This is a genomic window from Polyangium jinanense, assembly GCF_028435265.1.
Classification (GTDB): domain Bacteria; phylum Myxococcota_A; class Polyangia; order Polyangiales; family Polyangiaceae; genus Polyangium; species Polyangium jinanense.
On sequence record NZ_JAGTJK010000004.1, the window covers coordinates 286,366 to 344,036 of the forward strand.

At 68.8% G+C, this 57,671-nt stretch carries 51 protein-coding genes (2 of these 51 only partly in view); 30 read left to right on the forward strand and 21 right to left on the reverse strand.

The features are described from left to right. Window positions 1-633, reverse strand: partial view of a hypothetical protein gene (locus tag KEG38_RS12060; RefSeq protein WP_272419517.1) — the 5' portion only. The gene continues 138 nt to the left of window position 1, outside the view; only the first 633 of its 771 coding nucleotides appear in the window; its start codon is at window positions 631-633; the stop codon falls past the left edge of the window. Window positions 634-663: 30 nt separating this feature from the next. Here KEG38_RS12060 and KEG38_RS12065 point away from each other — a divergent pair, with 30 nt between their 5' ends. Then, window positions 664-3,018 carry a radical SAM protein gene (locus KEG38_RS12065; RefSeq protein ID WP_272419518.1) on the forward strand — a complete coding sequence of 785 codons (2,355 nt, stop codon included), beginning with the start codon at window positions 664-666 and terminating at the stop codon, window positions 3,016-3,018. On the opposite strand, the gene KEG38_RS12070 is transcribed toward KEG38_RS12065, so the two are convergent. Next, complete coding sequence (locus tag KEG38_RS12070; protein WP_272419520.1) at window positions 2,951-3,814, reverse strand: ZIP family metal transporter; 864 nt, start codon at window positions 3,812-3,814, stop codon at window positions 2,951-2,953. The genes KEG38_RS12065 and KEG38_RS12070 overlap by 68 nt on opposite strands. A 127-nt stretch (window positions 3,815-3,941) precedes the next feature. Between KEG38_RS12070 and KEG38_RS12075 the strand changes: the two genes are divergently transcribed. The 4 genes from KEG38_RS12075 (at window position 3,942) to KEG38_RS12090 (ending at window position 5,946) form a co-directional block, all read left to right on the forward strand. Beyond that, a complete protein-coding gene (locus tag KEG38_RS12075; protein ID WP_272419521.1) occupies window positions 3,942-4,292 on the forward strand; it encodes a hypothetical protein in 351 nt (116 codons plus the stop codon). Next, window positions 4,289-4,651, forward strand: coding sequence for a hypothetical protein (locus tag KEG38_RS12080; protein ID WP_272419522.1), 363 nt, complete (start codon window positions 4,289-4,291; stop codon window positions 4,649-4,651). The genes KEG38_RS12075 and KEG38_RS12080 overlap by 4 nt, the downstream gene beginning before the upstream one ends. A gap of 77 nt (window positions 4,652-4,728) precedes the next feature. After that, window positions 4,729-5,133, forward strand: coding sequence for an encapsulin-associated ferritin-like protein (locus KEG38_RS12085; RefSeq protein WP_272419523.1), 405 nt, complete (start codon window positions 4,729-4,731; stop codon window positions 5,131-5,133). Window positions 5,134-5,136: 3 nt separating this feature from the next. After that, window positions 5,137-5,946, forward strand: a complete 810-nt coding sequence (locus tag KEG38_RS12090) for a family 1 encapsulin nanocompartment shell protein (protein ID WP_272419524.1) — start codon at window positions 5,137-5,139, stop codon at window positions 5,944-5,946. 99 nt (window positions 5,947-6,045) lie between these two features. On the opposite strand, the gene KEG38_RS12095 is transcribed toward KEG38_RS12090, so the two are convergent. Then, complete coding sequence (locus KEG38_RS12095) at window positions 6,046-6,180, reverse strand: hypothetical protein (RefSeq protein ID WP_272419525.1); 135 nt, start codon at window positions 6,178-6,180, stop codon at window positions 6,046-6,048. Here KEG38_RS12095 and KEG38_RS12100 point away from each other — a divergent pair. Continuing rightward, window positions 6,179-6,508, forward strand: a complete 330-nt coding sequence (locus KEG38_RS12100; RefSeq protein WP_272419526.1) for a hypothetical protein — start codon at window positions 6,179-6,181, stop codon at window positions 6,506-6,508. The genes KEG38_RS12095 and KEG38_RS12100 overlap by 2 nt on opposite strands. Window positions 6,509-6,528: 20 nt before the next feature. After that, window positions 6,529-7,185 carry a hypothetical protein gene (locus KEG38_RS12105; protein WP_272419527.1) on the forward strand — a complete coding sequence of 219 codons (657 nt, stop codon included), beginning with the start codon at window positions 6,529-6,531 and terminating at the stop codon, window positions 7,183-7,185. Between the two features lie 52 nt (window positions 7,186-7,237). On the opposite strand, the gene ggt is transcribed toward KEG38_RS12105, so the two are convergent. Together ggt and lpxC are read right to left on the reverse strand one after the other, a co-directional pair. Further along, window positions 7,238-9,142: a gamma-glutamyltransferase gene (gene ggt / locus KEG38_RS12110; RefSeq protein WP_272419528.1), complete on the reverse strand. Its 1,905-nt coding sequence runs from the start codon at window positions 9,140-9,142 to the stop codon at window positions 7,238-7,240. Between the two features lie 81 nt (window positions 9,143-9,223). Beyond that, the gene (gene lpxC, locus KEG38_RS12115) at window positions 9,224-10,057 is read right to left on the reverse strand and encodes a UDP-3-O-acyl-N-acetylglucosamine deacetylase (protein ID WP_272419529.1); all 834 of its coding nucleotides are present in this window, start codon (window positions 10,055-10,057) and stop codon (window positions 9,224-9,226) included. A 146-nt stretch (window positions 10,058-10,203) separates the two neighbouring features. Here lpxC and KEG38_RS12120 point away from each other — a divergent pair, with 146 nt between their 5' ends. Together KEG38_RS12120 and KEG38_RS12125 are read left to right on the forward strand one after the other, a co-directional pair. Next, a complete protein-coding gene (locus KEG38_RS12120; RefSeq protein WP_272419530.1) occupies window positions 10,204-11,154 on the forward strand; it encodes a diacylglycerol/lipid kinase family protein in 951 nt (316 codons plus the stop codon). 63 nt (window positions 11,155-11,217) lie between these two features. Then, window positions 11,218-12,420 (forward strand): ketopantoate reductase family protein, encoded by a 1,203-nt coding sequence (locus KEG38_RS12125; protein WP_272419531.1) that lies wholly within the window; start codon window positions 11,218-11,220, stop codon window positions 12,418-12,420. Here the strand turns inward: KEG38_RS12125 and KEG38_RS12130 are convergent. Together KEG38_RS12130 and KEG38_RS12135 are read right to left on the reverse strand one after the other, a co-directional pair. After that, a complete protein-coding gene (locus KEG38_RS12130) occupies window positions 12,415-14,013 on the reverse strand; it encodes a DUF8614 domain-containing protein (RefSeq protein WP_272419532.1) in 1,599 nt (532 codons plus the stop codon). The two genes, KEG38_RS12125 and KEG38_RS12130, sit on opposite strands and share 6 nt — an antisense overlap. Window positions 14,014-14,202: 189 nt before the next feature. After that, window positions 14,203-14,346: a hypothetical protein gene (locus KEG38_RS12135; RefSeq protein WP_272419533.1), complete on the reverse strand. Its 144-nt coding sequence runs from the start codon at window positions 14,344-14,346 to the stop codon at window positions 14,203-14,205. Between the two features lie 86 nt (window positions 14,347-14,432). Here KEG38_RS12135 and KEG38_RS12140 point away from each other — a divergent pair, with 86 nt between their 5' ends. The 13 genes from KEG38_RS12140 to KEG38_RS12200 all read left to right on the forward strand — a co-directional run bounded on the left by KEG38_RS12140 (window position 14,433) and on the right by KEG38_RS12200 (window position 33,888). Further along, window positions 14,433-16,349 carry a hypothetical protein gene (locus KEG38_RS12140; RefSeq protein ID WP_272419534.1) on the forward strand — a complete coding sequence of 639 codons (1,917 nt, stop codon included), beginning with the start codon at window positions 14,433-14,435 and terminating at the stop codon, window positions 16,347-16,349. Window positions 16,350-16,388: 39 nt separating this feature from the next. Further along, window positions 16,389-18,128, forward strand: a complete 1,740-nt coding sequence (locus tag KEG38_RS12145; RefSeq protein WP_272419535.1) for a carbon starvation CstA family protein — start codon at window positions 16,389-16,391, stop codon at window positions 18,126-18,128. 236 nt (window positions 18,129-18,364) lie between these two features. Next, complete coding sequence (locus tag KEG38_RS12150; protein WP_272419536.1) at window positions 18,365-19,990, forward strand: AgmX/PglI C-terminal domain-containing protein; 1,626 nt, start codon at window positions 18,365-18,367, stop codon at window positions 19,988-19,990. 418 nt (window positions 19,991-20,408) lie between these two features. Continuing rightward, on the forward strand, window positions 20,409-21,665 hold the full coding sequence (locus tag KEG38_RS12155; protein ID WP_272419537.1) for an AgmX/PglI C-terminal domain-containing protein: 1,257 nt from the start codon (window positions 20,409-20,411) through the stop codon (window positions 21,663-21,665). A 33-nt stretch (window positions 21,666-21,698) separates the two neighbouring features. After that, window positions 21,699-22,700 (forward strand): asparaginase, encoded by a 1,002-nt coding sequence (locus KEG38_RS12160; RefSeq protein ID WP_272419538.1) that lies wholly within the window; start codon window positions 21,699-21,701, stop codon window positions 22,698-22,700. Next, window positions 22,697-23,650, forward strand: coding sequence for a DMT family transporter (locus tag KEG38_RS12165; protein WP_272419539.1), 954 nt, complete (start codon window positions 22,697-22,699; stop codon window positions 23,648-23,650). The genes KEG38_RS12160 and KEG38_RS12165 overlap by 4 nt, the downstream gene beginning before the upstream one ends. A 75-nt stretch (window positions 23,651-23,725) precedes the next feature. After that, the gene (locus KEG38_RS12170) at window positions 23,726-26,257 is read left to right on the forward strand and encodes a glycosyltransferase (RefSeq protein ID WP_272419541.1); all 2,532 of its coding nucleotides are present in this window, start codon (window positions 23,726-23,728) and stop codon (window positions 26,255-26,257) included. A gap of 113 nt (window positions 26,258-26,370) precedes the next feature. Continuing rightward, window positions 26,371-27,027, forward strand: coding sequence for a ClpXP protease specificity-enhancing factor SspB (locus KEG38_RS12175; protein WP_272419542.1), 657 nt, complete (start codon window positions 26,371-26,373; stop codon window positions 27,025-27,027). Between the two features lie 58 nt (window positions 27,028-27,085). After that, a complete protein-coding gene (locus KEG38_RS12180) occupies window positions 27,086-28,318 on the forward strand; it encodes a branched-chain amino acid ABC transporter permease (protein WP_272419543.1) in 1,233 nt (410 codons plus the stop codon). Continuing rightward, window positions 28,315-29,127, forward strand: coding sequence for an ABC transporter ATP-binding protein (locus tag KEG38_RS12185; protein WP_272419544.1), 813 nt, complete (start codon window positions 28,315-28,317; stop codon window positions 29,125-29,127). The genes KEG38_RS12180 and KEG38_RS12185 overlap by 4 nt, the downstream gene beginning before the upstream one ends. Continuing rightward, entirely contained in the window at window positions 29,124-29,882 is a 759-nt protein-coding gene (locus KEG38_RS12190) for an ABC transporter ATP-binding protein (protein ID WP_272419546.1), read from the forward strand. Before KEG38_RS12185 ends, KEG38_RS12190 begins: the two co-directional genes overlap by 4 nt. 154 nt (window positions 29,883-30,036) lie before the next feature. Next, window positions 30,037-30,402 carry a response regulator gene (locus KEG38_RS12195; protein WP_272419547.1) on the forward strand — a complete coding sequence of 122 codons (366 nt, stop codon included), beginning with the start codon at window positions 30,037-30,039 and terminating at the stop codon, window positions 30,400-30,402. Window positions 30,403-30,615: 213 nt separating this feature from the next. Continuing rightward, complete coding sequence (locus KEG38_RS12200; protein ID WP_272419549.1) at window positions 30,616-33,888, forward strand: MopE-related protein; 3,273 nt, start codon at window positions 30,616-30,618, stop codon at window positions 33,886-33,888. A gap of 12 nt (window positions 33,889-33,900) precedes the next feature. Here the strand turns inward: KEG38_RS12200 and KEG38_RS12205 are convergent, their stop codons facing one another. Next, the gene (locus tag KEG38_RS12205) at window positions 33,901-34,986 is read right to left on the reverse strand and encodes a hypothetical protein (protein ID WP_272419550.1); all 1,086 of its coding nucleotides are present in this window, start codon (window positions 34,984-34,986) and stop codon (window positions 33,901-33,903) included. Between the two features lie 242 nt (window positions 34,987-35,228). Here KEG38_RS12205 and KEG38_RS12210 point away from each other — a divergent pair, with 242 nt between their 5' ends. The 4 genes from KEG38_RS12210 (at window position 35,229) to KEG38_RS12225 (ending at window position 38,271) form a co-directional block, all read left to right on the forward strand. After that, window positions 35,229-36,761: a cellulose synthase family protein gene (locus KEG38_RS12210; RefSeq protein WP_272419552.1), complete on the forward strand. Its 1,533-nt coding sequence runs from the start codon at window positions 35,229-35,231 to the stop codon at window positions 36,759-36,761. A 120-nt stretch (window positions 36,762-36,881) separates the two neighbouring features. Then, window positions 36,882-37,208: an integration host factor subunit alpha gene (locus KEG38_RS12215; RefSeq protein ID WP_272419553.1), complete on the forward strand. Its 327-nt coding sequence runs from the start codon at window positions 36,882-36,884 to the stop codon at window positions 37,206-37,208. 5 nt (window positions 37,209-37,213) lie between these two features. Beyond that, window positions 37,214-37,603 carry a MerR family transcriptional regulator gene (locus KEG38_RS12220; protein WP_272419554.1) on the forward strand — a complete coding sequence of 130 codons (390 nt, stop codon included), beginning with the start codon at window positions 37,214-37,216 and terminating at the stop codon, window positions 37,601-37,603. A gap of 11 nt (window positions 37,604-37,614) precedes the next feature. Beyond that, on the forward strand, window positions 37,615-38,271 hold the full coding sequence (locus KEG38_RS12225) for a hypothetical protein (RefSeq protein WP_272419555.1): 657 nt from the start codon (window positions 37,615-37,617) through the stop codon (window positions 38,269-38,271). Here KEG38_RS12225 and KEG38_RS12230 read toward each other — a convergent pair whose 3' ends face one another. Next, window positions 38,272-38,904, reverse strand: a complete 633-nt coding sequence (locus tag KEG38_RS12230; protein ID WP_272419557.1) for a single-stranded DNA-binding protein — start codon at window positions 38,902-38,904, stop codon at window positions 38,272-38,274. Window positions 38,905-39,019: 115 nt separating this feature from the next. Next, complete coding sequence (gene mgtE / locus KEG38_RS12235; protein WP_272419558.1) at window positions 39,020-40,480, reverse strand: magnesium transporter; 1,461 nt, start codon at window positions 40,478-40,480, stop codon at window positions 39,020-39,022. Between the two features lie 323 nt (window positions 40,481-40,803). On the opposite strand from mgtE, the gene KEG38_RS12240 reads away from it, so the two are divergent. Both KEG38_RS12240 and KEG38_RS12245 read left to right on the forward strand, forming a co-directional pair. Continuing rightward, window positions 40,804-43,197 (forward strand): hypothetical protein, encoded by a 2,394-nt coding sequence (locus tag KEG38_RS12240; RefSeq protein ID WP_272419559.1) that lies wholly within the window; start codon window positions 40,804-40,806, stop codon window positions 43,195-43,197. A gap of 89 nt (window positions 43,198-43,286) precedes the next feature. Continuing rightward, a complete protein-coding gene (locus KEG38_RS12245; RefSeq protein ID WP_136927041.1) occupies window positions 43,287-43,982 on the forward strand; it encodes a response regulator transcription factor in 696 nt (231 codons plus the stop codon). 2 nt (window positions 43,983-43,984) lie between these two features. Here the strand turns inward: KEG38_RS12245 and KEG38_RS12250 are convergent, their stop codons facing one another. Next, a complete protein-coding gene (locus KEG38_RS12250) occupies window positions 43,985-44,788 on the reverse strand; it encodes a hypothetical protein (protein WP_272419561.1) in 804 nt (267 codons plus the stop codon). Between the two features lie 155 nt (window positions 44,789-44,943). Between KEG38_RS12250 and KEG38_RS12255 the strand changes: the two genes are divergently transcribed. Next, window positions 44,944-45,636, forward strand: a complete 693-nt coding sequence (locus tag KEG38_RS12255) for a hypothetical protein (RefSeq protein WP_272419562.1) — start codon at window positions 44,944-44,946, stop codon at window positions 45,634-45,636. Further along, a complete protein-coding gene (locus KEG38_RS12260; RefSeq protein ID WP_272419563.1) occupies window positions 45,633-46,460 on the forward strand; it encodes a class I SAM-dependent methyltransferase in 828 nt (275 codons plus the stop codon). The genes KEG38_RS12255 and KEG38_RS12260 overlap by 4 nt, the downstream gene beginning before the upstream one ends. Here KEG38_RS12260 and KEG38_RS12265 read toward each other — a convergent pair whose 3' ends face one another. The 10 genes from KEG38_RS12265 to KEG38_RS12310 form a co-directional block, all read right to left on the reverse strand. Continuing rightward, entirely contained in the window at window positions 46,461-47,864 is a 1,404-nt protein-coding gene (locus KEG38_RS12265; protein ID WP_272419564.1) for a COG3014 family protein, read from the reverse strand. It lies immediately after the preceding gene. Between the two features lies 1 nt (window position 47,865). Continuing rightward, window positions 47,866-48,486, reverse strand: coding sequence for an LpoB-related protein (locus KEG38_RS12270; RefSeq protein ID WP_272419565.1), 621 nt, complete (start codon window positions 48,484-48,486; stop codon window positions 47,866-47,868). Between the two features lie 13 nt (window positions 48,487-48,499). Next, a complete protein-coding gene (gene leuS, locus KEG38_RS12275; protein ID WP_272419567.1) occupies window positions 48,500-51,028 on the reverse strand; it encodes a leucine--tRNA ligase in 2,529 nt (842 codons plus the stop codon). Between the two features lie 121 nt (window positions 51,029-51,149). Next, window positions 51,150-52,580, reverse strand: a complete 1,431-nt coding sequence (locus KEG38_RS12280; RefSeq protein WP_272419569.1) for a hypothetical protein — start codon at window positions 52,578-52,580, stop codon at window positions 51,150-51,152. Continuing rightward, window positions 52,577-53,191, reverse strand: a complete 615-nt coding sequence (locus KEG38_RS12285) for a 3-hydroxyacyl-ACP dehydratase FabZ family protein (RefSeq protein WP_272419570.1) — start codon at window positions 53,189-53,191, stop codon at window positions 52,577-52,579. The genes KEG38_RS12280 and KEG38_RS12285 overlap by 4 nt, the downstream gene beginning before the upstream one ends. Further along, window positions 53,188-54,147 carry an ACP S-malonyltransferase gene (locus KEG38_RS12290; protein ID WP_272419571.1) on the reverse strand — a complete coding sequence of 320 codons (960 nt, stop codon included), beginning with the start codon at window positions 54,145-54,147 and terminating at the stop codon, window positions 53,188-53,190. Before KEG38_RS12290 ends, KEG38_RS12285 begins: the two co-directional genes overlap by 4 nt. 2 nt (window positions 54,148-54,149) lie before the next feature. Beyond that, window positions 54,150-54,899 (reverse strand): 3-oxoacyl-ACP reductase FabG, encoded by a 750-nt coding sequence (gene fabG / locus KEG38_RS12295; RefSeq protein ID WP_272419572.1) that lies wholly within the window; start codon window positions 54,897-54,899, stop codon window positions 54,150-54,152. Next, on the reverse strand, window positions 54,896-55,945 hold the full coding sequence (locus KEG38_RS12300; RefSeq protein WP_272419574.1) for a glycine cleavage T C-terminal barrel domain-containing protein: 1,050 nt from the start codon (window positions 55,943-55,945) through the stop codon (window positions 54,896-54,898). The genes fabG and KEG38_RS12300 overlap by 4 nt, the downstream gene beginning before the upstream one ends. Further along, window positions 55,932-56,234, reverse strand: a complete 303-nt coding sequence (locus tag KEG38_RS12305) for an acyl carrier protein (RefSeq protein WP_272419575.1) — start codon at window positions 56,232-56,234, stop codon at window positions 55,932-55,934. Before KEG38_RS12305 ends, KEG38_RS12300 begins: the two co-directional genes overlap by 14 nt. Beyond that, window positions 56,231-57,671, reverse strand: the 3' portion of a protein-coding gene (locus tag KEG38_RS12310; protein WP_272419576.1) for a beta-ketoacyl-[acyl-carrier-protein] synthase family protein. It continues 590 nt past the right edge of the window; only the last 1,441 of its 2,031 coding nucleotides appear in the window; its start codon lies beyond the right edge, outside the window; its stop codon occupies window positions 56,231-56,233. The genes KEG38_RS12305 and KEG38_RS12310 overlap by 4 nt, the downstream gene beginning before the upstream one ends.

The window sequence follows — 57,671 nt, forward strand, 5'->3', positions numbered from 1 at the left end:
CACCCCGGCCCCGAGCGCCGAGGTCAAACCTCCGTCGACGAGCAACGTGTCCTGGTCGTCGGCCGGCGTCACGATCGCCGTCCCCACGCCCGTCTCCACCATCAGCCCGAGGTCGCGCAGTGCTCCGCCGAGCGAGTAGAGCGGAAAGATCTCCGTGTGAAACCCGACCATCCCGCTGAACATGACCTTGTCGCCCGCGTCGATCCCGAGCGACCCGAACGTCAGGCCGAACGTCAAGAAATCCCGCAAGGCCACGCCCACCCACGCACGCGCGCCGAAGCCCGCGCCGATCCCCGTGTCCGTGTAGTAGCGGAGCAGGCCGATCTTCGTCGGATCGTTCGGGAACCCCGCCGTGCTGCCGAGCGACGCGCCGATCGCGAGACCAAACGTAAAACTGCTTCGCCGCTCCGGCGTCACCACGCGTAACGTCGGGTCGTTCGGATCTTCGAGGCCGCTCGTTCCGAGCGTCCGCACGCCGGCCTCTTCCTTCTTTGCCTCGGCCGCCGCCTCCGTCGTGCTCCGGCCGCCGCGCGGGCCTTGTTGCGCGCTCGAAGGCGAGGTCCACGACGTGATCGCCGCGGTGAGGGCGATGGACAGAGCGGCCACTTTTTTCGGGGAAACAACCTTCGCCATGCGGAGCCCTTCCCTTATACGATACGGCCGATGTCCCGCATCGCGATCGTCTTCCCTCCGATCCGCGTCTCGCGCGACTTCATCGACTACCCGTACTTCGCCGACCTCGGCGCCCTCCAGGCCGCCGCCGTCTTGCGCGCGTCGGGCTTCGAGGTCGACCTCGTCGACGCGCTCGCGATGGAGGGCGCGACGCTCGCGAGCCACGACGATGACCCGGGCTACGTGCAGCTCGGCGCGCCGCTCGACAAGGTCCTCGCGCGTGTCTCCGACGAGAGCGACGCCGTCCTCGTCGCGTACACGCCGTTTCACAGGCCGCCCTCGCGCGACGATCTGCTTGGGAAGCTCCTCGCTGGTCTCGCCGCGCATCGTCCGGATCGTCCCCTTGTCTTGGCAGACCTCTACCAGAGCGGCCAGCACGTCGTCGACGTCCCGTCGAGCGAGATCCTCGCCGCCTATCCGGAGGTCTCCGCCCTGATCCGCTACGAGGCCGAAGGCGTGCTCGCACGGGTTTTTTCCGATCTCGTACGACAAGGCCGGCCGAAAGAACCGTTCGCCCTGGTCCCCGAGGAGCCGCCGCGCCTCGACGACCTGCCCTTGCCCGCGTGGGACCTCGTCGATCTGCCGGCCTACTTCGCCTTCCACGAGGCCACGATCCGCGGCCTCGGCCGGCCTCACTGGGCCTTCCCGATCGACGGGAGGAGCGCGCCGATCCTCACGAGCCGCGGCTGCCCCTACCGCTGCGTGCACTGCTCCTCGAACCCCACGGCCCGCAAGGATGGCGAGCTCGTCCGGCCGAAGACCCAGCGCCGCTACGGCCCCGCCTACCTCGACCGCCTCCTGGGCGACCTCGCCGCGCGCGGCGTGCGTCGCGTCCACCTGCTCGACGAGCTCGTGAACGTGAACGAGCGGCACTTCGACGTGGTGCTCGATCTCCTCGAAAAGCACGATCTACGCTTCGAGATCCCGAACGGCGTGCGTGCCGACTACGTCCTTCCGCGCCACGTCGAGGCCATGAAGGGCCGCATGACCACGCTCAGCGTGAGCGCGGAGAGCGGCGTGCAGCGCGTCGTCGACGAGGTCGTGGACAAGCAGCTCGACCTCGGCGCCATCAAGGAAGCGGCGAAGCGCGCGCACGAGGTCTCGCTCCCGATGCTCGTGCACTTCATGATCGGTTTGCCCGGCGAGACGAAGCGCGACATCAACGGCACGCTCGCCTTCGCGCTCGACCTCTTCGAGGAGACGGGCGCGTTTCCAAGCGTGCAGTTCGCCACGCCGCTGCCCGGCACGCGCCTCGGCGCCGAGGCCAAGAAGAAGGGTCGCGCGCTGCCCGTCGTGAACGACTGGGGCCCGCGTTTCCAGCAAACGCCCACGATCGAGACCGACGCCTTCACCGCGGAGGACCTCCGCCGCTTCAAGTGGACGTTCGATCAACGCATCGGCGCCTCGCAGGGGCCGAAGAAGGTGATCATGAACGTCACCTACAAGTGCAACAACCGCTGCACGTTCTGCGCGACCGGCACGCGCACGCAGTTCGACGGCGACGTCGATCGGCAACGCGAGCTGCTCGTGAAGTACCGAAAGCTCGGCGTCACGCTGCTCGACTTCGACGGCGGCGAGCCCACGCTCAATCCGAACCTCGTCCGCCTCGTGCAGTTCGCCCGCCGCATCGGCTACGAGCGCGTCAACGTCACCACGAACGCACGCATGTCGAGCTACGAGGAGTTCGCGAAGAAGCTCGTCCACTCCGGCGTCACCTCGATCCTCACGAGCATCCACGGCCCCGACGCGCAGACGCACGCGCAGAACGTGGGCGTCGCCGAGGCCTTCGATCAGACCATCGCGGGCGTGAAAAACTTCGTCCGCCTTGCGCCGCCCGGCGTCGAGCTCGGCGCGAACATCACGATCACGAAGTCGAACCACAAGAAGCTGCACGACGTCGCCGCGCTCGTCTTCGATCTCGGCCTGCGCTGGTTCAACATCCAGTTCCTCACGCCCTTCGGCCGCGCGACGAGCTCGGTCTGTCCGGACACGAGCGTCGCGGCGAAGGAGACGATGCGCGTCATCGACGACTTCCGCGATCGCATGAAGATCCAGGTCATCAATCTGCCCTTTTGCTTCATGCCCGGCTACGAAGAGTTCCTCCTCGGCGACATGCTCAAGCTCGAGCGACACATGCTCTTCGTGAACAACGAGGAGGTGAACCTCTTCGAGTACCTGCGCGAGCGGCGCGTGAAAAAGCCCGTCTGCGCGACGTGCCCGCACGAGGTCTTCTGCGGCGGTTTTTACGAGCTCGAGGACGTCCCCGAGCCGACGTGGCTCATCCAGCCCGAGGATCTCGTCCGTCCGATCGCAGCGGATGTTCCGCGACCGTTCGCGCGCCACTGAGGAGCCCCTTCGCGACCACGGCCGCGACGAGCACCACGATGCCGAGGACCTTGAGCGGCCAGTCGAGGTAGAGCACCCAGCCGTCGTGCTCCAGGCTCACGAGCGCGAGCGAGAGCCCCACGAGCCCCGCCACGACCTCCGTCACCCGGCTCCGCGTGGTCTCCTCGCCCGTCTTCTTCGGCGTGTGCGAGAGCGCGTGCAGGAGCAGCCCCGCCACCGCGGCGATGAGCCACGGCCGGATCGAGGTGATCCGCGCCTCGCCCACGAGGTCGAGCGAGAGCGCGCCGCCCACGGTCGAGAGCGCGCAGCCGGCGAGCGTGAGCGCCGCGATGACCTTGCTCTTCGGCCCTGACACGTGGTCGAGCGCCTGGATCGCAACCACCATCGCGAGCGGCACCGTGTGCCCCGCGATCGCGAGCACGATCGTCGGGTGAAGCTCGGCCGCGCGCGCGAGCGACGCGACGGCCGTCCCCTCGCCGGCCTGGTGCAGCAGCACCGCGACGTACCCCATCACGAGCGTGGGACCGTCCGCGTGCGCGTGCGCATTCCGTTGCGGCACGAGCCGTTCGATCAGGAACGGCACGAGGAAGCCGGCCGCCGCGGCCGCGAGGGCCAACCAACCGGCATCGGCGATCGCCTCGGGCAAGAGGTGCAGGAGCGCGATCGCGGCCGAGCCGACCATCGCGAACGTCCCGAGGCCGGGCATGACGCGTTGCCCGTGGTCGCGCCAGATCGCGGCGATCCCGCCGAGCAGGACGGCGAGCGCGAGGACGGCGAGCCCGGCGGGGAGGGACACGGCGCGCGTCGTAGCATGAATTCGGGCCGGTCCGGTCGAGAGCCTTCTTCCCTCGCGGTGTGTCCCGGACAAGTGTACTGTCGGGCCCGTTCGTCGAGGGAGCGCCAAGCGGCGCGAGGGAGGATGGATGAACCCTGCAGAACGCGGTCTTTTGTCAGTGCTCGGGGGCGTCGCCACCGGGGTGCACGTCCTGGTGGCCATCGCGGTGCTCGTGCTGGGGCTCGTCCTCGTGCGGCCGGTGAACCAGAACGCGGGTTTGATCTTCGCGGGTGCTGGCGGCGTGCGGCTCTTCGGCCTCGGGCTTGATCTCATCCTCGACGCGATGACGGTGACGCCCGACGCGATCATGACCATGCACGCCATCGGCACCGTGATCTGGCTCGGTACGGGCACGGTCTTCTTCGGCGGGATCGCGTTCGGGTCGTACAAGCTCGCGGAAACGCGGCAGCAGAAGGGCGGTGGGGCATGGGCGGGATGAGCGGACTCGGGATGAGCCTGCTCGGCCTCGCGAGCGCGGGCGTGCTCACGCTGCTCGGGGTCGCCCTCGTCGTCGTGGGGCTCGGCACCGTGAAGAAGGTGCATGACCTCGCGGGGTTTTGCCTCGCGGGCGCGGGGGGGCTCATGACGGTCGCCTCGGTCTTGCGTCAGCTCATGAGTTTTGCGCTGAGCTTCGCGGGCATGGGGTTCGGGACGCTCTTCACGCTCTCGCAGATCCTCACGATGGGCATGCACATCCTCGCGGCCGTGCTCCTGCCGGTCTCGATCTTCCTGCTCGCGAACGCGGTGAAGCAGGGGGCCGGGCAGGTCCAGGCGCAGGGACCGCGCATCCACTACTGATCTCCGGCCGCGCCTGCCTGCACGGCCTTCACCCTCGACGCTCCGCAACTCGCGCCCGGCTCCGGCATCCGAAGGGCATGGGCAGTGAGACCTACCACGAGCCGTACGACGTCTTGTCGCCAGCGGCTCGCGACATGCACCGAGCGCTCTGGTCCCTCATCGAGGAGCTCGAGGCCATCGATTGGTACGCGCAACGCGCCGAGGTCACGAACGACGCGGAGCTTCGGGCCGTCCTCCTGCACAACCGTGCCGAGGAGATCGAGCACGCGATGATGAACCTCGAATGGATCCGCCGGCAGGATTCGTTATTTGACAAGAATATCCGCACCTATTTGTTGAAGGACGTCCCGATCACCGAGATCGAGGAGCGCGAGGAAGGAAAAGAAGGGGGCGGAGGCGAAAGCGAAGGCGCGGGTGCATCGCTGCCCGAGCGAGGTGGCTCGGGTCGTGGGCTCGGCATTGGCAGCTTGAGGGGGAGGTGAATCGTGGCCCTGGATCTGCTTCGTCGTGACCTCGCTCCGGTCCTGCCCGAGGCGCTCGCGCTCATCGACGCGGAGGCGCGGCGCGTGCTCCAGTTGAGCCTCGCGGCGCGCAAGCTCGTCGATTTCCGCGGGCCGTTCGGCTGGGGGTACGCCTCGGTCAATACGGGCCGACTCCGTCCGCTCGGCGAGGGCCCCGTGCCCGGCGTCTCCATTGGCCAGCGCCAGTCGCAGCCGCTCCTCGAGGTGCGCACGCCCATCGTGTTCGACCTCGCGGACCTCGACGCTGCGTCGCGCGGCGCGATCGACCTCGACCTGTCTCCGGTGGTGGAGGCGGCCGAGCGGATTGCGCGGGTCGAGGACGGCGCCATTTTTCATGGTTATGCCGAGGGCGACATTCACGGCATCGTGCAGAAGAGCCCGCACGCGCCCGTGCGTATTCCGACGGTCACGGCGTTCCCGGCCGCGGTCGTGCAGGCGAAGGAGGTTCTCCGATCGGCCGGCGTCACGGGTCCGTACGTGCTCGTGGCGGGCTCGCGTGAATACGACGAGCTCGCGGCGGGCTCGGACGACGGGTATCCGATCTTGAAGCGTATCGAGCGGCAGATCATCGATCACCCCGTCGTGTGGGCGCCTGCGCTCTCCGGCGCGGTGCTGCTCTCCGTGCGCGGCGGCGATTTCGAGCTCACGGTCGGGCAGGACCTCTCGATCGGATACGCGTACCACGAAAAACAGAAGGTCGAGCTCTTCCTGACCGAGTCGTTCACGTTCCGCGTCCTCGAGCCGCAGGCGGCCGTCGTCCTGCGCCGCGGCTAGAACATCGATCGGTTTGACAACCGCTCGATGCTCTAGCCTTCTTTCGTCCCGAGGGGGACGCCTCGCGTCCCCCTCTCGTCCGGGCAAAGCCCGTCCGATTCACCCCCCGAGGCGATCTCGCTTCGCGATCTCGCAGAGCGCCGAACCGTTCGGCGCTCTAGATCCCGCCTTCCGTTCGTCCTCGCCCTCGTGTACGGTGCCCTGCCGCCCGAACGGCAGGACCACCGGCCTCATGAAAAACCCCTCCCTGCGCGCGTTTGCCGCGCTCGTCCTCGCCTTGCCCCTCGTCGCCCTCGGCTGCTCGAAGGAAGCGAAGGCCAAGGGCACGCTCGAAAAGTACGAGGCGGTGTTCCGGGTATGCAAGGAGGAGACGGAGAAGGCGAAGCTTTCGCCCGGGGAGCATCGTTGCTCGCTCGTGGCGAGCATCGCCGTCGATCTCGGCCTCGAAGAGTCGGGGCTCGAGGAGCCGAAGCGGCGCGAGTTGCTCTCGGCCTGGCTCGAAAAAAAGGGGTTCGGGGCCCATTACCTGCCGCCGGAAAAGCGGCCCAAGGAAGAGCGCTGAAGGCGCGAGAAAGGTTTGTCATGTCCGAGGAAGGGATCGACGATCCGCGGAGCGTCCTGTCGCTCGCCGCGAACGAGCTCGGCGCGGGGCAATTCGAGGCTGCGCTCGCGCGTGTGAAAGCGCTCCAGCCGTCGCTTTCGGCCACGCCCGACCTGCTCGCGCCGTCGCGCGCGCTCGAAGCGCGGGCCCTCGCGAGCCTCGGGCGCGGGGAGGAGGCGCTCGCGGTGCTCGATCAAGGGCAGAAGGACGCCGAGGCGGCGAACCTGCCCGCGCACGTCGAGGGCCTCGGGCGGCTGCGGGCCGGGCTCGCGCAGGCGTTCGAGATGGAGCAGCTCGCGGCGATGTCGGCCGAGGATCTGGAACGACAAACCGACGATCCGGCCCAGCGCGCCGTGCTTTATTCGAACAAGATCGTGGCGTCGCTCGCCGTGGGCGACATCGAAGGCGCGCGCGAGCTCCTGCCGCGCGCCCGCGTGGCCGCCGAGCAGGCCGAGGATCCGGCCGCGCTCCTGCCCGTCCTGCTGGCGACGACGCAGCTCTGCGTGGCGACAGACGACGTGAAAACGGCGAAACGCGCGCTCGAAGCGGCCCGCAAGGTCGCCGAGGCGCACGAGCCGGACGTGATCCCGATGATCGATGAAATGGCGGGGTATCTCTTGCAGGACCCCGAAGCCTGATTCCCATCTCCCTCTCCCGCAGCGCGGGAGAGGGGCAGGGATGAGGGTTTTCCTATTTCGGCTCCACCACCATCGCGCTCCCGCCATTGCGGCGCACCGGCTCCGCGACGGCGGTCATCGTGCCATCGTCGTTCAAACGAATCGCCGTCGCCGCGCCGATGAGGCCCGCATCCGAAAACGCGTGGCCCTTGGCCTCTAGCGCCGTCGCCTCGGGCGAGCTCATGAACAGCGGCTCGGCGTTGCTCGTGGCGTTCGGCGCGTTTCGTTGCGACACGCGCGGCGCGGCCAGCGCCTCGTCGATCGGCATCTTGAAATCGAGGTGGTTCACGAGGATCTGCATCACCGTCGTGATGATCGTCGCGCCGCCGGGCGAGCCGATCGCGAGCACGGGCGCGCCGTTCGAGAGCACGATCGTCGGGCTCATGCTGCTGCGTGGCCGCTTGCCTGGCTCGAGCACGTTCGGGTGCGGCGTGTCCGGCGTGGCCGGGATGTTGAAATCGGTGAGCTCGTTGTTCAGCAAGAACCCGCGCCCCGGCACGACCATGCCATTGCCACCCTCGTATTCGATCGTGCAGGTGTACGAAACCCAGTTCCCGAACGAATCCGCCACCGTGATGTGCGTGGTCTCCGGATCGAGATCGGCGGGCGACTCCCCGGCATGAACCCAGGCCGGCGGCTTTGCTTTCGCGCCGCTCGGATCCACCTGGTGCGCGAACGGATTGCCCGCGGGCTTGGCCTCGGTGGAGGCCGTCGTCGCATCGATGAGCGCCCGCCGCTCGGCCGTGTATGCAGCGGAAAGCATTCCTTCCACGGGCACGTTCACGTACTCGGGATCGCCCATGAAGGTATTTCGATCCGCATACGTGAGACGGGAGGCTTCGAGCCACAAATGCAAAAAATCCGCTTTGCTCACCGAGGCCGGATCGAATCCTTCGAGCAGGTTCAGCGTCATGCCCGCGGTGAGCCCGCCGCTCGAAGGCAATCCGACCCCGAGGATCGTGAGCCCGCGATAGGTCGTTTGCACGGCGGGGCGCACGCGCGCCTCGTACGCCGAGAGGTCCGACAGGGCCATGAAGCCCGGCCGAGAGACGATCGTCGCGTCGGCCGTGAACGGCGGGTTCGTCACGGTCGAGACGATGTCCTTGCCGATGTCGCCGTCGTAAAACACGGCCGGGCCGTTCTTCGCGATGAGCTCGTACGTCGCGGCGAGGTCCGGGTTCGTGAAGATCGAGCCGACCGGGAAGGGATCGCCGGCCGCGTTCAAGAAGAGCGCGCGTGTGCTCTGGATCTGCCGGAATCGATCGATGTTGCGTGTCGTCTGATCGAAGAACGTCGCGTCGACGTCGAACCCCTTCTTGGCCACGAAAATGGCGAGCTTCAGCGCGTCGGCGAGCGGGAGTTTTCCATAACGACGCAGCGCCTCGTCCCAGCCGCGCAGCGTGCCCGGCACGCCGACCGAGAGGCCGCTCGTGAGCAGATCGTTGAATACAATGGGCGCGCCGTTCTCGTAATACGCCGTGTGCTTCATTCCTTGCGGCGTCGTCTCGCGGTGGTCGATCACCACGGCCTGCTTCTTGTCGGCGAGCCATACGAGCATGAACCCACCGCCGCCGATGCCGCACGAAAATGGATCGGTCACGCCGAGCGTCGCGGCTGCGGCGACGGCCGCGTCGATCGCATTGCCGCCGGCCTTGAGCGCCTCGATCGCGGCCCACGTCCCGCGGTGGTCCACCGTGGCCGCGGCGCCGCCCTTCCCGGCGGCGGTCGGCACGAACATCGTGGGCGGCACCGGATCGGGCGGCGGCTCGGCGTCGGTCCCCCCGTCCATCGGTTCGGGCCCGGCGTCGTTTCCGCCGCCACCCGCGTCCGGATTCGTGGTGGGAGGGGTCGGCTGCGAATCGAGCGAGCAGCCGAGGAGCGTGGCCGCAAGAAGAAGAGCGAGATTCGTGTGACGCATGGCGTCGAGGAGAACACGGCCACGAGGGCGAATCCATCGGGAAATGACGAATTCGCGGACCGTCCCGAACGCGGCGTTCGGTTAGCCTCCTTCGGAGAGCCGCCTCGCCAGCCGCACGTGGAGCGCGTGCCCTGCCTTGAACGCGAGGTAATGCGCTCGCGGCAGCGGATCCAGGAGCGAAAGATCTCCCACGAAATCCAGCAGCTTGTGGCGCGCGGGCTCATCCGGAAAGCGCAGCGGCCCGTTCAGCCATTTCTCCTCGTCGCAGACGATGGCCGTATCGAGGCTCGCCCCCGCGAGCAGGCCCCGCGCCCGCATCGCCTCGACGTCGGAAACCACCCCGAACGTCCGCGCCGGTGCCACCTGCGCCAAAAATCGCTCGGGCGAGGCCACGAACGACGCCCATTGCTCGCCGATCGGCGCCGCGTCGAACGCGATTCCACAGGAAAAACGTAATTCCGGGGAGGGGATCGCCGCGACGAACGCGTCACCGCTCGAAGGCACCCAGATCGGCGCCTCCAGGACCGTTTGCAGCCGCGGCGCATATGCCGCCGAGAGCCCGACGCGCGCGATCGCCTCGGCCCATGGCAGCGCCGAGCCGTCGAGGATCGGCACCTCGGGCCCCGTGATCTCGATACACGCGTCGTCCACGCCCATCCCCGCGAGCGCGGCCAGCAAATGCTCCGGCGTTCGTACCTGCGCCTCGCCATTCGCGAGCGTCGTCGACCGCGTCGTATCGACGACGAACGCCGCGCGTGCCCGGACCACCGGCTCGAAAGGCAGATCCTTCCGCACGAAAAAGCGCCCTTCGCCTGCCGCGACGGGGCGGATTCGCGCTTCCACGTGCGCCCCCGTGTGCAGGCCTCGTCCCGCGAGCACGACATCTTCGGCTACGGTTTTTCGCTTTTCGACCATTGTTCGTTCGTGGGGGCTTCGGTCTTCGTCGCGTCATCGTCCCCCTGCGGCAGGCGCGAAAAACATTTCGCGGCGCGCCTGAGAGTGGAGAACGAGGCCGGTTCGATCTTGTGGCGCGCGGTCATGTCGTGGCAAGGGTTAGGTCGATGAAGCCGCTTCTCATCGTGAACCCCCAGTCGGCGGGAGGAAAGACGGGCGCGCTCTTCGAGAAGATGCGCGGGCCGATCGAGCGTCACCTCGGGCACGTCGACGTCGTGTTCACCGAACGTTCTCGGCACGCGGTCGACATCGCGCGCGAGGCGGCGAACGAGGGGCGGGAGATGGTGGTCTCCGTCGGCGGCGACGGCTCGATCCACGAGGTCGTCTGCGGGCTCATGGAGGCGCGCGACGCGGGCAAGAAGCTCCCGAAGTTCGGCATCATCGGCGCCGGCACGGGCGGCGACTACCGGCGCACGCTCGGCTTCGAGAACCGCCTCGATCGTTATTGCGAGGCCATCGCCGAGGGCAAGACGCGCGCGGTGGACATCGGACGATTCTCCTACGCGACGCACACGGGCGAGCGGAAAAGTTCTTACTTCGTGAACATCCTCTCCGTCGGCATGAGCGGCCTCGTCGATCAGCTCGTGGCCGAGTCGACGCGCACGCTCGGCGGCACGATGGCGTATTTCACGTCCTCGGTGAAAGGCCTCGCGCGGAGCGTCGTGGGCCGCGTCAAATGCACGATATGGCGGGAGGACGGCTCGCGCGAGGAGACGATCGAGACCCGTTGCATGGCGATCTGCAACGGCCGGTACTTCGGCAGCGGCATGCAGGTCGCGCCGATGGCGCACCCGGACGACGGGCTCTTCGACGTCGTCGACCTCGGCGCCGCCTCGCGCCTGCGCTTTTTCATGGTCTCGTCGCGCATGTACACCGGCACGCACGTGCACTCGCTCGATGTGAAGCACTACCGCTGCGAGCGCATCCAATTGGAACTTTTGAACGAGGACGTCGCGGATCGTTTCCTGCTCGACGTCGACGGCGAGCCGCTCGGCCGCTTGCCTTTGGAGATCGAGATGGTGCCCGGCGCCATCGAGGTCCTCGTCCCCAAGCAATAATGCGTTGCGGCATTGCGGAATGGGCTCGCGTCGCCCGCCATTCGATGTAGAATCGAACGTCCCATGAGCCAAGACGGCGTCTCGAGCGGCGCGCGCTCCTCTGGACCGCGCTTTCTGGTCGTTGGATGTGGCGGAATCGGTGGCCTCGTGGCCGCGCACCTGTTCGCAGGTGGGCACGACGTCACGGCGCTGACCACGAATACACGGATCGCGGACGCGATCAATACGAAAGGCCTGCGTGTCCTCGGCGAGAACAGCCCCGGCGCCGTGCGCGGTCGGGCCCTCACCGAGCTTCTGCCGGGCACCGAGCCGTTCGATTACATCCTGCTCGCCACGCAGCCGCCACAGGTGGAAGAAGCCGCTCGTGGCGTCTTGCCGTTCCTCGCGGAGACGGGCGCGATGGTGACGTTCCAGAACGGCCTCTGCGAGCCGCGCCTCGCGCAGATCGCGGGCCCGGAGCGGGTGCTCGGCGGCGTCGTCGCGTGGGGCGCGTCGATGATCGAGCCCGGCGTGTACGAACGCACGTCCCCCGGGGGGTTTGTCCTGGGCCGCATGGACGGGCAGCCGGACGACAGGTTGTATCCGCTGGCGAAGGCGCTCGGCTCGATCGGCGAGACGATCATCACGGACAACCTCGCCGGCGCGCGCTGGTCGAAGCTCGCGATCAACTGCGCGATCAGCTCGCTCGGCGCGCTTGGCGGCGACAGGCTCGGCGCGCTTTTGCGCCATCGCTTCATTCGACGGCTCACGCTGGAAATCATGACCGAGGTCGTGCTCGTGGCGCGCGCCTCGGGCGTGAAGCTGCAAAAGGTCTCGGGCACGCTCGATCTCGACTGGATCGCGCTCTCCGACGCCGATCGGATGGCCGTCGCGTCGCCCTCGCTCTTCGCGAAGCACGCCATTTTGCTCGCGGTGGGCACGCGCTTCCGCAAGATGCGCTCGTCGATGCTCGCCGCCATCGAGCGGGGCCGGCCGCCCGCCGTGGATTTCTTGAACGGGGAAATCACGAGCCGTGGCCTCTCGCTCGGCATCGCGACGCCCATCAATGCGGCCATCCAGGCCGAGGTGCACGCGCTCGCCGCGAACCGCACGCCGCCGTCGCTCGCGCTTTGCCGCGCGCTTTATGAGCGGACGCGTTCGCTCGTGAATGCGCCGTTCTCGATCCCGCCGCCCCCCGCGGAGGCGGATCCGGCCGCGCTCGACCCGGAGATCCCGCCGCCGCCCCGCAAGGCGACGGCGTCCCGCATCTCTTCGCTCGAACTATGACGTGACGCCGACAAGGCGTTCGGCCGCCGGATAGATCGGACGGATATCCACGGGGATATCGCCGAGCTTGCCGAGCGCGCGCGCGAGCGGCTCGCTCATCACGCCGTATTTCGACAGCATGGCCCGCGCGCCTTCCTTGTCGCCGCGGGCCTGCACGAGGAGGATTTCGCCGAGCAGCGCGCGGATCGCGCCGGGCACCTTTTCGTGATCGATCGAGAAGAGCCCGCTCGACGTATCTTCACGGATCACGCCTTTCTCCATCAGCCAGTGGAGCTGGAGCGCCGTCCCTTTGCCGTGCGCCTCCTCGATGCCGAAGCGCGTCGCGCGGAACATGCCGGCGAGGAACGTGGAGAAGAGCGCGGAGCGCCCCTCGGCGGCCAGGACGCCACGATCCATCAAAAAGAGGATGTTGTAGATCCCCATCACGTCCGCCTTCGCCTCCTCGAACGGCGAATGCAGCTCCTCGAGCCGCAGCCGCACCTCCGTCGAGGTGCCGTCCACGACGATTCGGCCCGGTCCGAGGCCGTGCGAGAGCTCGTGCAAGAGCGTGTGATGGAAGAAGGCGTCCGCCGAGAGGCGCGAGAGCTCCTCGGCCGCGAGGACCCGCGCCGCGATCGGCTTCAGGATCCCCTCGAATTTTGCCTTCATCACGTTGCGGAGCAGGACATTCTTGCTGCCCTTCGCCTCGCGCACCCGCTCGTCATTGGGCAGGTTGAACGCGAGCGTCTGCACGCCCGCCCTCGTATCGCCGGCCGAATACACGAGGTCGGCCACGCGAATCGGCGAATCGGTGCCGCGGTTCGGGTTCTTGTGCTCGTCCGGGATCGGGAGGTTTTGCTCCATCGCCGGAAGCTCGGACTTCAATCGCGCGAGCGTGCCGCTCGCCGACGGGTCGATCACGGTCACGAACGAGGTGAACGCGGCCTTGTACCCGAAGAGCCGATCTTCATACGTCTCGTACGGACCGATCGTGACCTCCACGCGGCTCTCCATGTCCATCCAGGCGAGGTCGCTCTCGTAATACTCGTCCGCCCCGAGCGCCTTCACCACCGCGCCGAGATACCGCGCGAGCCCCGCGTCCTTCGTCGCCGCCGCGGCCTTTCCGAGCTCCGCGACGACGGGCGCGAGCAGCGACCGGAACGCCGTCGAATACGGAATCGTGACGAGCCCTTTTTCCCCGCGCTGGACGAGCGTGTAGAGGCTCCGCAGCGCGTCGGCCTCGGCTGGATGCGCGGCGATCCATGCCTCGAACTCGTCCTTCGTCATGTCGACCGGGTAATACCCCGCGCCCGGCGGCCGGAGCATTTCGCCCACGAACGGCTCCTGATCGAGCCGATCCCAGGGTCCGGCCGAGAGATCGAAATACGCGAGCGCGTCCTTTGCGAGCGGCGACGTCTCCTTCGCCAGCTCCGCGCGCATCTCCGGCGCCTCCGCGAATGATTGCCGCAGGAAGATCGCGTCGATCGGCAGCGACGCGCGGACGAGGTGCAAAAGAACCTCGCGCTCGTCCGGCGTGAGCACGTCGAGGTCGGCGTCGATGGGCGTGGGCACGAAGCGCGCGAGGCGCGCCGAAACATCGGGCAGGATGTGCATGGCTCCGGCGGGGAGATGTAGTCGGATCAGGGAGCCTTGGCGAGGTCCATCCTCGGTTGCTGGATCTCGGCCCGACCGAGTTCGTCTCCTCGTAATGGTCCCCGGCCGCCTGGACGCAGCATTCGTATCGGCCGCGTCCTCGCCGCGCGTCAAAATGGGCGACGCCGCGGCGCGTTCATCCCTCGGTCCTCAGCGCGACCACTGCGATTGCTGATTGTTTTGCCGCGCCGCGCAGCCGCAGCCCGGATCGGCTGCGGGAGGCGGCGCCCGGTGCGAGGAGCAGCCTGCGAGGAGGGCCGAGAGCGCGACGAGAGCAAGGAGGAAGTGGCGCATGGCTGCCATCGTTTCCGAGCCGATGCGGCAGGTCAAGCGCCCGCGCTTTTCTCGGGGTGCGCTTCGGCGATAGCCTCTCGTTTCGCATGGGACGAAACCTCGGACCCCGCATCCGGCGCGTGGTCCTCTCCAAGGAAGGCCTCGCCCACGTCGAGCGACGCGGCAGCGCGGACGGTAGCTTCGAGCTCCCCTTCGGCCGCGCCGAGCTCGGCGAGGTTCTCCGGTCGCTCGTGGTCTGGGTCGAGCGCGGCGAGGGTCGAACGACGGCGCTCGCCTTCGACGCGCCCGAAGACCCGGACGCCGCGCTCGCCGAACGAAAACTGCGCTTCGAGCCAGGGACGACGCTGCGCGGCATCGTGCACGCCGCGCGGGGTCGGCGCGTGCGGACCTTCGGGAGCGACGGGCCGATCGAGGGCGAGGTGCTCGGCTTCGAAGAATCGACGAGCGGGCAAGGGCCACGCAGGTGGCTACTCCTGCGCACGGGAGCCGGGCAGATCGAGGTCGTCGACATGGCGTCCGTGCGGCAGATCGAGCTCGCCGATCCCGCGCTGCAAGGGAGCCTCGACGTGCTCGTGAGTCGCGGGCGGGCCTCGGCAGGTGGAGATGGTCGCGCCGTGCGCGTCGGCCTCGCGGGTCGTGTGGAGGACGTGCGCGTGCTCTACGTCGTGCCCGCGGCGCCGTTTCAGCTCTCGTACAGGCTCGCGCTCGCGGGCGCGGAGGCGCGGCTCTTCGCGTTCGCGCTCGTGCAGAACCCGCTCGACGAGGATCTCGAAGACGTGGAGCTCGTGCTGTCGTCCGCGCAGGCGGCCGCGGCGTCGAGTGATTCGTACGGGCGCGGCGATCGACGGATCGACGACGAAACCGAGAACGCGACCAAGCTCGAACGCACGCGCAGGGCGCACGGCCAGCCCGCCACGATCCGCGCGGCCGCGCCGCTCGGCACCCTCGTCGCGCTCGCGGGGCGCGCGCCGGAGCGCATCGACGATGCCGACACGATGGACACCGAGCAAGCGGCCGCCGAGCTCGCCGCCGTGGCCGCCGCCGAGCCGAGGGAGTGGGTCGCCGAAGGACCCGTCTCCATCCCGCGCCGCGGCGCCGCGATGATCCCCGTGCTCGCCACGAGCGTCCGCGTGCGCAAGGAGCGCCTCTTCCGCGAGGGCGCAGGACCCAGCCCCGACCTCGTGCTCTGCTTCGACAACGACACCGGCGTGCGCCTCGACGAGGGCCGATGCGCGGTCTACGACGAGGGCCGCTACGTCGGCGAATCCGCGATCGGAGCCGCGACGCGCGGCGCGCTCGTGCGTGTCTCGTTCACGAAGGACCCGGGCGTTCGTTGCCACCGCACGAGCCGCAAGGACACGACCTTCGCGGGCGTCGTCTTCGAGGCGGGCGGCCTCATCGAGCAGCGGCGCGTCGAGGAGCGTCACGCCTACTGCGTCCGCAGCGATCACTCGACGGTCGTGGACGTCGTGATCGAGATTCCGCGCAAAGACGGCCGCACGCTCACGGCCGAGGGCCTCACGCCCCTCGCCGAGACGCCGCGCGTCACGCGCTTCCGCGTCGAGGTCCCGCCGCGCGGCGAGGCGACGATCGAGGTGCGCGAGGTGTGGACCGAGTCGACGCGCCTCGCCTACGAGTCGGTCGAGCCCGGGCAGATCGAGACCTGGCGCGCCTCCGGGCGGGTTGCCGCTTCGCGGCTCGACGTGCTCTCCGAGCTTTCCCGCAACGTCGAGGAAGCGACGCAGCTCGAGGCCGAGCGGATGCGGCTCGATCGTGAGCTCGTCGAGGTCTACACCCGGCACGGAAAGATCGCCGAGCAGCTCGCGGTGCTGCGTGACGCGGGCCCGGAGGGGGCGCTGCGCGCGCGGTACGTGAGCGAGCTCGACGCCATGCAGCAGCGCATCGGCCCGATGGAGACGGAGATGCGCAGGCTCCGGGACGAGGCCGAGACGCGGAGGCGCGCTGCGGAGCGAGCGCTCGCGAGCCTCGCGCAATGCGCGTAACGCGCTTCGACGAACGCGGCGTGGCCTTATACTCGCCGCGTGCTGCCCCTGCTCGCGCTCGGCGTCATCGTCGTCCTCACCGTCGGCTACTTCTCCTACGGTCGCCTCATCGCGAGGAACTACGCGCTCGACGACAGCGCCGAGACGCCCGCGGTGCGCCGCGCGGACGGCGAGGACTTCGTGCCGACGAAGCCCTTCTACCTGCTCGGCCAGCACTTCAGCGCCATCGCCGCGGCCGGCCCCATCGCCGGCCCGATCCTCGCGGCGCAGATGTTCGGCTGGGTCCCGTGTGTCCTCTGGATCGGCTTCGGCGTGATCTTCATCGGCGCCGTGCACGACTTTTCCGCGCTCGTGGCGAGCGTGCGTCACGAGGGCGAGAGCGTGGCCGAGATCGTCCGGCGGCAGCTCGGCCGTCGCGCGTGGCTGCTCATCCTCACGTTCATCTGGCTCGCGCTCATCTACGTGATCGTGGCCTTCGCCGACATCACGGCGAGCACGTTCGTCGGCAAGACCGAGGAGTTCGAGGGCGGCAAATACAGCTTCAACCCGGGCGGCGCCGTCGCGGCGGCGAGCACGATGTACCTCGGCCTCTCGGTCCTGATGGGCCTCATCGACCGGCGCCTGAAGCCCCCGCTCTGGCTCACCACCATCCTCTTCGTGCCCGCGACGCTCGTCGTCGTCTGGCTCGGCACCAAGATCTCCACCTCGTTCGTGCTCCCCTTCGAGAACCCGCAGCGCGCGTGGGGCCTCGGCATCCTCGTCTACTGCTTCGTCGCCTCGCTCCTGCCCGTGTGGCTGCTCCTGCAGCCGCGTGGCTACCTCGGCGGATTCGTCCTCTACCTCGCGCTCGCCGTCGGCACGATTGGCCTCTTCTTCGGCGGCCTGCGTTATCCGGGCGAGTTCGACATCCGCATGCCGGCCTTCAAGACCTTCGACGCCGGCGGCCCCTTCGGCGCGCTCTTCCCGTTCCTCTTCGTGACCATCGCGTGTGGCGCCTGCTCGGGCTTCCATGGCCTCGTCTGCTCGGGCACGACCTCGAAGCAGATCGCCAAGGAGTCGCACACGCACCCCGTCGGCTACGGCGCGATGCTGCTCGAAGCCTTCGTCGCCATCATCGCGCTGACGACGGTCATCACGCTTGCGCCTGAAGGAAAGCTCCCCGGCCCCGGCAAGATCTACGGCGACGGCGTCGGCCGCTTCATGACCGTCATCCTCGGCAAGGAGCACTTCCTCTTCGCCGCCACGTTCGGCGCGATGGCCTTCTCCACCTTCGTCTTCGACACGCTCGACGTCTCCACGCGCCTCGGCCGTTACGTCCTCGAGGAGCTCTTCGGTTGGAGCAAGAAGCGCAAGGCGGGCGCGATCGCCACGGCGCTGACCTTGCTCCCGCCCGCGTACTTCGTCGCCACCGCGCGCCCGCCCGCGCCCGGCGTGCGGCCCGCCTACCTCGATTTCTGGACGCTCTTCGGCACGAGCAACCAGCTCCTCGCCGCGCTCACGCTGCTCGCCGTCACCGTGTGGCTCCACCGCGAGAAGCGCCGCGTTTGGTACACGGCCGTGCCCATGGTCTTCGTCATGACCGTGACCCTCTGGGCGCTCATCGCCCAGATTCGCCACGCCTTCGGCGCCATCCGCGAGGGCGGCTTCTCCCTGAACACGGCGACGATGAACGGCGTCGTCGGCGTCCTGCTCGTTGGCCTCGCGATCGCGCTCCTCGTCGAGTCGTCCCGGGCGCTCCTCGGCCGGACGCCCGCGCCGGCCGAGACGCGAGCCAGCTGAGCCCCGGCGCTGCCAATTCCCCTGCAATCCCCGCTGTTTCGGGTCCATGTCGCTTTTCTGGAACCCGCCCCGGATCTCGCTGTCGTTAGGTACGTGGACGCGATGCTGAACGACGGATGAGACGCGCGGCCGCCCTGGAGAGGGCGCCCGACGAGTCGCCCGCGTATCCGCGCTTCACGGAAACACGGCAAGAGCGATCCCCGCCGATGCGCGGAGGAAATCAGGAGAGGTTTGTCATGGATCATCGCAACGAGAAGAAGCCGGCACTCGACTCGAACAACCCGTTCGTCGCCAAGGCGCCCGTGGATCTTTTCGGCGCGACCCAGGCGCGCCCCTTCGATCCCCGCGCTCTCTTCGCCGACAAGGCGAGCGAGCCCGAGATTGTGGCTGCCGACGCGCCCGAGGGTTCGTACACGTACGCGCTCCTCAAGAGCGGCCCCGAGGTCCCGGCCGAGGAGTGCGAGCGCGCGGACGAGGCGATCGAGATCATGATCCTCTGGGGCGACTCGGTTCTGCACGTCGCGCACCTCTCGCCGGTTCGTCCGTTCCACGTCGGCGAGGAGAACGCGGACTTCGTGATCCCTGCGGCCACGCTCGGCGCCTCGCGGCTCCCGGTCGTGCTCGTGGGCGCGGATGGCAAGGCGCGTGTCGTGGTGCCCGCGACGGCGAAGGCCTCGCTCGAGACCGAGGGCCGCCGTGCTTCGGTCGACGCGACGAACGCGATGCCGTGTGCGGCGCTCGCGGGCAGCGTCGAGGTCGCGCTCTCGCTCGGCGCGCGGGTGAAGGTGGAGATCAGCGGCCTTGTGATTCAGGTCGCGAGCGTGAAGGCGGGCCGGAAGGTCAAGGGCGGCGCCGTGGCGATGCAGGGCAAGGGTCTGTCCTGGCACGGCGTGTCCCTCGCGGTGCACGCAGGGTTGCTCGCGGCGGCCGCGTTCTTCCTTCCGCCCCTCGGCGTGACGGACGAGGACGCGATCTCGGAGGAGGACAGGTACTTCATTCAGCACGCGCTCGACGTGAGCGCGGAGCGCGAGGAGGAGAAGAAGGAGACGCCCGAGCTCGCCGAGAACACCGAGAAGTCCCCCGGCGGCAGCTCCGGCGCGCGTGCGCAGGACAGCGAGGGCAAGATGGGCAGCACGACGAGCCGGAAGAGCGACGGTCGGTTCGCGCTTGCCGGGGACAAGAACAACACGGACCCGCAGATCGCGCGGCAGGCCGCGATCGACGAGGCGCGCACCTTCGGCATGATCGGGATGCTCAACGTGATGAACGGCGGCGACCCGAACGCCATCACGGCGAAGTGGGGCGGCGAGACCTCGTTCGGCAGCGACGAGCGCAGCGCGCTCGGCAACATGTGGGGTTCGTCGATCGACGACGCGGCGGGCTCGGGTGGCCTCGGTCTGACGGGTCACGAGGAGGGTGGTGGTGGCAAGGGTGAGGGCATCGGGCTCGATCGCATCAACACGATCGGCGTGAACCTCGGCGGGCCTGGCGGCTTCAACCGCCAGCTCAAGCCGAAGGACCACAAGACGAGCGCGCCCATCATGCGTCCGCAGGGCGTCTCGTCGAGTGGCCGTCTCCCGGCCGAGATCATCCAGCGGACCGTGCGGCAGAACTTCGGTCGCTTCCGGTTCTGCTACGAGCAGGGCCTGCGGACGAACCCGAACCTCCAGGGCCGTGTGGCCGTGCGGTTCGTGATCGGTCGCGACGGCAGCGTCTCGCAGGTGTCGAACGGCGGGTCGGATCTGCCCGACCAGAACGCGGTCTCCTGCGTGGTCCGCTCGTTCTACGGGATGAGCTTCCCGGCCCCGGAGGACGGCATCGTCACCGTGACGTACCCGATCATGTTCCAGCCCGGCAGCTGATCCCGAACCAGCTGCGGTGAACGAAGCGCCGGGGCCACCTCCCACATGTGGAAGGTGGCCTCGGCGGTCTCGTTTTGTGGGTCTCACGTGCGTGCGTCGCCTTCGCCGAGCGCCCGGGGCGCGTGCCACGTGTGTCACTCGTCTTCGCCGCGCGTCTGGGGCGAGGACCACGTGTGTCACTCGCCTTCGCCGAGCTGCCGGGGCGAGTGCCACGTGTGTCACTCGTCCGCGCCGACCTCCTCGGAGGATCTCCACATGTGGCAGGTGGGCTCGGGGGGTCTCCTTCGTCGGGTGCCACGTGTGTGCATCCTCGTGCGAGGACGGGAGCGCCGTCTTGCACGTGTGTGATCCGCTTCCCGCGATGCCGGGCCTCATGTAGCCTCATCGAGGGTCCGGCTGGAACGATCGGGAGGGTGACGTGGTCGGTGTGTCCGTGGCCTCCGATCCGCCGGTTCTGGATGCAAGGGTGAGCGCGGCCGCGGCGCGCGCCGTGGACGTCGTCGTGCGGTGGGGGAGCGACTGCGTGCTTCGAGCCGTGGAGCTCTCGCCGCCGCGTCCGTTCTTCGTCGGGGAAGAAGAAGGCTGCGACGTCGTGTTGCCCGCAGAGATCGCGGGCGGCTCGCGCGTGCCCGTGCTGCTCGCGCGCTGGGACGGCGACGTGCGCGCCGTCGTGCCGAAGGGCGCGCGTGTCGTGTTCGATGGCGAGGGCAAAGCGATGACCCCGGCGCGCGCCATCGCGCGTGGCCTTGCGGAGAGCTCGCGCGCGTATCGCGATGCGGCGGAGATTCCGCTCGGGTCTGGCAGGACGATCGCCGTGCGCATGGGGCCGATCACGATCGAGATCACCGGCAGCGTCGGTGCTCCCCGCGTGTCGAGGCAGCCCGTGCTGGAGCGTCGCACCGGGCTTTCGCACCTCGCGTCGGTGCTGCTCCATCTGCTCGTCTTCGCGGCCCTTGCCTCGCGGTTCCAGCCCATCGAGGACGACGACTTCGACGGCGTCACGGACGATCAGAAGTTCTTCATCCAGCAGATGCTCCGCCGCAGCGACGAGCGGGAGATGGAGGGGCTTTACGCCGACGAGATCGCGGGCCTCGAGTACCGGGCGCGGCGGCGGCAACGCAAGAACCGCGCGGAGATGGATCTCGAAGCGGCGTGGATGCGCTCGCTCCAGGAGGCTGGCGAGCGCTGGAGCGCGGAAGAGTCCGCACGCGCGCGCACCGGTGAGCCCGAGGACGCCCGCGAGACCGGCTTGATCGGCCTGCTGTACGATCGCCCTCCGCGGCCGGCCCCGACCACGGCTTCGATCGTTCCTTACCCAGAACACCCCGAGCCCAAAGGACGTGGTGCAACGCAGTCGCGCCCGGGCGCCATGTCTCTGAGCGGTCGACTACCTCCCGAGGTGGTGCGGCGGATCATCCGGCAAAACTTCGGGCGCTTCCGCCTCTGTTACGAGAACGGTCTGCGGAACAACCCGAACCTGCAGGGGCGCGTCTCCGTGCGGTTCGTGATCGGCGCCGACGGCGCGGTGTCGAACGTCGGCAACGGCGGCTCCGACATGCCCGACGGCGGCGTCGTGTCATGCATCGTGCGCTCCTTCGAACGCCTGAGCTTTCCGAGGCCCGAGGGCGGCATCGTGACGGTGGTCTACCCCATCATGTTCTCGCCGGGCGGATGAGCCAAACGCCGAACCTTTGCTAGTCTCGCGCCCGTGCGTCTTTTGCTGATCCACACGGGGGGGACGCTCATGATGCGCGGCGGCGATCCGACGCCGCTCGAACCCGACGTGTACACCCGCGACCTCGTCGCGGAGCTGCCCGTCCTTCGCAAGCTCGCCGAGATCGAGACGAAGATCCTCTACAACCTCGACTCGGCCGACTTCCAGCCTCACCACTGGGTCGAGCTCGCCAAGACCGTCCACGGCTCGCTCGATCGATACGACGGCTTCGTCATCGTGCACGGCACGGACACGATGGCCTACACCGCGAGCGCACTCGCGTTCCTGCTCCCCGGACTCGATCGTCCGGTGATCCTCACGGGCGCGCAGAAGCCGCTCGCGGACGTGCGCACCGACGCGCGGACGAACCTCGTCGACGCGTGTCATCTGGCGACGACGCGTATCCCCGAGGTGGGCATCGCGTTCCACTCGGAGCTCCTCCGCGGCTGTCGCGCGACGAAGCTCGACGCGTGGGGGATGAAGGCCTTCGGTTCGCCCGCGTGCCCGCCGCTCGCGGAGCTCGGCCTCGGCGTGAACCACGCGCCGCACGTGCTCGCGCCGCGACCCTGGGCGCCGTTCGATGGCCGGCTCGAACCCCACGTGCTCGCGGTGCGCACGTTCCCGGGGCTCGATCCGCGGCTGCTCCACGGAGCGCTCGCGGTGGGCGTGAAGGGCATGGTGATCGAGGCGTTCGGCGCGGGGAACGTGCCGCGCCTCGAGAACTCGCTCGTGCCCGTGATCGAGGCGGCGCGCGCGGCGGACGTACCCGTGGTGATCGTCAGCCAGTCGATGCGCGGGGCCGTGGATCTGACGCGGTATCACGGCGGCGTCGCGGCCGCGCGGGCAGGGGCGATCGGCGCCGGGGACATGACGACGGAGGCCGCGTTGACGAAGCTCATGATCGTGCTCGGTCGCGCGGAGGGCGTGAGCGAGGGCCGCACGTCGGCGGTGCGCGCGGCGTTCACCGCGTCGTGGGCCGGCGAGATCAGCCTGTGAGCGGCGCGCGTTCGAGGCTCGAGGGGCGTGGCCGCGCGGCGCTGTTCGTGACGCTCGCGAGTTTGTCCTTCGCCGTGAGCGCGCCGATGGCCGTGGTGGCGAAGCCCGCGCACCCGCTGTTCCTCGCGTTCGGCCGCGTCCTGCTCGCCTCGCTCCTGCTCTTCGCGTTCGATCCTGCGGGCGTCGTGCGTCACGCGCTCGCGCTGCCGCCCGCGGTGCGCCTTCGGATCCTCGCGTGCGGGGCGCTGCTCGGCGCGCACTTCGCGCTCTTTCAGGTCGGCCTCTTCGCGACCTCGCTGCCCGCGGCCGTCTCGCTCGTCTCGCTCGAACCACTCAGCGTGGTCATCTTCGCGTTCCTCGTGCACGGCGTGCGCCCGACGCGCCGCGAGCAGGCGGGCGTGCTCCTCGCGACCGCGGGGGCCGTGGTGATCGGGCGAGCGGCGGGAACAGGAGAGCACAAGCTCGCGGGGGATCTGTTCGTGCTCGGCGCGGTCTCGCTGTACGGGCTCTACGTGGCGGCCGCGCGCGCGATCAAGGACGCGCTCCCAGCGCGGCATGCGGGCTCGTTGATCTACGGCGTCGCCGCGATCGTGATCTTCGTGGTCCTGCCGCCGCTCGGCGCGCTCGACGGCGTGACGAGTTTGCCCGCGAGGTCGTTCGTCGCACTCGCGGCGATCGCCGTCGTCCCCACGATCATCGGACACACCTCGGTGCAGGCCGCGGCGCGCACGCTCCCGCCTGCGATCGTGGCGCTCGTGTCGCCGGGCGAGACGCTCGGCGGGCTCGTGATCGGCGCGCTGTTCCTCGGCGCCAAACCCACGGGGATGGAGCTACTCGGCGCGGCCATCATCCTCGCCGGCGTGCTCGTCGCGATCGTCGGACCTGAGCCCAGGACGGACGGGCAAGAGGACGCGAAAGCCCCGGACGCACGCGGGTCGACCCGGGCGTGATCGAGGCTGATTTCCCGCTGGATCGAGCACATCCGCGCGCTTGACACGGGCCTCTCGGAGAGGACGCTCGCTGCGATGTACGCGAGCCTGTTCCAGTCCGTGCTTTTCCCGCTGTACGAGACCCACCTCCGCAAACGCGACACCTTGCGCGCGCTCGCCGAGCTCGAACAGTCGCAGTGGCGCACGCCCGAAGAGGTCGCCGAAGACTCGTTCCGACGGCTCCTCGAAGCGCTCCGCCACGCCGAGACGAACGTGCCGTTCTACCGCCGTCGCTTCGCGGAGTACGGCGTGCGCGCAAGCCAGGTGAAGGCGCCCGAGGACCTCGCGGCCTTCCCGATCCTCACGAAGGAAGACGTGCGCCAGCACGGAAGCGAGCTCGTCGCCGAGACACACGTGGGCCGGCTCCACCCGAGCTCGACCGGTGGCTCGACCGGAGAGCCGATGCGCTTCGCCTACGATCATCCGACGTACGAGCGTCGCGTCGCGGCCGCGCTACGCGCCGACGGCTGGGCCGGCGCGGAGATGGGCGAGAAGGAGCTCCACGTCTGGGGTCGTCCACCCGGCGAGAAGAAGGGGCTTGGTACGACGAAACGCACGGTGCAGGAGACGCTCTGGCGGCGCAAATACATCTCCACGTTCCACCTGCGCGCCGATCGGCTCGGCGAGACGGTCCGCGAGATCGTCGACTACGCGCCGCGCGTGGTGGTCGGTTACACGACGCCGCTCTTTCTCCTCGCGCGCGCCGCGCTCGAGCACGGCATCGAGATCCCGCCGCCCCGAGGCATCATCACGGCCGCAGAAAAACTCTTCGATCATCAGCGCGAGGTGATCGAGCGCGCGTTCGGGGCGCCGGTCTTCGAACGGTACGGCTGCCGCGAGGTGATGCTGATCGGCGCCGAGTGCGAGCGGCACGAGGGCCTGCACCTGCACGCCGAGGGCGTGTTCGTCGAGCTCTATGGCGGAGGTCGCCCCGCCCCGGTGGGCACGCCCGGCGAGGTGATCCTCACCGACCTCTACAACCGCGCGATGCCGTTCATCCGCTACCGCAACGACGACGTCGCCGTCGCCAAGGTCGGCAGTTGCGCGTGTGGTCGAGGGCTGCCGCGGCTCGCCTCGGTCGAGGGCCGCGTGCTCGATCTGCTCGTCGGCGAGGACAGCCGCATCGTGGCCGGCGAGATGATCCCGTTCCTGTTCAAGGACCTGCCGGTCGAGCGCTACCAGGTCCACCAGCGCGCCGATCGCACCGTGACGCTGCGCATCGTGCCCGGCCCGACCTACGGGCCCGAGGTGACGAAGCTCGTCGACGAGCGTCTGCGGCTCGTGCTCGGCCAAAGCGCGCCGCTCACGGTGGAGATCGTGCGCGACATCCCGCTCACCGCCGCGGGCAAACATCGGGTCACGGTCTCCGAGGTGCCTGTCGATCTCGGCAGCGTGTCGATCAAGAAGTCGCAGGACAAGCCCGCGCCCCGCGCCGCCACGCCGAGGCCCCGCACGCGCGTCGCGCACGTGGTGCTCGGTCTTCGAGCAGGCGGGCTCGAGCGCGTGGTGCTCGATCTCGTGCAAGGCATGGACCGCTCGCGCTTCGATTCCATGGTGATCGCGCTCGACGAGCCGGGCGAGCTCGCGTCGCGCCTCGCGCCGATCGACGTGCCGCTGCGGCTGCTCCCGCGCGGGCAGGGGCTCGATCCGTCCGTGATCGGCGAGCTCGCGGATCTGTTCGGTCGTGAAGGAATCGACCTCGTGCACACGCACAACCCTCGTCCGCACGTGCACGGCGCGCTCGCGGCCCTCGCCGCGCGGCGCGTGACGGGCAAGCGGCCGCGCGTGGTGCACACGAAGCACGGGCGCAACTACCCGGGCGACCTCGGGCGCGTGCTCGCGAACCGCATGGCCTCGGCCCTCTCGGACCGGATCGTGGCCGTGAGCGACGACGCGCGGCGGGTGGCCCTCGAGATCGAGCGCGGCAGCGCGCGGCGGCTCGTGACGATCCGCAACGGCGTGGACACGCGCGCCTACAAGCCCGGCGACGTCGAGCGCGCGAGGCAAGCGCTCGACGTGCCCACGGGCGTGCTCCACGTGGGCTGCGTGGCGCGCCTCTCGGCCGAGAAGGACCACGCCACGCTGATCCAGGCGTTTGCACGCGTGCGCACGAGTCACCCCGGAGCACGGCTCACGCTCGTCGGCGAGGGGCCCGAGCGTGCTTCCCTCGAAGCGCTGGTCAAGAAGTTCGGCCTGCAAGGCGCAGCGCATTTCCTCGGCCATCGCGACGACGTGGCCGCGCTCCTGCCCGGCTTCGACCTCTTCGCGCTCGCGTCGCGCACCGAGGGCACGAGCCTCACGCTCCTCGAAGCCGCAGCCGCGGGCCTGCCGATCGTGGCCACGCGGGTCGGCGGAAATCCCGAGATCGTGACGGACGGCGAGACCGGTCTCCTCGTCCCCGCCGGTGAGCCCGTCGCGCTCTCCGACGCGATCGGGAGCCTGTGGGCGCGGCGCGATCGCGCGCGCATGGGCCAAGCCGGCCGCGCGCTCGTGGAGGCGCGCTACGGCATGGGGAAGATGATCTCCGCCTACGAGACCCTGTACGCCGAGGTCCTGCGCCTCGCCTGAGGCGTTTTGCCCTTGCCAAGCCCGCGCGCCGGCCTCCGAGCGGGCGCGCGCGGCTTGCGGCTCGCGCATTCCGGGCTTGGCGAGATGCGCGCTTACAGGGTATCGGAGAGGGGATGTCCGACGGTCACCAGAAGCTCCCGCCCAAGAAGGAGGTCGCGCTCGCCCTGCTCGAGGGGCCGAGCATGTACGTGCACCTCGACCCGCGACGTTCGGGCGTGCTGGTGCCGAAGCGCTTCCTCGACAAGCCGCAGCTCGTTCTGCAGATCGGGATGAACATGATCATCCCGATCCCCGATCTGAAGGTCGACGACGAGGGCGTCACCTGCACGCTCTCGTTCGATCGGGCCCCCTTCTGGTGCCGCATGCCCTGGAACGCGATCTACGCGCTCGTCGGCGAAGACGGCCGGGGGATGATGTGGCCGACCGACATCCCGCCCGAGGTGGTGGCGCAGATGCAGGCCCCGCAGCAGGCGAAAGACGCGCAGAAGGCCGCGCAGAAGAAGCCGCGCAAGCTCGCCGCGGTCTCGGATACGGAGCCTTCGCCCGAGCGCAAGCCGCTCGCCGAGGATCCCGCCCCGGCGCAGACCACGTCCGACGAGGAAGCTGCCGCAAAGGAAGATTCGTCGGGCGAAACGGCGGCGGCGAGCAACGCCGAAGAGCCGAAGACCGTGGAAGCAACGGAGTCTCCGCGTCCGCAGGCGGCGCCCGCGCCCGGTCCGGGTCGCAAGCCGCGCCGCGAGCTGCCGCCCTACCTGCGGGTGGTGAAGTAAGAAGCCGCGTCGCTCCTGCTTGACCGTGGGAGCTGACCGCGCGAGTTTTCACCCGCCCATGTCCCCCTCGACGGTGGCAGACGGTGCTCGGACGAGCCGAGCCGCGTCGCCCAACCCCCTCCTGCGCCGCATCCTGGTCACGCTGGCCCTTCTCGGCGCCGTCGTGGGGCTCGAGTTCGCGTTCGACACGCTCGTGCCCGACGCGGCTCTGCAACAGCTCGTGCTGTTCGCCCTGGTCAACGTCGTCGTGGCCCTCTCGCTGAACGTCATCAACGGGATGGCGGGTCAGTTCTCCATCGGCCACGCGGGCTTCGTCGGAATCGGCGCGTACACGGCCGCGATCGTCGCGGGGCACATCCACAAGGCGCTCGGCGTCGACGACATCCTCTTCTCGAACTCGTTCCTCGTCATGCCCGCAGCGATCCTCGCGGCGGGCGGCGTGGCCGCGATCTTCGGGTTCGTCGTAGGGCTTCCGAGCCTCCGCCTCCGCGGCGATTACCTCGCGATCGTCACGCTCGGCTTCGCGGAGATCTTCCGGCTCGTCATCGCCACGGCGCAGACGGGCGGCGACGTCGAGGGGCCGATCGCGCAGTTCCTCGCCTACCTCGGCGGGCAGAACGGCTACGCGGGGCCCGATCGCAACGGCGTGCCTCAGTACGCCGGCCCGTTCTGGATCTTCGGCGCGGCCGTGGTCGCGGTGATCATCGCGTGGCGGCTCAAGTTCTCGGGCTGGGGGCGCGCGCTCCGGGCGCTGCGCGAGGACGAGATCGCGACGGCGAGCGTGGGCGTCGATCCGACGCGGTACAAGGTGACGTCGTTCGTCATCGCCGCGACGGGGGCCGGCATCGCGGGCGCGATGCTCGCGTCGATGCGCAACGGCAACCCCACCGTGCAGCCCGATCAGTTCACCTTCGCCTACTCGTTCGACGCGATCACGATGGTGATCCTCGGCGGCTCGGGCAGCGTGTCGGGCGCGATCGTGGGCGGCGTGTTCGTCACGTTCACCGTGAAGATGATCGAGCAGCTCCAGCGCTTCGAGTCGGTGCAGGCGCTCCAGGCGGCCTACCCCTCGCTCGACCTCAACGCGCTGCGCATGGTCGTCTACGCCTCCGTGCTGATCGGCCTCATGATCCTGCGCCCCGAGGGCATCTTCGGCGAGCGCGAGCTCCTCCGGCGCAAGCCTCGAAAGCGCACGAGCCACGCTCCGCCCGAGCCCTTGCCTGCGCGCACCGAGGTGGAGGCGAATCCCAAGAGCGAGACGGGTCCCCTCACGGGAAAGGCGGACAAGTGAGCGCGCTCGAGCTCCAGGGCGTGACCAAGACCTTCGGCGGCCTGCGCGCCGTCGGGGGCGTGACCTTCAAGGTGCCCGAGCGCTCGATCTTTGGCCTCATCGGTCCGAACGGCGCAGGCAAGACGACGGTCTTCAACCTCGTGACCGGCGTCTACAAGCCGGACTCCGGTTCGATCCGCTTCGCCGGCGAGGAGCTCTCGCTGCTCAAGCCCGCGCAGATCGCGCGCCGCGGTGTCGCCCGCACCTTCCAGAACATCCGCCTCTTCGGCCAGCTCACCGTCCTCGAGAACGTGCTCGTCGCCTGCGAGAACCGCCGGCGCTCGGGCCTCTTTTCGGCGCTGCTCCGTTCGCCCTCGTTCTTCCGGGACGAGGCCGAGATGCAGCGCCGCGCGATCGAGCTGCTCGCGATCTTCGACCTCGACAAGCTCGCCGACGAAACCTCGACCTCGCTCTCCTACGGCAACCAGCGGCGGCTCGAGATCGCCCGCGCGATGATGCTCGAGCCGAAGATCCTGCTGCTCGACGAGCCGGCCGCGGGCATGAACTACGGCGAGGCCGAGGGCCTGAAGAAGCAGATCCACTGGCTGCGTGATCGCTTCGACCTGACGGTCATCCTCGTCGAGCACAACATGCAGGTCGTCATGGGCGTGTGCGAGGAGATCCACGTGCTCGACCACGGCGAGACCATCGCCCACGGCACGCCCGAGGAGATCCGCAAGAACCCCAAGGTCCTCGCTGCGTACCTCGGCGAAGAGACCCCGGACGAGGCCACGTCCGCCGCCGCGAAGCAGGAGGAGGCCGCGACGTGAAGACCGCGCACCCGACGCGAAAGGCCCCGACGGCCGAGACGGGCAAGCCGCTGCTCGTCGTGGAGAACCTCGCCGTCTCGTATGGCGGCATCAAGGCGCTGAAGGGCGTGAGCCTGGAGGTGCGCCGCGGCGAGATCGTCGCGATGATCGGCGCGAACGGCGCGGGCAAGACGACGACGCTGAAGACGATCGTGCGCCTCTTGCCGATCGCGGCGGGCAAGCTCGTCTACGACGGCAGGGACCTCGCGGCTGTCGCGGCCGAGGAGATCGTCGGCCTCGGCATCTCGCTCGTCCCCGAGGGGCGCGCGATCTTCCCGAACCTCACGGTGCGCGAGAACCTGGAGATCGGCGCCTGGAACCACAAGAACCGGGGAGCGATGGACGAGACGCTCGAGGACGTGGTGCGTCTCTTCCCGCGCCTCGGCGAGCGCATGAAGCAGGAGGGCGGCACGCTCTCGGGGGGTGAGCAGCAGATGCTCGCGATTGGCCGCGCGCTGATGGCCAGGCCTTCCATGCTCCTGCTCGACGAGCCCTCGCTCGGCATCGCGCCGCGGCTCGTCGCGGACATCTTCGAGGCGATCGCCCGCGTGGCGCAGGCCGGCACGACCATCCTGCTCGTCGAGCAGAACACGCGCCTGGCGCTGAAATACAGCATGCGGGCGTACGTGCTCCGCACCGGCGAGATCGCGATGACCGGCGATTCGAAGGAGCTCGCGGCGAACGAAGAGGTCCGCGCGGCGTATCTCGGCGGCTAGCGCTCCCGATCGCGCCCTCGCTGCGAAATGACGCGGCACGTGATGTGCAATCGCGATCGCACCGCGCTGCCCCGTGCGCCGCGCCGAACCCACTTCCCGCGGGTTCACCGGTTCTTGGGCCCGCGGGCGCGTCTTTTGCTAAGGGCGAACCATCATGGATAACGCATCGATACGCGTCCTGGTCATCGACGAGAACCCCACGAGCGCCGGTGATCTCGCGTCGTTCCTCTCCGCGCATCATTACGACGTGTCGACCTGCTCTGCCCTGGACGGGGCCCGGAGCGCGGTCTCGTCGCGCAGGCCGCACGTGCTCGTGCTCGCGACGAAGGATCATCCGCACGCCGAGGTCGAGGAGGTGCGCAAGGTGTATCCCCGTCTGCCGCTCGTGCTCCTGACGGAGGAGGCGGGCCAGGAGCTCCTGCTCGACGTCGAGGCGTTCGCCCCCGCCGTCCCTGCCTGCCCCGCGCGCGGCTTGGGCCACATCGAGTCGGCCGTCGAAGCTGCAGCGCACTTTTCCTGACCCACATCACTTCGATCCTCGGAAGGGTCCTCGTGTTCGTCGTGGCTCGACGGACACGTAGGTGTGTCCGCGCGCCGCGCTTGCGCAGCGCAGCGGGAAAGGCGACGATTCGGCCCCCTGGTCGAAGGACCGACCAAGGGATGCGGCGCGCCCACCTTCCGCCGGCGCGCCCTCGCGAGGCTTCGCCTCGTTCGCGCCCTTCCCGGAGGACCGATGTCGAAATTCAAGGGCTTCCTCGCCGTCCTTGCGGCGCTTTGCGTCTTTGTGTTCGCAGGGCGCGCGGAGGCGACCCATTTCCGTTACGGCAACATCACCTGGAGCGTCCCTGACCCGGTCTCGGCTCCACGCACCGTGCGCTTCGACGTCACGATGGCGTGGCACGTCAAGTCGTTCATCGGGTCGACGACCCTCTACTTCGGTGACGGCGGGTTCAACCCGAATACGCAGGGCGCCTTCGTGGGCTCGGGCTACGACGCGACCGGCGACGAATACCACTTCTATCGCTACGCCGCGACGCACACGTACAACGCGCCCGGGCAGTACACGGCGTACTTCAGCGACTGCTGCCGCATCTCCGAGCTGATCAACGCGCACGACGAGAACTTCCGCGTCGAGGCCAAGGTCGACCTCACGCCCGGCAACACCGCGAACCCGGTCTCGGTCGTCCCCGCGATGATCCAGATGCAGGTGAACGGGATCCGGACCATCCAGATCCCCGCCGTCGATCCCGACGGGCAGCCGGTCACCTGCCGCTTCTCGACCATCCCCGAGGCGAACCCGAACCCCATCTACCCCGCGGTCACGCACTACCCGCCGAAGATCCCCTCGACAGGGGCGGTCCCGACGCTCGCCGTGAGCAACACGCCTCCCGGCTGCACGCTCACCTGGAACACGAACGGCGGCGTGGCCGGATCGAGGTTCGCGGTCCAGGTCATGCTGGAGTCGCAGAACCCTAACAACGGCAACATCAGCAGCGCCGCGCTCGACTTCATCATCGAGCTCGTGCAGTCGCCCGTGCCCACCTGCACGGGCAGCGGCGACTACGTCGTCGACATGGGGCAGACGTTCAACACGAGCTTCACGGGCACGTCGAACTCGTTCCTCAAGATGACGTCGATCGGCTCGTTCGGCGTCCTGAACCCGATCCCCGGCACGACCCAGCCGAGCCCCTTCACGACGAACCTCACCTGGTCGCCGGGTCTCGGCGAGGAAGGCACGCGCGTCCTCGCGGTCATCTACACGAACCAGCTGAACGTCAGCGGCTACTGCACGCTCACCGTCACGGTGCCCGAGTGCGCCGTGTACGGCACACCCTGCTCGACCGGCATCGGCGCCTGTCTAGGTACGGGCATCGAGCAGTGCGTCGGGCCGAACGTCGAATGCACCGCCGTGGCGAAGGATCCGATGCCCGAGATCTGCAACGGCATCGACGATGACTGCAACGACACGATCGACGACAACAACCCCGAGGCCGGCACGGTCTGCCCGACGAACCTTCCTCCGGCCTGCGGCACGGGCCTGACGAACTGCAACGCCGGCGTGCTCGAGTGCATCCCCGACGTCGCGCCCGGCAGCGTCGCCGAGACCTGCAACGCGATCGACGACGATTGCGACGGCACGACCGACGAGGGCTTCAACCTCGGTACGTCGTGCATCGTGGGCAACGGCGTGTGCGAGGCGGTCGGCAAGCTCATCTGCGACGCCGCGGGCGGCACGATGTGCGACGCCGTCCCCAGCGTTCCCATGACGGAGGCGTGCGACGGCGCGGACAACGACTGCGACGGCGTGGCCGACGAGGACTTCGGGCTCGGCGATGCCTGCACGAACGGCGACGGCGAGTGCACGGCGAGCGGCGTTTTGGTCTGCAACGCCATGGGCGGCGCGGTCTGCAACGCGGTGCCCGGCGCGCCGGTGGCCGAGGTCTGCGGCGACGGCAAGGACAACGACTGCGACAAGGTGATCGACAACGGCTGCGGCGATCAGGACGGCGACGGCCTGCACGACGGCCTCGAAGAGGAAGTCGGCACGAACCCGAACGACGCGGACAGCGACGACGACGGCGTCATCGACAGCGAGGAGCCCCTCTGGGACGAGGACTCCGACGGCGACGGGCTCATCAACGCGCTCGACCCCGACAGCGACGACGACGGCCTGTTCGACGGCACCGAGCTCGGCAAGGACTGCAGCGATCCCGCCACGGAGGCGCAGTTCGGCCACTGCAGGGCCGACGGCGACTCGGGCCAGACGGGGACCGATCCGCTGAACCCCGACAGCGACGGCGACGGCAAGAGCGACGGCTCGGAGGACCCGAACCTGAACGGCGTCGTCGACATGAACGAGGGCAACCCCGAGAACCCCGGCGACGCGAACCTGACGAAGGACTTCGACGGCGACGGCCTCGGCGACGAGCTCGAGAAGGCGCTCGGCACGAACGAGAAGGACGCGGACTCGGACGACGACGGTCTGCTCGACGGCGACGAGTCGAACCCGACCGACGACACGGACGGCGACGGGATCGTCAACGTGCGTGACGTCGACAGCGACAACGACGCGCTCTTCGACGGCACCGAGGCGGGCAAGGGCTGCCAGCACCCGGCGACGAACGCCATGGCCGGCCACTGCCGCGCCGACGGCGATCTCGGCGGCACGAAGACCTCGCCCGTCGCGCGCGACTCCGACGGCGGCGGCGTGAGCGACGGCGCCGAGGACGGGAACCTGAACGGCGTGATCAACGCGGGCGAGCTCGATCCGAAGGCCGGGTCCGACGACGCGGACGTGATCGACACCGACGGCGATGGCCTGAGCGACGGGCTGGAGAAGGCGCTCGGCACGGGCGTGAACGACGCCGACTCGGATGACGATGGCCTGCTCGACGGCGCCGAGCCGAACCCGAGCGACGACACCGACGGCGACGGCGGCATCAACCTCGAGGACGCCGACGCCGACAACGACGGTCTCGCGGACGGCACGGAGGCGGGCCGCTCGTGCGACGGCGAGGGAACGGACGCGGCCGCGCAGAAGTGCACGGCGGACGCGGACAATGGCGCGACGAAGACGCTCGTGCTCGTCGCGGACACGGACGGCGGGTCGAAGCTCGACGGCGCCGAGGACACGAACCTGAACGGCGTGGTCGACCCGGGCGAGACGAACCCGCTTTTCGCGGGCGACGACCTCACGCAGCCCGAGTGCACGACGGACGCGGACTGCGGCGACGCGTCGAGCGGCAAGATCTGCCAGGATCAGCGCTGCGTCGCCGGTTGCCGCGGCGTGGACGGCAACGGCTGCCCCGACGGTCAGGTGTGCACGTCGACGTCGGACTCGGTGGGCCAGTGCCAGGCCGAGCCGCCGCCGGACAACCAGCCCGAGCCGACGAATCCCGAGGGTTGCGGCTGCCGCACCGCGCCTGCGCAGGGCGGCGCGCTGCCCCTCACGCTCACCCTCGTCGCGGGCCTGCTCTTCGCGACGCGCCGCCGCCGCGCGGCCTGACGTCCCGCCTCTCTAGCCCTCTCCCGCGCCCGTGGGAGGGGGCTCATCCGAAGCCACGAGCCCGTCGTAAAACTCTGCCACGATCGAGGCGAGCCAGCTTTGCGCGGCCGGCGTCCCGATCGTCGCCGTGAGCGCGGGGAACGTCGCGTCCGCGAGCGCCGTGACGATCTCGCGCGGAGGTTTGTCCGGAAGCCCGAGCGACGCGAACACCTCGGACACCGGCTTCGCCTCGTTCTCCTTCACCCACGCGAGCACGAACGCGCGCCGCCGCGTGGCGAGCTCCTCGTTCGCCGCGAGGTGCGCCGCGATGTCGACGCCGATCCGCGTGCCTTGCTTCGTCGCCTCGACGTCGAGCAGCACCTCGGCGAACCGTTGCTCCAGGAGAAACCCTGCGAGCCTCTGCCGGAGCGCCACGAACGGCGGGTCCCCCGCCCGCGCGACGATCGACTCGGCCGCGTTTTTCACGGCTTTTTGCGAGAAGCCGAGCAAGAACTTCCGGATCTCCGGATCGAGCCGCTTCTCGAAGTCCACGCGCAGCCCGTCGATCGACTTGCCCACGCCGCCGAGGCCAAACGGCCCGAGCTTCTTCATGAGCGAGGGCAAACCCCACTCCGCGACGAACGGGTTCACGCGCTCGGAGAACTGCTTCAGCGCGTCGTGCATCACCTCGCGCATCACCTCGCGCGCGGCCTCGCTCTCGGCGATCTCGCGCACGAGCTTCGGCGGCAGCACGTCGGGCCGCGCGAAGAGGGCGGCGAGATCCTTCTGCGCTTGCCCCGAGACGAACGATCCGATCGTCGCGCGCTCCTTCACGAGCACGGCGTGCACCTCGCGCGCGAGCCGCTCGATCGCAGGCCGCAGCGAGCCGTCCACGGTCTGCTTCGTGATCGCGGAATCGAGTGCTCGCGCGAGCGAGCTCGGCTCCACGAGACGACCGAGCGGCGCGAACCTGAGCTCGTCGAGCACGTCGGCCACGGTCTTCTGCCACTCGGCGCGCGCGGCGGGCGAGGTGAGCCGCGCTTTCAGGAAGGCGATGTGCCGCGTTTTGAGGTCCTCGAGCGCGGCGCGGGTCGTCTGCACGGATCGTTCGTTCACCATCGGAAGGTAACCCGCGTGCCTGGGCCGCGCGAGGCGGCGGCTGCCTCCGGGTCGTCACGAGCCTTCGCGAAGTGTCGAGGTTCGTCAGGACTTGTCACGGGCGGCCGGGGAGTCGCGGCAGCTCGTGACGAGCAGAGACAAACCGAGACAACATTTTACAAGTCCATGACAACTATGACGGCCGGCCTCTGGTACTCCCTCGTCGTTCCGCAGTTTTTTTGCGCCCGAGGGAGGCGCGCACGATGCTCCACACGATGCTCGTCGTCCTGTACTTCGCCGTCCTCCTCGCTCTCAGCGCCTACGGTCTGCACCGGCTGCACCTCGTGATCCTGTGCGTGCGGCATCGCCGCCAGATCGAGCGCGCGAAGCAAATGCCTCACGTGGCCGAAGAAGACCTGCCTCGCGTGACGATCCAGCTCCCGCTGTTCAACGAGTCCACCGTGGCCGCTCGCCTGCTCGATGCGACCGCGCGCATGGACTACCCGGCGGACAAGCTGGAGATCCAGGTCCTCGACGACTCCACCGACGAGACGCAAGCGCTCGTCCGCGCGCACGTCGACCGCCTGCGCGAGCGCGGTGTCGACGCCGTCTACCTGCACCGGACGAACCGCGTCGGCTACAAGGCGGGCGCGCTCGACGAGGGCCTCAAGGTCGCGAAGGGCGACCTCGTCGCCATCTTCGACGCGGACTTCATCCCGCAGCCCTCGTTCGTCCGCAGCATCGTCGGTCACTTCGCGGACCCGAAGATCGGCATGGTCCAGACGCGCTGGGGCCACCTGAACCGCGAGCACTCGGTGCTCACGAAGGTGCAGGCGCTCATGCTCGACGGCCACCACCTCGTCGAGAACCGCGCGCGCTACGGCGCCGGCCTGCTCTTCAACTTCTCGGGCACCGGCGGCATGTGGCGCAAGAACGCGATCCACGAGGCCGGCGGCTGGCAGCACGACACGCTCACCGAGGACCTCGACCTCTCGTATCGCGCGCAGCTCGCGGGCTGGAAGTTCGTCTACCGCGAGGACGTGGTCTCGCCGTCGGAGCTGCCGGAGGACGTCTCGGCGCTCCGCGCGCAGCAGTACCGCTGGGCGAAGGGCACCGTGCAGACGGCCCGCAAGCTCCTCAAGCGCGTGCTCTCCTCGAACATCAGCTTCGCGCAGCGTCTCGAGGCGCTCTTCCACCTCACGCCGCACTTCGCCTACCCGCTCATGGTGACCCTGAGCGTGCTGCTCCTGCCCGCGCTCGTGCTCCTGCCGGCCACGGACACGCTCACGATGCTCATCGTCGACCTGCCGCTCTGCGTGGCGACGACGGGCTCGCTCGCGGCGTTCTACATGTTCGCCGAGGCGGCCCAGGGCCGGAGCCGCGCGAACGTGCTCACGCGGCTGCCGATGCTCATCGCACTCGGCACGGGCCTCGCGCCGCACCTCTCGAAGGCGGTCTTCGAGGGCATGCGCCACATGGCCGGTGAGTTCGTCCGGACCCCGAAGCACGGCACGAACAAGGGCCGCTACCGCGCCCGCGCCGACCTGCCGCTCCTCGAGACGGGCCTCTGCCTGCTCTCGTTCGGCTCGACGGTCGCCTCGCTCCAGACGGGCCACTACTTCGCCACGCCGTTCGCCGCGCTCTTCACGATTGGCTACGGCTACGTGGCGATGCTCGTGGCGCACGAGCAGTCGACGCGCCGTCGCGAGTCCGCGCCCATGCTCCTCGCCACGCCGAGCGAGCGCCCCAGCGAGCCCACGGCTGCCGAGCAGCCTGTCGGCAAGCTCGCCGCCTGATCGCCCCTCCCTCCCTCACGCGCCGCCGCGGCGCCCCTCCTCGCCTTTCCGCATCACTCCCCCCTGGATATTCCTGGCCCGGGCTCTTATCCTCGGCGTCGTAAGGGCGGGACTTCGTCTATGACCAAGGCCGAAATCGTACAAGCCGTCTACGGTCGGCTCGGGGGGTTCTCGAAGAAGGAGTCGGCGGACCTCGTGGATCTCGTCTTCGAGACGATGAAAGAGACCCTCGGCCGCGGAGAGAAGATCAAGATCTCGGGCTTCGGCAATTTCGTTCTGCGCGACAAACGCCAGCGTCAAGGCCGGAATCCGCAGACGGGCGATCCGATCGTGATCACCGAGCGCCGCGTCCTCTCCTTCAAGGCGAGCCAGATCCTCAAGCACGCGCTGAACCCGCGCGTCGCTGGGACGAGCGGCGCCGCGGCTTCCGCCGTCGCGGAGGAGTGAGCGGCTTGTCCGGGCGCCGAGAGCTTCCTGCGAAGCTCTACTATCGCATCGGAGAGGTCGCCGGGATCGTCGGCGTCGAGCCGCACGTGCTCCGTTACTGGGAGAGCGAGTTCCGCTCCATCCGGCCGCAGAAGTCCGCCAAAGGGCAGCGTGTCTACTCGCGTCGCGACGTGGAGACGCTGCTCAAGGTGAAGGACCTGCTCTACGCGCACCGCTTCACGATCGCAGGCGCGCGCCGCAAGCTGCGCGAAGGCGGCATCGAGCCGCCGGGCGAGGATGATCCGAGCGTGGAGCAATCACGAAGGATGCGCGAGGCGTTGCTCGACATCCGGACCGAGCTCGTCGCGATGATGCGTGAGCTCGACGAGCCCAAGGCACCGGGCAAGAAGAGCTAGAGCGGCGCGCGATGAGCGAGCGGCGCGAGGAGGCGCTCTCCGGCGGGGCGATCGTGCGCTTCGGCGTGCCCGCGGGCGCGACGGAGGAGCGCGCCAAAGCGCTGCCGCGGATCGAGGTGTCGAGCCTGAAGGGCGCGCGCGTGGGCCTCGGGCGTGGCTTCGTGGACGAGGCGGGCCTGCGGCTGCGCGTTGCGTGTGTGGAGGCGCCGTCGGACCGCTTCGCGCCGGGCGTGGAGGAGATCGTGCTCGGCATGGCGACGTCGATCGCGCGGGGCGCGGTGTCCGACGGCCTCACGCTCGAGCGCTGGGATGCCGAGGGCATCACGCGGCACGAGGGCCGCTTCGAGCAAGCGCTCAATGGGCAGGGCATGCGCGGCGAAAAGCCCGTCGTGCTTCGCGGCCGGCACGTGCTCGGCTTCGAGGGCGCCGCGAGCGAGGCGGTGCTGTGCACGTTCGTCTGCGAAGAGCCACGCGCGAGCGAGCGCTGCGCCGACCTCGTGACGAGCGCCGAGCTCGCGTCGCTCGTGCCGCCGCCGCCGCCGAGCCTTCTGGTGCGTACGATCTTGATGGCAGCCGAGCGGCCGCGAGATGCGGCCTTGCTCGGCCTGGGGATCGGCGTGCTCTTCGTCGCGGTGCTGCTCGCGCGAAGGCCGCGACCTTCGCCTTGATCAGAACGGGATGTCGTCGCCGCCGTCGTAGCCGAAATCATCCGGCGGAGGCCCGGGATCCGGCGCGGGACGACCGCCGCCGCCACCGCCGCCGCCACCGCGACCACCGCCGCCACCACCACCACCGCCGCCGCTGCGACCGCCGCCGTAGCCGCCACCGCCACCGCCGCGGCCGCCGCCGCCACCACCACCACCGCCGCTGAAGTCGCCGTAATCGCCGCCGCCGCCGCCGCCGCCGCGTGCGGGCGGACCGGAGAAGTCGGCGGGCGGGCCCATGTCGTCGCCGGCGGGCGCGCCGCGACCGCGGCCGGCAAGGATCACGTTGTTCGCGATGACCTCGGTCTTGTAGCGCTTGTTGCCGTCGCGATCGTCGTAGCTCGACGTGCGCAGCGAGCCCTCGACGAAGAGCGACGAACCCTTGCCGAGGATCTTCGCCAGCGCCTCGCCGCGCTTGCCCCACACGACGACGTTGTGCCAGTCGGTGCGCTCGCGGCGGACCTTGTCTTTGTCGAGGTAACTCTCGGTCGTGGCGAGGCGGAGGTTGAGCACGGCCTGGCCACCCTGGGTGAACCGAAGCTCGGGATCCGCGCCCAGATTTCCGAGCAACATGACGCGATTGAAGCCTTCCGCCATCGTTCCTTCCTCTCGTCCTCTCGTCTGGATGTCCCCCGTTCGTGACGATGCGTCAAGGGCGAGGGTTTTTCGTCGCGCTCGTTCGCCTGCTCGGGGAACTGCGTTCGTCTCGATACTAGTGCGCGCCTGCCGCAGCTTTCGCGATCACCTCGGCGAGCAGGAGCTTCGCCACGTTCAGATAAATCAAGATCCCGAGCACGTCGATCAAGGTTGCGATGAACGGCGTCGAGCTCGTCGCCGGGTCGAGACCGAGCTTGCGCAGAAGGAGCGGCAACATCGAGCCCACCGTGCAGCCCATGATCACGATGCCCATCAGCGTGATGCCGACGGTGAACATCAGCGCGTAGCCGTCGCCCCAGAGGTGGATGCGCGTCATGCCGATGATCGCGAGCATGAGCCCGAGCACCACGCCCTGCCCGATCTCGCGCACGATGACGCGCTTCCAGTCCGTCGGCTTCACGTCGCCCACGGCGAGGCCGCGGATGATCAGCGACGACGACTGCGAGCCGGTGTTACCGCCCGTCGAGATGAGCATCGGCACGTAGTAGGCGAGCTTCGAGACCGCCTCGATGATCTCGTCGTAGTGCCTGAGCACCGTGCCCGTGATGAACTCGCTCACGAGCAGCGCCGCGAGCCATGGCGCGCGCTTCTGGATGAACGTCCAGAATCCCGTCTGGAAGTAGCCCTCCTCCATCGGCTCGACGGCCGCGAGGCGCTGCAGGTCTTCGGTCTGCTCCTGCGTGAGCACGTCCATCACGTCGTCGACCGTGATCACGCCGAGCAGCTTTCGATCGGGGCCGACCACGGGCATCGCGGCGAAGTCGTACTTCGCCATCTTCCGCGCGACCTCCTCCTGATCGGTCTCGGGGCTCAACGCGAAGATGTTCTCCGTCATCACGTCCGTGATCCGGTCCGTGGGCGCGGCGAGCAGCAGATCACGGAGCGACAGGATGCCGAGCAGGCGCTCGTCGTCCGTTAGTACGTAGACGTAATAAATCGTCTCGGCGTCCTGGGAGGACTTCCGGATGCGCTCGATCGCCTCGGCGACGGTGATCGTGGGCGGCACCGAGACGTAGTCGGTGGTCATCAGGCCGCCGGCGCTGTCCTCGGGCCATTTCGCGAGCTCCTCGACCTCGGCGGCGGCCTCGGGATCGACCTTCTCGAGCGACTCGAGCAGGTTGTCGCCGACCTCCTCGGGCAGGGCCTCGATGAGGTCGGTCCGCTCGTCGGCGGCCATCTCGGAGACGATGGGCGCGGCGTTCTCGACGCCGAGCTCCTCGACGAGCGCCTCCTGCTGATCCTCGTCGAGGCGTTCGAAGATCGGCGCGGCCTCCTCGGGCTTCAGCGTCTTGAGGATGAGGGCCGCTTCGTGCTCTTCGAGCATGCCGAGCAGGTCGGCGAGGTCCTCGTCGTGGATCTCCTCGAGCAAGGCGCCGATCTGCGCGGGATCCTCGGCGAGGAGCTCTCGCACCTCGGGCAGCATCGCGACGGCGACTCGCATCATCGGGCGCCAATCAGCCAGAGGAGCCGCTCGCCCGCAAGCAGGATCGCGGGGCGCGGCGAGGCCTGCGGGCATGGCCCTCCCGGCCTTCCGCCCCCGGTCCCGGACCGGCTCGCTCGTTGTCCATGGTGCCAACTCAGTTGGCCGATGACAGAGCAAGATCTCCGCGCGAGTCAGGATCCGATGCCGGCACGCCTGTTGCTGTCACCCCTCCTCGGATCCCGGGGTTTCCTGCAAATAGGCCGTTCCCGAGCCGGATCTCGAATTGACAGCCTTCCCGGGACATCCCTAGCATCGAGGCCATCGATCACGGACGGGCCCGGCAGCATGGGTCCCGTTCGTCGCGGCAACTCCGTTTCTGGGACGAGCCCAGCGTAAGGTCGGCTAAGGAGCTCAGCATGAAAGGCTTACAGCGTCAGAAAAGCTTCCTGGGGAAGCGCGCGGCCCGAGCGGCCCTCTCGATGGTCGTAGCGACCACGGCGGCTGGCGCCGCTGGCTGCCTCGATCGGCCCGTCGAGACGGTCGAGCCCCGCATCACGGCGACGATCGTCGAGCGGCTCACCCAGAGCTCGGTCGACAAGATCGACATCCTTCTCGCCATCGACAACTCGCGCTCGATGGCCGACAAGCAGAACATCCTCGCGCTCGCGGTGCCCGACCTCGTGACGGGCCTCGTGAACCCGCGCTGCATCGACGACAACGGCGTGCCCGTGTCCGCGATGATGCAGCCGAGCTACCCGACCGACGACTGCCCGGCCGGCACCAAGCGCGAATTCGAACCGATCGTCGACATCCACATCGGCGTCATCAGCTCCTCGATCGGCGGCCACGGCGCGGACTCGTGCCCGAACTCCGACGCGAACAGCAAGGAGTGCTCGCCGGCGCCGAACACGACGAACAACGACAAGGGTCACCTGCTCTCGCGCCTCGACCAGTGCGGCGGCGCCTCGGTCGACACCTATCCGTACGGCACGGGCAGCACGGACAAGGGCTTCCTCGCCTGGGATCCGAAGAAGAAGCTCTCGCCGAACGGCGAGCTCGACATCCCGAGCCTGCAGCAGGACCTGCGCGACATGGTCATCGGGACGGGCCAGATCGGCTGCGGTTACGAGTCCCAGCTCGAGAGCATCTACCGCTTCCTCGCGGACCCCGAGCCCTACGAGACGATCTCCGTCGTCAACAACCGCGCCACGCCCGACGGCACGGACACCGTCCTCCTGCAGCAGCGCGCCGAGTTCATGCGGCCCGACTCGCTGCTCGCGATCGTCATGCTCACCGACGAGAACGACTGCTCCATCAAGGAGTACGGCCAGTTCTACTACGTCGGCCAGCTCCGCATCGGCAACACGAACGTCCGCATGCCGCGCGCGCGTCAGGAGTGCGCGGCGGATCCGAACGATCCGTGCTGCAAGTCGTGCGGTCAGGACAAGGGGAGCTGCCCCGACGATCCGACCTGCACGAACCCGCAGGGCGGCCCGGCGCTGCTCGGCGTCGAAGAGGACGACATCAACATGCGCTGCTGGGATCAGAAGCGCCGCTTCGGCATCGACTTCCTCTACCCGACGGACCGCTACGTTCAGGCGTTCTCGGCCTCCGAGATCGCGAACCGCGCGGGTGACCTCGTCCCGAACCCGATCTTCTCGGACCTGAACCCGCAGGACAACATCACGAACATCCGCGACTCCGGCCTCGTGTTCTTCGCCGGCATCATCGGCGTGCCCTGGCAGGACATCGCCCGCGACAAGACCGACCTGTCGAAGGGCTTCAAGAACGCGAACGAGATGAACGCGCCGATCGGCGCGGGCGGCGAGTCGACCTGGGACGTCATCCTCGGCAGCGAGAAGACGGGCGGCAAGCCGCTCGATCCGCTCATGATCGAGTCGATGGACAAGCGCACGGGCACGAACCCGATCACGGGCGATGTGCTCGTCGACGCCTCCACGCCGAACGCGAACCCGCTGAACGGCCACGAGTGGACGATCACCGCGAAGGACGACCTCCAGTTCGCGTGCATCTTCCCGCTGCTCCCCACGGATCAGCGCGACTGCACGAACACGAACCTCACGGCCTGCGACTGCTTCGAGGCGACCAACGACAACCCGCTCTGCCAGCAGGACCCGAACAACAACAACGCGCCGACGCTCCAGGTCCGCGCGAAGGCGTACCCCGGCATCCGCCCCCTCGAGGTCATGCGTGACCTCGGCGATCAGGGCATCGTCGCCTCCGTGTGCCCCTCCACGATCGACCCGGCCGACATCGAGAAGCCGGACTACGGGTATCGCCCGGCCATCGGCTCGATCATCGACCGCCTGAAGAGCGCCCTCAAGGGCCAGTGCCTGCCCCGTACGCTCACGCCCGACGAGAACACGGGCGACGTGCCGTGCCTCATCCTCGAGGCGCGCAACATGCAGGGCGGTGCTTGCGTCTGCGACGAGAACGCGGCGCGCGCCCCGATCCCGAGCGAGGGCCCGAAGGCGAAGGCCGTCGAGCTCGCGAAGGAGGATCCGGCGTACGACAAGGCCAAGTGGGACTGCTTCTGCGAGATCACGCAGACGACGGGCGACGCGCGCACGGCCTGCCAGGACGACGCGAGCGAGCAGCCGGAGCTCAACGGCCAGCCGGTCAACGGCTGGTGCTACGTGGACGGGACGACCACGCCCCCGACGGGCAACGTCGAGATCGTCAAAGACTGCCCGGCGAACGAGCAGCGCATCATCCGCTTCGTCGGCGCGGGTGAGGCGCAGGGCGGCGCGACGCTGTTCATCACCTGCACGGGTGACACCGGCGACTGAGCCTGGCCGTACCTGACGACATAACGCACGAACGTGACGAGGCCCGGCATCGGGCCTCGTCGCGTTTTGTGGTAAGACCGCGCCCCGAGGTGACGTCGAAAAAGAAGATCCTGATCATCGAGGACGAGCCCCACATCGTCCTCGGCTTGACCGACGCGCTCGAGTTCGAGGGGTTCTCCGTCGTCTCGGCGGGCACGGGCAACGCCGGCGTGCAGCTCGCGCGACAGGAGAAGCCCCAGGCGATCCTGCTCGACCTCATGCTCCCCGACACGAACGGGTTCAAGGTCTGCGAGGAGCTGCGCCGCTGGGATGCGTTCATCCCGATCATCATCCTCACGGCACGTGGCCAGGAGCTCGACAAGATCCGCGGCCTCGACGCGGGCGCTGACGACTACGTCACGAAGCCCTTCAGCGTGGGCGAGCTCATCGCCCGCATGCGCGCGATCTTCCGGCGCACCACGCGTGGGCCGGGGGATCCGACGCCCGAGGTCTTCACGATCGGGCAGGCCAAGATCAACATGACGACCCACACGGTCGCGCGCGGCTCGAAGTCGAGCCCGCTCTCGTTCTACGAGGTCGAGCTCCTGCGCCTGCTTTACGAGCGCGTGGGCCAGCCCGTCTCGCGCGAGGAGATCCTCCAGAAGGTCTGGGGCGTCGAGGGTTCACCCACGAACCGCACCGTCGACAACTTCATCGTCAAGCTGCGCAAGAAGGTCGAGAAGTCCCCGGACAAACCGCAGCACATCCTGACGGTGTACGGGCACGGCTACAAGCTGGCGCCCTGAGATCAGCGCAGCGGGAGTGCGTTACGCACGTCCACGGGGACGCTGACGATGTCTTCGCGGAGCCGCGCGGCGTCGAGCCCGCCGAGGCTCGTGCCTTCGCGGAGCTGACGCGCTTCGAGGTAGAGGCCGGGGCGACCGCGGAAGGCGCTGTCGCCGACGAAGCCGATCTCGTCGCCCGCTTCGAGCGGCGCGCCCACGACCGCGCGTTCGCTCGGCCGATCGAGGTTTCCATGCACGAGGAGCACCTGCCGCAGCCGGCCTCCGTCGCGCACGAGGTGCGCCATGACGACCGTCTCGCCGAGCATCTCGCCGACGAACGCGACCTCGGCCGGCCCCTCTTGCCCTTCGAGCGAGAGCGCCACGACCGCATCGCCGCTCGACGCCTCGAGCAGCACGGCGCCGGGCCCGGTCGCGACGTCGCCCGCTTCGACCGACAGATCGAAGGGCCGATCGAGCCCCGCGAGCACCGACGGCGCTGCCTCGGCCGTCAGCGGGAAGCGGTACGCCCTCACCTCGGCGGGCCGCTCGGGCCTTCGCGGGACCAGCGTGCTCCGCTCGGCCGTGGTCTCCGGGCCCACCGGTAGCGCTTCGCGTCCGTCCGGCTGCGGCGCCCGACCTGGCGGGGGCAGGGGAATGCACACGTCGCCCTCGGGCAACGTGCGCGGGCCACACGATGCGGCCACGGCCGGGGCGACCGTAGAGGGCGCTTTCGCGGGCTCGGGCGCCTTGGGCCTCGGGGTTTTCCCGAGCGCACCGAGGGCCGCGAGCAGGGCGGCGAAGGCGGCGGCCCGGACGAGCGGCTGCATCACCCTTCGCTATAGCCCAGTCCGAGGCGCCGTTCGAGCCGAGGACGGCCCCTCCGCTGGGGACGGCGCCCTACGAACGTTCAGGGGGCCCCTGCAGCGCGTCCGTAGGCGGCTCGGCTTGCGAAAGCGCGACGCTGTTGATAGCTCCTGTCTTCGTGCAAGACCGCTCTTCGATCGAAAAGTCTCTGAACGCGCTCTTCGACGCCGAGCGCACGGTTCGCCGCCTGCACGACGAGCTCGCCGACAAACCCGAAGGTACGCTCCTCGACGTGCTCACCGACGCGATCGCGGCTGCTCTCAAAGAGAGCGACGAGGACGAGTCAGCGCTGCGGCTCGTGCGGACCGCGGCGCTGCTCGGCGAGCTCCAGGGGCCGCGGGTCGTCGACGCGATGATCGACGTCCTCTCGTCCGAGCACCCGGAGGCGCGCCGCGCCGCGGGCGAACAGCTCGAGGAGCTCAGCTTCGAGCGCTTCAAGGAGGTCGCGCTGGGCGTCGAGCGCGCGCTCAGGCGTTTGCCCGTCGGCTCGCCGGCGCTGCCCGAGCTCCCGTACATCCTCGCCGAGGTCCCCGAGCCTGGCGTCACCAAGGTGATCGGCCAGTTCTTGAAGCACGGCGATGCCGATGCGGTCGCGGCGGCGATCGAGGCGCTCGTGCAGATCGGCGACCCGGCTTCGGCGCGGCTCATCGAGGCGCTCGTCGACGACACGCGCACTGTCGAGCTCGAAGAGGACGGCTCGGATGCGACGACCGAGGTCACGATCGGCGAGCTCGCCGAAGAGGCGCTCGAGATGCTCGAGGCCGTGGGTGACGACGACGAAGGGAACGGCGGGAACGGGAGAGCTTCGTGAGCCTCGGGACCCCGCTCACGGGAGCGGAGGCCGCGGTTTTCGACACGTCCGTCATCCCGCGGTACCTCGCGTATTTCGGCACGTCCGCGGTGGAGATGGTCATCCCGTATTCGTCGGCGTCCGTGGCCGACATCGGCTGCCGCACGGGGTACGTCGAGCCCATGCTCGCGGAGAAGCTGCCGGGCGCGAACATCGTCGGCGTCGATCCTTCGCCTGAAGCGCTCACGCTCGCGCGCTCGAAGGCGTCGGAGCTTTCGGGTGTGAATGTGAGCCTCGAGCTCGCGACGGGCATGCCGTTGCCGCTGCCGGATGCGAGTTTTACGCACGGCCTGCTCGTGCATCCGGTCGTGAGCGCGCAGGCGCGGTATGCGCTGCTCGCCGAGCTTCGGCGCATCCTCGTCGTGGGCGGGCAGGGCCTCGTCGCGCTGCCCGTGCGCGGCTCGTTCCCCGAGATCTACGACATGCTGCGCGAGTACGCGCTGCGGCAGGACCTCGCGGATTTCGGCAAGGCCGTGGAGGTCGCGGCGGCGAGCCGTCCGACGATCGAATCGCTCTCGGAGGAGCTCGAAAAGGTCGGCCTCGGCGAGGTCGACGTCGATGTGCAGCTCATCGGCGTCGCCTTCAACAGCGGCAAGGAGTTCCTGGAGGATCCGATCGCGCAGATGATCGTCTTCCCCGACATGCGCGCACTGCTCGAAGCCGACCCGAGCGGCGTCGAGGCCGGCTTCCGCTACGTGAGCGACGCGATCACGAAGTACTGGTCCGAGGGCTCCTTCGAGCTCACGGTCAACATCGGCTGCGCGAGCGGCCGCCGCTTCGAGTAGTCAGCGCAGCACGAAAAACGGCACGAGTGCCCAACCGCCCGCGTCTACTTTGACGTCGAACGTTCTGCGTTGACCCCGCACCTCGAGCGTGACCGCATGTTTCCCCGCGGGGACACGCGTCCTCGTGATCGCGATCCGCGCCGGCAGGGTCGACCAGCTCCGCGTGTCGGGCGTGTCGAGCGCCGACATCGTCAGGCTCGTGGCGAAGCCGAGCAGCATGCCCACGGCTTCCGCGCTCCCGTCGCGCCGCTGCCGATCGTCCTGCGCTGCGTTGATCCCGGCCGCCGTCGCGCCGGCCACGGCCACGCTCGCCGCCGTACGCGCGAGCAGCCGCGTGATCGCCGCGAGCACGAGCGTTCCCTCGCGCTTGTGCCACGCCGATCGAACCTCGCCTTCCACGTCGAGCGCTTGCTCCAGCGGCAAGATCTCCTCGCCGATCGAAGCCTTCGGCGTCTCGTAACCTCCGCGGCCCTGACCCAGCGTGGGATAGTTGATCCACGCCACCGCGCCCTGGAGCACGAGCGAATCGACCTCGCGACGCTCCATCGGTGACAGCTCGTGCCCCACGATCTGCATCGCCATCCCGATCGGGATCCGCACCGGCGTCTTCGGCGGCACCCGCCCGAACCCCACGACGACCAGGAGCTCCGCCTCGCCCGTCTCCTCCACCGGCGCCAAAGGCTCCGCGCCCTCCACGAGCGCGTCGACCGCCTCGTGTATCGTCGTCTTCTGCCCGCGCGTCAGCACGCGCAGCGGATCGCGCAGCGACTTGTACCGCGCGTACGCGAGCGCCTCTTCGTAATGCAAGAGCGCCTCGTCGCGTTGCGTCGACTTCTCGTACGTAAAACCGGCGAGGTAACTCCCGAGCCCGAGCAGCGCGCCCTCGTCGCCCAGGCTCTCGATGTACTTCTGCATGACCACGAGCCGCCGCGCCTCCACGCGCGCCCCGTTGAGGTCGTGCCGCGCGAGGTAGCTCAGCATGTTGAGCGTGTTCAAGAGGAGCTTCTCGTACGCCGGCGCCTTGTACGCCCCCGCGTCGTCCGAGAACACGTAGCGGCCGAGGTCTGCCGCTTTGCTCGTCGAGAGGTCGAGCACCTCGATGGCCTGATCCGCGGCGCCGAGGTCGCGCGAGGCCTGCTCGTACTTTCCCATCGCGAGGTGGATGCTGCCGCGGTCGAGCAAGAGCAGCGCCTCGTCCTGCTTGACGGGCGGGATCTCGCCCGGCGACTTCACGCCGAGCTCTCGATCGAGCGCGGCGACGGCTTGTTCCATCGAGCCACGATCGAGCGCCGCGAGCGAGTCGCGGACGCGCACCTCGTGCCCGGCGCAGCCCGCGTTTCCGAGCGCGCCGAGGGCGAACGTGATCACGCAGGCGGCGCGCCGGAGGCCGAGGAGCGGGCGCACATCAATCCTGGTTGATGAGGGCCTTCGTGAAGGCCGCCTTGTTTTGCCAGCGGACCGCGCTCGTCTCGGTCTCGATGACCTGCATGAACATGAAGTATTGCACGCGCCGCCCGCCGGCCGTGCGCTCGTCCGAGGTGTAGACCTTGCCGGTCATGTAGTACTTCGCGCCGAGCTGACGGCCGTACTGAGCCGCGTGGTTCGGATCGAACTGGCCGCCGTGCTGCCGCTCGACCTCGGCGATCATCTGGTTCTGCCGTTCGCGGCTCACGACCGTGACGAGCTGCGAGTTCACCATGAACGTCTCGGCGTCCGAGAGCACCGCCTGGAGCTGGCTGTCCACGTGCTGGCTCGTCTCGTTCAGCATCGGGAAGATCGCCAGCGTGGGCTTGTCGCCCGCATCGGCCCAGGCCTTGGCGAGTGGCGAGGCCACGAGGTGCTTCATGTTCTCGTGGAGGAGCTGCTCCATGTCGCGTTTGTCGATGCCCGTGCTCATCGGCGGGTCATCGAGGCCCTCGACCTCCGAGCCGCGGACGAACACGGGGTCGCTCGCGCAGCCGACGACGAGCGGCGCGAGCAGGAAAGCGACGGCGGGGACGAGGCGAAGGAAGCTTCCGTTTTTCATGGTGATGTGACGCTCAGGCAACCACGAGATTCACGATCTTTCCGGGTACGTAGATGAACTTCTTCAGGGTCTTGCCGGTCGTGAACGCAGAGACACCCTCGGCTGTGAGCGCGGCGTTACGGGCCTCGTCTTCGCTGGCCTTGACGGGCAGCGTCACGCGGCCGCGGACCTTGCCGTTCACCTGCACGGCCATCTCGATGACGTCGTCGACGCAGAGCGTCGGATCGAACGTCGGCCAGGCTTCGAGCGCGATCGAACGCTCGTTGCCCCACAGGCGCCAGACCTCTTCGGCCACGTGCGGCGCGAATGGCGAGACGCAGAGCAAAAGGCCCTTCGCAGCCTCGCGCGGCAGCTCCTTCAGCGAGCCGAGGTGGTTCAGGAGGACCATCATCGCAGAGATCGCCGTGTTGAACGAGAGCGACTCGATGTCCTCGGTGACCTTCTTGATGGTCTTGTGCACGAGGCGCTTCGTGGCGTCGTCGATGGCGTCCACGAGCGGCCGGCCCGTGAGGATCGAGAAGATGCGGTCGCGGAAGCGGACGACGCCCTGGATCTGCGCGGATTGCCAGGGTTTCACCGCTTCGAGCGGGCCCATGAACATCTCGTAGAGGCGCAGGCAATCGGCGCCGTAGCCCTTCACGATGTCGTCGGGGTTCACCACGTTGCCGCGGGCCTTCGACATCTTCTCGCCGTCCTCGCCGAGGATGATGCCCTGGTGGACGAGCTTCAGGAACGGCTCGGGGTGCCTCACCTTGCCGATGTCGAAGAGCACCTTGTGCCAGAAGCGCGCGTAAAGCAGGTGCAACACGCCGTGCTCGGCGCCGCCGATGTAGAGGTCGACGGGCATCCAATCGTCGTAGGCCTTCTGGCTCCACGGCTCGGCGTCGTTCTTCGGATCGGCGAAACGCAGGTAGTACCAGCACGAGCCAGCCCATTGCGGCATCGTGTTCGTCTCGCGCGCGTACCACTGCCCGTCTTTCTGGAAGAACCTCCAATCGACGGCGCGGGCGAGCGGGCCCTGCGGGTCTTCGCCGGGACGGAAGTCGACGAGATTGGGCAGGCGCAGCGGCAGCTCGTTCTCGGGCACCGCGATGGGTTTGTCGTAGCGGATCACATGCTCGTCGCCCTTGCGCGGGTCGCCGGCCGGATCCTTCATGTCGACGGGGAAGTAGACCGGGATCGGCTCGCCCCAGTACCGCTGCCGGGAAAACACCCAGTCGCGCAGCTTGTACGTGATCTTCGGCGCGCCTTTGCCCAAGGCGACGAGCTCGTCCACGATGGCGCGTTTTCCGTCGGTGGACTTGAGCCCGTCGAACTTGCCGCTCCGCACGAGGATGCCCTCGTCGACGTAGGCCGCGTCGAGCGAATCGTGGAGCTTGCCGTCGGGGCTCACGACCTCGATGACGGGCAGTTCGAACGTCTTGGCGAACGCGAAGTCGCGCTCGTCGTGGCCCGGGACGGCCATGACCGCACCCGTGCCGTAGCTACCGATGACGTAGTCCCCAACCCAGATCGGCACGGCCTGGCCCGTGAGGGGGTGGATCGCCATCGCGCCCGTGGGCACGCCGGTTTTCGTCTTCTCCGAGGTGCGGTCGAGGTCGCTCTTGCTCGCGGCGGCCTGCATGTAGGCCCGGACGGCGGGGAGCTTTTCGGCCGAGGTGATCTTCTCGACGAGCGCGTGCTCGGGCGCGAGCACGACGTAGGTACACCCGAGCAGCGTGTCGGGGCGCGTGGTGAAGACGTCGATCTTCGCGCCCTCGAATCCTTGGACGTCGAACGAAATGGTCGCGCCCTCGGATCGCCCGACCCAGTTCCTCTGCATGCTGACGGTGCCCTCGGGCCAGTCGACGAGCGAGAGGTCCTCGGCGAGGCGGTCGGCGTACGCGGTGATGCGCAGCATCCACTGGCGCAGCGGGGTGCGGACGACGGGGTGACCGCCGCGCTCGCTCTTGCCGTCGATGACCTCCTCGTTGGCGAGGACGGTGCCGAGGGCGGGGCACCAGTTGACGAGGACCTTGTCCTGATAGGCGAGGCCGCGTTCGAAGAGCTTGACGAAGATCCACTGGGTCCAGCGGACGTAGTTATCGTCGATCGTGCCGAACTCGCGCTCCCAGTCGTAGCTGAAGCCGAGCATCTTGAGCTGGCGCCGGAAGGTGTCGATGTTCTTGCGCGTGGTCTCGGCGGGGTGGGTGCCGGTCTGGATGGCGTACTGCTCGGCGGGCAAGCCGAAGGCGTCCCAGCCCATCGGATGCAGGACGTCGAACCCCTTCATGCGGCTGTACCGGCAGTAGATGTCGGTGGCCGTGTAGCCCTCGGGGTGCCCGACGTGGAGGCCCGCGCCCGAGGGATAAGGGAACATGTCGAGCACGTAGCGCTTCGGCCGACCTTCATGGCGAACGGCGCGGAAGACGCCGGTCTCCTCCCAGAAGCGCTGCCAGCGAGGCTCGGCCTCGGCGTGAACGTAACGAGCTGGCTCCTGCGCGGCCGGAGCGCCGTCCGCAGGCGTGCTCGGCGAGGTCGTGTTCGCGGTGGGGGACGTCATGGCGACCGTACGATTAGCACCGACACGGCGCGTGTGTCAGCGGGCGGGCGCCCGGAGGCGCGGCGCGCGAGAGAAGCGGGAAAGAACGAGGCGGTAGGGACGCACGAAGCGCCGGCCAGCCTCAACGCGGCGGCGACGGCCTCGCCAGCGCAAGCTCCGCCGCCACCCACCGCCGCAAGATCTCCGCGTCCTCTGCCCGCGCGACCCGCGCTTCGAGCCTCGGCTGGGTCATCGCCGCGGCCAGCTCCTCCGCGTCGAGGGGCCTCTTTTTCGCGCCGTCGATCACGATGAACAGCTTCCGCGCCGCCTTGTCGACCACGAGGCAAGCCCAGCCGGGCCCTTCCTCTGCGTGGACGAGCGTTCCGGCGATCACGCTGTCGAAGGGCGTTGCCGTTCCGTCGTGCATCACCCGCATTCGCTCACCGTCGTCGGCCAGGTAGGCGTGATATCGGCCGTCGGCGCTGAACGTCAGATCGCCCGCCCATGCGAAGGGCCTCTGCTCGCGCCCGTCGATCACAACGAATCGCGTCCCGCGGCTCGCGGCCACGTATCCGAATTTCGCCCCGCGCCGCGCGAAGACCGGCCGATCCACCGCGTCATAGGCCGGACCCTCCTGCCCATTTTCGACGATGTGCCAATCGCGCCCGCGCCGCGCCGCATACGCCAAGCGCCCGCCCTCGCCGCCGAAGACCAGGCTCCCGGGCGCGATTTCTTCGTACGGCGGGCCCTCCACGCCATCGAGGACGATGACCTCACCGTCCGCGCGCTTTCCGGCATACGCCACGTGCGCGCCGTCGTCGCTGAAGAGCACTTCCGAGATGCGGGCATACGGCGCGGATTCGACGCCGTCGACAGTCACGCGCCATTGCCCGTTGCGCTTCGCCACATACGCAAATCGACCCCTGCGCGGCGCGAGCGCGTGGTACGCGATCGCCTCCGCGGGCGCCGATTCACGCCCGTTCATCCAGAAAAACGCCTCCTCGCCGCGACGCCCCGCGTGCGCCACCGCGGCACCGTCCTCGCTGAATCGTAATGCGCCGATGCCGTCGTAGCGTGGTCCGGGGGTGCCGTCGATGATCGCGCGAACGAAGGCGCCTTGCCGCGCCACATAAGCGAAGCGGCCGCCGCGTCCAAAGAGCAGCGTGCCTTCCAGAATGGCATCGAATGCAGGCCCGGGTGTTTCATCCAGCACCACGAACCACGCGCCTTTTCGCTGCGCCGCGTACGCCACGTGCGCGCCGTCCGGGCTCAGGACGACCTCGCCCAATCCGTCGAAGCTCGGGCCCGCCCGCCCATCCACCACGAGCGACCAGCCCTTTTCCCGGCGCGCGGGGTAGGCGAGACGGCGACCGTCCGCGCTCCAGACGAGTGATTCGATCCCGATGCCCAGATACTCCGCGCCGTCCACGCCATCGACGCGCACGCGCTGCTTGCCGGAGCTCTCCAGCACCTCGATGTGGTGCCTTCGATCCGGGCTATGGCCCAGCCAAACCACGGACGGCCCGCAGCCCGCCAAAAAGAGCAGGGCGAGCGAGAGAGCAACGGGCTTCATCCGAAAATCGGCGCGGGCAGCGGCGGGATGCTGCGCGTGCTCGTCATCACGCCCTTCGCCACCGTGCGCCCCTCCACGCGGGCCTCGACCTCGTACCGCGCGAGGTTTTCCATGAGATGCGATTGCGAAACGATGTACTCGAGCCGCTGCCCGGCGAAGACCGGCTGGAGCAACTTCACGTCCACCGACGCGCTCATTCCCACGTGCAGATTCGAATGCGTCTTCAGCGACTCGACGAGCGCCGCCGAGACCTCGGGCTTGTACCCCGGTTGCAGCCGATATCCGAGCGCCAGATTTTGCAGGGCCTCGATCACTTCGTTCGGATCGTGGCCCTTCGCTTCCCACGCATCCTGATACGCGGCGATGATGCCGAGCAGGTTACTGCTTTGACCGAGCCCCTCGATCGTGTACACGCCGGGCCAGAGGTGCAGGCCGGGGAAATGGCCCTCGAAGACGGGCTCGTTTGCCGAGATGCAGCGCGCGGCGCGCAAGGTCGGCCGCGGCGTTCGCTCGTACGATTCGATGACGTCGACCATCGAGAACGGGCGGCGGTGCGGGATGAGCAGGTTGATGACGTCCGCGCCGAGGGACAGTCGCGCGCTCGTTTTCATGAAAGGCTCCACCGCAGCGCATCCACGGTGCGCCGGAGGTCGGTCGCGTTTTCGGTCGTGTGGACTCGCACCTGCGTGCCCAGGTTCGTCCGGACGAGCGATCGCAAGACCGCCCCCGGGGCCATGGTCACGAAATCGGTGACGCCGCGGGTTTTGAGCGTCGCCATGACGTCGGTCCAATGCACGGTATGGACGAGCTGGCCGGCGAGCAGGCGCGGCACGAGCCCCTCCTCGGCGAGGTTTCCGGTCGCATTGAGCACCATGGGCACCTGCATGGCCCCGCAGTGCGCGCGCGTGAGCGCCGCTTCGAGCTCGGGGACCGCGTCCTTCATCGATTCGCTGTGCCAGGGACCTGCGACGGGCAAACGTTTCGCGCGGAACCGTGTGTCAGGATGGTCGACCTTGAACGCATCGAGAGTATCCTCCAGGGTCTTCAGCAAGACGTGGATGGTTTTCTCATCGCCGCTCACGACCAGTTCATCGGGTGTATTCGACGCCGCGACCTCGAGCCCGCAACGCGCGAGCGCGCGCTGGAGGATCCCTCTCTCGCTCATCGAGAGTCCGGAGAACGCGAACATTGCACCCGGGTGCCGCGCCGCCTCCTTCGCCATCAGCCGTCCGCGGAGCGCCGCAATCGTGATCGCATCCTCGGGCGTGATCGCGCCCGTCGCGGCCCAGGCCGCAAGCTCACCGAGGGAATGACCTGCCACGACATCGGGCTTGACCCCCGCGGCCACGAGCTCTGCGTGCACGAAAAGCCCGATCGCGGTGACCACCGGTTGCTGGACCTCGGTGCGCTCGAGCGCCCGCCCGCCTCTCGCCAGGAGATCGGCCGTCGCAATGCCAGCCGCTTCCGCTGCGCGATCGAGCATCTCGTTCCCGCGCAGCTCGCTCGCTGCGAATGACGCAGCGGCGAACAAGTCTTTCGCGCCCTGACCCGGAAACAGAAACGCCACCGTCACAACGTGAGCCCCCCATCCACCACGAGCGCCTGCCCGATTACGTACGAAGCTTCCTCTGAGGCCAGAAACAAGACCGCCCGCGCCACCTCGTCGCCCGTCCCGAAACGCCCGAGCGGAATCTGAACGCGCGCCTTTTCCGCGATCCGTTTGTCCAGGCGCTTCGCCATTCCCGTGCCGAGCAGCCCCGGCACCACGGCATTGACCCGGATCCCGCGCGGCGCGAGCTCGGCCGCGAGCGTGCGCGTGAACGCGAGGATCGCGCCCTTCGAGGCCGCGTAATTCGATTGCCCCGGGCTCGCGTGCTGGCCCGCGACCGAGGCGACGTTGACGATCGCGCCCCGCCGCTTCGCCATCATCGGCCGCACCACGGCGCGGCAGCCGTGAAAGGCGCCTCCCGCATTGACGCGCATCACCTCGTCCCAGCTCTCCTCGGCCATGAGCGGGAAGAGCTCGTCTGCCGCGACGCCTGCATTGTTGACGAGCACGTCGATCGCACCCCGCGCGGCGAGCGCGTGCTCCACGGCCGCGTTCATCGACGCTGCGCTCGTGACGTCCATCGCGAGCAACGCGCCACGCCCGCCGGCCTCTTCCATCGCGCGGAGCGTCTCTTTCGCCTCGTCCTCGCGCGACCGGTATCCGACGAAGACGAACGCCCCCTCGGCGCCGAACGCCGTCGCGATGCTCCGGCCGAGGCCCCGGGAGGCGCCGGTCACGATCACCGTGCTGTCTTCGAATCGCGCACTCATAAAGGCAACACGAACGGCGGCATCTTCGACATGTCCCGGTCACGATAGCTATGCCGTTGCGGGCTCACGTACAGGCTGCGGTTGTTGATGAGCGGCGCCGAGACGGTGCGGATCGGCCGGCGCTCGCCCGCGCTCCGGACTTCGTAGCGGTCGATGCCCGCGTACGCATAAGGCCGATCGAGCAGCAACAATGCCACCCATTCGCTGCGGATCACCGAAAATCCGGATACGAGGACATGGCCGATCCGCTGATCGTCCAGAAAAACCTCGTCCCCCTCGGCCACGGGCGCGCCGGCGACGGCCCACACGACCCGCGCCTTCGCGCCCGCCTCGCGCCGCGCACGCAGCGCCGCGGAACCCACGTATTCCTTGCGGTACGAGACGCGCCATTGCAGGCCGAGCTCCAGCGGCGAGAGGCCGGCCCGGCCCTCGCGCCGGATGTTGAAGAATCCATTTTCGAGCGCGCATTGATCCAGCGCAGGCAGGCTCGCGAGCGCGAGGTCGAACGCCGCGCCCTCCCTGAGCAGCGATTCGCGTACGGTCTCGATTTCGCCCGTGGGGATCAGCAAATCATACCCGTACTCGCCGGTTTTCCCCGACCGGAAAAACACCGCGTCGTCGGCGCGGTAAAACGCGAGGTACGGAAGGCTCCCGACGTCGGGGCCGAGCACGGTCGTGCAGAGCTCCCAGGCATACGGCCCGTGCAAGGAGAGGAGCGTCCCGTCACATGGCTCGACGGTCGCCTCGACGCCTTCAGGAAAACGTTTTTCCAGGAACGCGACGAGCTCCTCGGGCGACGGCCCCTCGGCAAGCAAAAAGAACGATTCGTCGTCGCGGGCCACGTGGATGTCCGCGAACGGGCGGGCCTCCTCGTCGAGCAGGAGGCTCGGGCGCATCTGGCCATCCTGCAAGAAGAGATCGCAGGCGACCACGTGATCGAGCGCCTCGTACGCGCCTTCGCCCTCGATGCGCAGGCACGTGACGTGATCACCCGCGGCGAGCGCCACGCTCGTGCGCAAGGCGCGGATCTCGTCATCCATCGACATCGTCCGTCCTCCCGTGGGCGAGGGCCAGGTCGACCAGCGTATTCACGGTGCGCATGGCCGGTCGTGACAAACCTTCGTGAGGCAGCTTCACGCCGAGCTCGGATTCCATGCTGACCAGAAGCTCGACCGCGTCCACCGAATCCAGGCCGAGCCCCGTGCCGAAGAGCGGCGCGTCGGGGTCAATTTCGTCGGGCGCGCGGCTCACGTGCAGACGTTCGACGAGGATCGTGCGCACCTTGTCGAGGATACGCTCGCGACGCTGGATGTACCGGGCAAGCTCGGGGTTCATGCGGCTCCTTTTCGGCTGAAGACGACGGCGGTCGCAGCGGTGCCGCCCGGGTCGGGGACCAGCACGTGCTCCCAGGTCCCCCGCAAGATCGAAGCGACGGCGAATGCGCAGCCGAACATGGCTGCGGCCCCCGGCGCGGGGCCGAGCACGGGCGTGACGTCCGGCATCACGAAAACGTCTTTTGCGTCGACCCCGGCCATTCGAATGGCGAGGCGCGTGGCCTCCTCCACGTCGCCCGGACCAGCGAGCCCGAATCCCGCGAGGCGAACGGTCTTCGAGGTCTCGGACGCCGGTGTTTTGCCGAGGACGAGGCACGCCGCGCCTTCGCCCTCGTGCGCGTCGGGTTCGACGGAGACACGCTCGTCGACGCCGGCCGCGAGAAGCAGATCGACGTCGGAACGCGTCGCGAGGTGCAATGCAGCATAGATGAGCGCGACGAGGCCGCTGCCTTCGCCCGTGGTGAGCGTCGTGGTCGGTCCTTTGAGCGCACAGAGCTTCGTGCACGTCCCCGCGGACGCATTGAGGACCATACGCGTGAACGCCGTGGCCGAGAGCCGCACGAGCCCACGCTCGCGAATGCTTTCCCTGAATTCGCGCTCGCTCTCCGTCGAGGCGCGCGTCGTGCCGACGAAGAGCCCCGCCCGGTCGCGTTTCGCGCCGCGAAGCGTGATTCCCGCGTCGGCGAGCGCGAGCGCCGCGGCGGCCGAGAGGTACCGCGAGGCAGGATCCATCCCGCGCCCATCCGCGGTGGGAATCAGGTTTTCGATGCGAAACGTAGGCGCGCGGCGGCGGAGCGGCACGTTCGCGGCGAGCGCGGCCCCGAGCGCGTCGAGATCCATCCCGTGCGGGCCCACGGCGGAGGCGCCGAGGACCAGCACTTCGGCCTTGGTTTGTCTCGGAGCAACATGCTCCGCCCTGCCTACGATCACGGCTGCATTCGCTCCCCCGAACGCGGAGTTGTTGCAAAGCGCGCGCTCGATGCGGGCCACGCGGGGCCGGTCGCCGGCGACCGGATCCGCCGGAGAGCGCGGCCGCGGTTTTTCGTAATGCAACGTGGGAGGGATCTTGTCCTCTGCCATGCCGCACAGGGTCGCGATGAGCTCCAGCACGCCCGCGGCGCCCTGGGCGTGGCCGAGAAAACTCTTCGTCGAGCTCACGGGCAAACGCGCCACGCGTTCGCCGAACACCTGCTCGATGGCGCGGTATTCGGCGGCGTCGTTGGCCGCGGTACCCGTGCCGTGGGCATTCACGTAATCGATACCCTCGGCCTCCATCCCCGCATCGAGGAGCGCGCCTCGCAGCGCGCGCGCGACGCCGGCGCCCGTGGGGTCGGGCGTGGTGGGATGATAGGCGTCGGCCGAGAGGCCATACCCGAGCATCGTCGCGAGCACCCGCGCGCCCCGGGCGCGGGCCTCGGCACCACGTTCGAGCACCAGA

Coding starts and splice junctions, on each gene's coding strand:
- KEG38_RS12065 (WP_272419518.1), top strand. CDS start 664: ATGTCCCGCATCGCGATCGTCTTCCCTCCGATCCGCGTCTCGCGCGAC.
- KEG38_RS12075 (WP_272419521.1), top strand. CDS start 3,942: ATGAACCCTGCAGAACGCGGTCTTTTGTCAGTGCTCGGGGGCGTCGCC.
- KEG38_RS12080 (WP_272419522.1), top strand. CDS start 4,289: ATGAGCGGACTCGGGATGAGCCTGCTCGGCCTCGCGAGCGCGGGCGTG.
- KEG38_RS12085 (WP_272419523.1), top strand. CDS start 4,729: ATGGGCAGTGAGACCTACCACGAGCCGTACGACGTCTTGTCGCCAGCG.
- KEG38_RS12100 (WP_272419526.1), top strand. CDS start 6,179: ATGAAAAACCCCTCCCTGCGCGCGTTTGCCGCGCTCGTCCTCGCCTTG.
- KEG38_RS12095 (WP_272419525.1), bottom strand. CDS start 6,180: ATGAGGCCGGTGGTCCTGCCGTTCGGGCGGCAGGGCACCGTACACGAG.
- KEG38_RS12105 (WP_272419527.1), top strand. CDS start 6,529: ATGTCCGAGGAAGGGATCGACGATCCGCGGAGCGTCCTGTCGCTCGCC.
- ggt (WP_272419528.1), bottom strand. CDS start 9,142: ATGCGTCACACGAATCTCGCTCTTCTTCTTGCGGCCACGCTCCTCGGC.
- lpxC (WP_272419529.1), bottom strand. CDS start 10,057: ATGGTCGAAAAGCGAAAAACCGTAGCCGAAGATGTCGTGCTCGCGGGA.
- KEG38_RS12120 (WP_272419530.1), top strand. CDS start 10,204: ATGAAGCCGCTTCTCATCGTGAACCCCCAGTCGGCGGGAGGAAAGACG.
- KEG38_RS12125 (WP_272419531.1), top strand. CDS start 11,218: ATGAGCCAAGACGGCGTCTCGAGCGGCGCGCGCTCCTCTGGACCGCGC.
- KEG38_RS12130 (WP_272419532.1), bottom strand. CDS start 14,013: ATGCACATCCTGCCCGATGTTTCGGCGCGCCTCGCGCGCTTCGTGCCC.
- KEG38_RS12135 (WP_272419533.1), bottom strand. CDS start 14,346: ATGCGCCACTTCCTCCTTGCTCTCGTCGCGCTCTCGGCCCTCCTCGCA.
- KEG38_RS12140 (WP_272419534.1), top strand. CDS start 14,433: ATGGGACGAAACCTCGGACCCCGCATCCGGCGCGTGGTCCTCTCCAAG.
- KEG38_RS12150 (WP_272419536.1), top strand. CDS start 18,365: ATGGATCATCGCAACGAGAAGAAGCCGGCACTCGACTCGAACAACCCG.
- KEG38_RS12170 (WP_272419541.1), top strand. CDS start 23,726: ATGTACGCGAGCCTGTTCCAGTCCGTGCTTTTCCCGCTGTACGAGACC.
- KEG38_RS12175 (WP_272419542.1), top strand. CDS start 26,371: ATGTCCGACGGTCACCAGAAGCTCCCGCCCAAGAAGGAGGTCGCGCTC.
- KEG38_RS12180 (WP_272419543.1), top strand. CDS start 27,086: ATGTCCCCCTCGACGGTGGCAGACGGTGCTCGGACGAGCCGAGCCGCG.
- KEG38_RS12195 (WP_272419547.1), top strand. CDS start 30,037: ATGGATAACGCATCGATACGCGTCCTGGTCATCGACGAGAACCCCACG.
- KEG38_RS12200 (WP_272419549.1), top strand. CDS start 30,616: ATGTCGAAATTCAAGGGCTTCCTCGCCGTCCTTGCGGCGCTTTGCGTC.
- KEG38_RS12205 (WP_272419550.1), bottom strand. CDS start 34,986: ATGGTGAACGAACGATCCGTGCAGACGACCCGCGCCGCGCTCGAGGAC.
- KEG38_RS12210 (WP_272419552.1), top strand. CDS start 35,229: ATGCTCCACACGATGCTCGTCGTCCTGTACTTCGCCGTCCTCCTCGCT.
- KEG38_RS12215 (WP_272419553.1), top strand. CDS start 36,882: ATGACCAAGGCCGAAATCGTACAAGCCGTCTACGGTCGGCTCGGGGGG.
- KEG38_RS12225 (WP_272419555.1), top strand. CDS start 37,615: ATGAGCGAGCGGCGCGAGGAGGCGCTCTCCGGCGGGGCGATCGTGCGC.
- KEG38_RS12230 (WP_272419557.1), bottom strand. CDS start 38,904: ATGGCGGAAGGCTTCAATCGCGTCATGTTGCTCGGAAATCTGGGCGCG.
- mgtE (WP_272419558.1), bottom strand. CDS start 40,480: ATGCCCGCAGGCCTCGCCGCGCCCCGCGATCCTGCTTGCGGGCGAGCG.
- KEG38_RS12240 (WP_272419559.1), top strand. CDS start 40,804: ATGAAAGGCTTACAGCGTCAGAAAAGCTTCCTGGGGAAGCGCGCGGCC.
- KEG38_RS12250 (WP_272419561.1), bottom strand. CDS start 44,788: ATGCAGCCGCTCGTCCGGGCCGCCGCCTTCGCCGCCCTGCTCGCGGCC.
- KEG38_RS12270 (WP_272419565.1), bottom strand. CDS start 48,486: ATGAAAAACGGAAGCTTCCTTCGCCTCGTCCCCGCCGTCGCTTTCCTG.
- leuS (WP_272419567.1), bottom strand. CDS start 51,028: ATGACGTCCCCCACCGCGAACACGACCTCGCCGAGCACGCCTGCGGAC.
- KEG38_RS12280 (WP_272419569.1), bottom strand. CDS start 52,580: ATGAAGCCCGTTGCTCTCTCGCTCGCCCTGCTCTTTTTGGCGGGCTGC.
- KEG38_RS12285 (WP_272419570.1), bottom strand. CDS start 53,191: ATGAAAACGAGCGCGCGACTGTCCCTCGGCGCGGACGTCATCAACCTG.
- fabG (WP_272419572.1), bottom strand. CDS start 54,899: ATGAGTGCGCGATTCGAAGACAGCACGGTGATCGTGACCGGCGCCTCC.
- KEG38_RS12300 (WP_272419574.1), bottom strand. CDS start 55,945: ATGTCGATGGATGACGAGATCCGCGCCTTGCGCACGAGCGTGGCGCTC.
- KEG38_RS12305 (WP_272419575.1), bottom strand. CDS start 56,234: ATGAACCCCGAGCTTGCCCGGTACATCCAGCGTCGCGAGCGTATCCTC.